General features: G+C 46.3%; 64 protein-coding genes and 1 pseudogene (2 of these 65 running past the window's edge). 37 read left to right on the top strand and 28 right to left on the bottom strand.

The window, feature by feature from the left end; translation table 11 throughout:
* Positions 1-137, top strand: partial view of a DUF1517 domain-containing protein gene (locus H6H02_RS27045; protein ID WP_242040634.1) — the final stretch only. It extends 451 nt beyond the left edge of the window; only the last 137 of its 588 coding nucleotides appear in the window; its start codon lies beyond the left edge, outside the window; the stop codon is at positions 135-137.
* A 131-nt stretch (positions 138-268) separates the two neighbouring features.
* Positions 269-1,510 carry a PQQ-binding-like beta-propeller repeat protein gene (locus H6H02_RS08635; RefSeq protein ID WP_190816607.1) on the top strand — a complete coding sequence of 414 codons (1,242 nt, stop codon included), beginning with the start codon at positions 269-271 and terminating at the stop codon, positions 1,508-1,510.
* A gap of 652 nt (positions 1,511-2,162) precedes the next feature.
* On the opposite strand, the gene H6H02_RS08630 is transcribed toward H6H02_RS08635, so the two are convergent.
* A complete protein-coding gene (locus tag H6H02_RS08630) occupies positions 2,163-3,338 on the bottom strand; it encodes a tetratricopeptide repeat protein (protein WP_190816605.1) in 1,176 nt (391 codons plus the stop codon).
* Positions 3,339-3,765: 427 nt separating this feature from the next.
* Between H6H02_RS08630 and H6H02_RS08625 the strand changes: the two genes are divergently transcribed.
* The 8 genes from H6H02_RS08625 to H6H02_RS08590 all read left to right on the top strand — a co-directional run bounded on the left by H6H02_RS08625 (position 3,766) and on the right by H6H02_RS08590 (position 11,465).
* Positions 3,766-5,007, top strand: a complete 1,242-nt coding sequence (locus tag H6H02_RS08625; RefSeq protein ID WP_190816603.1) for a DUF1517 domain-containing protein — start codon at positions 3,766-3,768, stop codon at positions 5,005-5,007.
* A gap of 204 nt (positions 5,008-5,211) precedes the next feature.
* Positions 5,212-5,697, top strand: coding sequence for a 2-C-methyl-D-erythritol 2,4-cyclodiphosphate synthase (gene ispF, locus H6H02_RS08620; protein WP_190816601.1), 486 nt, complete (start codon positions 5,212-5,214; stop codon positions 5,695-5,697).
* Positions 5,698-5,806: 109 nt separating this feature from the next.
* Positions 5,807-6,301 (top strand): type I restriction enzyme HsdR N-terminal domain-containing protein, encoded by a 495-nt coding sequence (locus H6H02_RS08615; protein WP_190816599.1) that lies wholly within the window; start codon positions 5,807-5,809, stop codon positions 6,299-6,301.
* A 26-nt stretch (positions 6,302-6,327) separates the two neighbouring features.
* A complete protein-coding gene (locus H6H02_RS08610; protein WP_190816597.1) occupies positions 6,328-6,597 on the top strand; it encodes a hypothetical protein in 270 nt (89 codons plus the stop codon).
* A 31-nt stretch (positions 6,598-6,628) separates the two neighbouring features.
* Positions 6,629-8,428 carry an ABC transporter substrate-binding protein gene (locus tag H6H02_RS08605; RefSeq protein ID WP_190816595.1) on the top strand — a complete coding sequence of 600 codons (1,800 nt, stop codon included), beginning with the start codon at positions 6,629-6,631 and terminating at the stop codon, positions 8,426-8,428.
* Between the two features lie 76 nt (positions 8,429-8,504).
* Positions 8,505-10,259, top strand: a complete 1,755-nt coding sequence (locus H6H02_RS08600; RefSeq protein ID WP_242040627.1) for an ABC transporter substrate-binding protein — start codon at positions 8,505-8,507, stop codon at positions 10,257-10,259.
* A 58-nt stretch (positions 10,260-10,317) separates the two neighbouring features.
* Positions 10,318-11,100, top strand: coding sequence for a nickel pincer cofactor biosynthesis protein LarB (gene larB / locus H6H02_RS08595; protein WP_190816591.1), 783 nt, complete (start codon positions 10,318-10,320; stop codon positions 11,098-11,100).
* A gap of 146 nt (positions 11,101-11,246) precedes the next feature.
* Complete coding sequence (locus H6H02_RS08590) at positions 11,247-11,465, top strand: hypothetical protein (RefSeq protein ID WP_190428256.1); 219 nt, start codon at positions 11,247-11,249, stop codon at positions 11,463-11,465.
* A 137-nt stretch (positions 11,466-11,602) separates the two neighbouring features.
* Here H6H02_RS08590 and H6H02_RS08585 read toward each other — a convergent pair whose 3' ends face one another.
* On the bottom strand, positions 11,603-12,172 hold the full coding sequence (locus H6H02_RS08585) for an HdeD family acid-resistance protein (protein ID WP_190816589.1): 570 nt from the start codon (positions 12,170-12,172) through the stop codon (positions 11,603-11,605).
* A gap of 440 nt (positions 12,173-12,612) precedes the next feature.
* On the opposite strand from H6H02_RS08585, the gene H6H02_RS08580 reads away from it, so the two are divergent.
* From H6H02_RS08580 to H6H02_RS08570, 3 genes are all read left to right on the top strand, one after another.
* Positions 12,613-12,852 carry a hypothetical protein gene (locus tag H6H02_RS08580; protein ID WP_190816587.1) on the top strand — a complete coding sequence of 80 codons (240 nt, stop codon included), beginning with the start codon at positions 12,613-12,615 and terminating at the stop codon, positions 12,850-12,852.
* Positions 12,853-12,858: 6 nt separating this feature from the next.
* Complete coding sequence (locus H6H02_RS08575) at positions 12,859-13,341, top strand: DUF3368 domain-containing protein (RefSeq protein ID WP_190816585.1); 483 nt, start codon at positions 12,859-12,861, stop codon at positions 13,339-13,341.
* Positions 13,342-13,484: 143 nt separating this feature from the next.
* Complete coding sequence (locus H6H02_RS08570; RefSeq protein ID WP_190816583.1) at positions 13,485-13,679, top strand: hypothetical protein; 195 nt, start codon at positions 13,485-13,487, stop codon at positions 13,677-13,679.
* 29 nt (positions 13,680-13,708) lie between these two features.
* Here H6H02_RS08570 and H6H02_RS27580 read toward each other — a convergent pair whose 3' ends face one another.
* From H6H02_RS27580 to H6H02_RS08540, 7 genes are all read right to left on the bottom strand, one after another.
* Entirely contained in the window at positions 13,709-13,843 is a 135-nt protein-coding gene (locus tag H6H02_RS27580; protein WP_277922534.1) for a hypothetical protein, read from the bottom strand.
* Positions 13,844-13,853: 10 nt separating this feature from the next.
* Positions 13,854-14,342 carry a hypothetical protein gene (locus tag H6H02_RS08565; RefSeq protein ID WP_190816581.1) on the bottom strand — a complete coding sequence of 163 codons (489 nt, stop codon included), beginning with the start codon at positions 14,340-14,342 and terminating at the stop codon, positions 13,854-13,856.
* A gap of 347 nt (positions 14,343-14,689) precedes the next feature.
* Positions 14,690-15,070: a Uma2 family endonuclease gene (locus tag H6H02_RS08560; RefSeq protein ID WP_199329068.1), complete on the bottom strand. Its 381-nt coding sequence runs from the start codon at positions 15,068-15,070 to the stop codon at positions 14,690-14,692.
* 20 nt (positions 15,071-15,090) lie between these two features.
* Entirely contained in the window at positions 15,091-15,348 is a 258-nt protein-coding gene (locus tag H6H02_RS08555) for a hypothetical protein (protein WP_190816579.1), read from the bottom strand.
* A 16-nt stretch (positions 15,349-15,364) separates the two neighbouring features.
* Positions 15,365-15,724, bottom strand: coding sequence for a flavoredoxin (locus H6H02_RS08550; protein WP_242040625.1), 360 nt, complete (start codon positions 15,722-15,724; stop codon positions 15,365-15,367).
* Positions 15,725-15,829: 105 nt separating this feature from the next.
* Entirely contained in the window at positions 15,830-17,065 is a 1,236-nt protein-coding gene (locus H6H02_RS08545) for an LL-diaminopimelate aminotransferase (protein WP_190816577.1), read from the bottom strand.
* 112 nt (positions 17,066-17,177) lie between these two features.
* Positions 17,178-17,747, bottom strand: a complete 570-nt coding sequence (locus tag H6H02_RS08540; protein ID WP_190816575.1) for a hypothetical protein — start codon at positions 17,745-17,747, stop codon at positions 17,178-17,180.
* A gap of 470 nt (positions 17,748-18,217) precedes the next feature.
* Between H6H02_RS08540 and H6H02_RS08535 the strand changes: the two genes are divergently transcribed.
* Positions 18,218-19,537 carry a HEAT repeat domain-containing protein gene (locus tag H6H02_RS08535; protein ID WP_347342586.1) on the top strand — a complete coding sequence of 440 codons (1,320 nt, stop codon included), beginning with the start codon at positions 18,218-18,220 and terminating at the stop codon, positions 19,535-19,537.
* Positions 19,538-19,594: 57 nt separating this feature from the next.
* Here H6H02_RS08535 and H6H02_RS08530 read toward each other — a convergent pair whose 3' ends face one another.
* Both H6H02_RS08530 and H6H02_RS08525 read right to left on the bottom strand, forming a co-directional pair.
* Complete coding sequence (locus tag H6H02_RS08530; protein ID WP_190816573.1) at positions 19,595-21,418, bottom strand: PAS domain-containing sensor histidine kinase; 1,824 nt, start codon at positions 21,416-21,418, stop codon at positions 19,595-19,597.
* A 470-nt stretch (positions 21,419-21,888) separates the two neighbouring features.
* Complete coding sequence (locus H6H02_RS08525) at positions 21,889-22,854, bottom strand: diguanylate cyclase (protein ID WP_190816571.1); 966 nt, start codon at positions 22,852-22,854, stop codon at positions 21,889-21,891.
* On the opposite strand from H6H02_RS08525, the gene H6H02_RS08520 reads away from it, so the two are divergent.
* The 3 genes from H6H02_RS08520 to H6H02_RS08510 all read left to right on the top strand — a co-directional run bounded on the left by H6H02_RS08520 (position 22,853) and on the right by H6H02_RS08510 (position 25,262).
* Entirely contained in the window at positions 22,853-23,092 is a 240-nt protein-coding gene (locus H6H02_RS08520) for a hypothetical protein (protein ID WP_190816569.1), read from the top strand. The two genes, H6H02_RS08525 and H6H02_RS08520, sit on opposite strands and share 2 nt — an antisense overlap.
* Positions 23,093-23,102: 10 nt before the next feature.
* A complete protein-coding gene (locus H6H02_RS08515) occupies positions 23,103-24,104 on the top strand; it encodes a LysR family transcriptional regulator (protein WP_190816567.1) in 1,002 nt (333 codons plus the stop codon).
* An 84-nt stretch (positions 24,105-24,188) separates the two neighbouring features.
* Positions 24,189-25,262, top strand: coding sequence for an anthranilate phosphoribosyltransferase family protein (locus H6H02_RS08510; RefSeq protein ID WP_190816565.1), 1,074 nt, complete (start codon positions 24,189-24,191; stop codon positions 25,260-25,262).
* Between the two features lie 61 nt (positions 25,263-25,323).
* Here H6H02_RS08510 and H6H02_RS08505 read toward each other — a convergent pair whose 3' ends face one another.
* The 4 genes from H6H02_RS08505 to H6H02_RS08490 all read right to left on the bottom strand — a co-directional run bounded on the left by H6H02_RS08505 (position 25,324) and on the right by H6H02_RS08490 (position 27,831).
* On the bottom strand, positions 25,324-26,259 hold the full coding sequence (locus tag H6H02_RS08505) for an MBL fold metallo-hydrolase (RefSeq protein WP_190816563.1): 936 nt from the start codon (positions 26,257-26,259) through the stop codon (positions 25,324-25,326).
* Between the two features lie 8 nt (positions 26,260-26,267).
* Complete coding sequence (gene panD, locus H6H02_RS08500; RefSeq protein WP_190816774.1) at positions 26,268-26,660, bottom strand: aspartate 1-decarboxylase; 393 nt, start codon at positions 26,658-26,660, stop codon at positions 26,268-26,270.
* 201 nt (positions 26,661-26,861) lie between these two features.
* Positions 26,862-27,377, bottom strand: coding sequence for an inorganic diphosphatase (locus H6H02_RS08495; RefSeq protein ID WP_190816772.1), 516 nt, complete (start codon positions 27,375-27,377; stop codon positions 26,862-26,864).
* Positions 27,378-27,639: 262 nt separating this feature from the next.
* Positions 27,640-27,831, bottom strand: coding sequence for a hypothetical protein (locus H6H02_RS08490; RefSeq protein ID WP_190816561.1), 192 nt, complete (start codon positions 27,829-27,831; stop codon positions 27,640-27,642).
* A 334-nt stretch (positions 27,832-28,165) separates the two neighbouring features.
* On the opposite strand from H6H02_RS08490, the gene H6H02_RS08485 reads away from it, so the two are divergent.
* The 3 genes from H6H02_RS08485 to H6H02_RS08475 all read left to right on the top strand — a co-directional run bounded on the left by H6H02_RS08485 (position 28,166) and on the right by H6H02_RS08475 (position 30,050).
* On the top strand, positions 28,166-28,363 hold the full coding sequence (locus tag H6H02_RS08485) for a hypothetical protein (RefSeq protein ID WP_190816559.1): 198 nt from the start codon (positions 28,166-28,168) through the stop codon (positions 28,361-28,363).
* Between the two features lie 101 nt (positions 28,364-28,464).
* A complete protein-coding gene (locus H6H02_RS08480; RefSeq protein WP_190816557.1) occupies positions 28,465-28,968 on the top strand; it encodes a DUF4112 domain-containing protein in 504 nt (167 codons plus the stop codon).
* 119 nt (positions 28,969-29,087) lie between these two features.
* Positions 29,088-30,050: an alpha/beta hydrolase gene (locus tag H6H02_RS08475; protein WP_190816555.1), complete on the top strand. Its 963-nt coding sequence runs from the start codon at positions 29,088-29,090 to the stop codon at positions 30,048-30,050.
* Positions 30,051-30,074: 24 nt separating this feature from the next.
* Here H6H02_RS08475 and H6H02_RS27575 read toward each other — a convergent pair whose 3' ends face one another.
* A complete protein-coding gene (locus H6H02_RS27575; RefSeq protein ID WP_277922533.1) occupies positions 30,075-30,206 on the bottom strand; it encodes a hypothetical protein in 132 nt (43 codons plus the stop codon).
* 200 nt (positions 30,207-30,406) lie between these two features.
* On the opposite strand from H6H02_RS27575, the gene H6H02_RS08470 reads away from it, so the two are divergent.
* Positions 30,407-30,922: a DUF4278 domain-containing protein gene (locus tag H6H02_RS08470; protein ID WP_190816553.1), complete on the top strand. Its 516-nt coding sequence runs from the start codon at positions 30,407-30,409 to the stop codon at positions 30,920-30,922.
* 173 nt (positions 30,923-31,095) lie between these two features.
* On the opposite strand, the gene H6H02_RS27040 is transcribed toward H6H02_RS08470, so the two are convergent.
* Positions 31,096-31,173, bottom strand: coding sequence for a hypothetical protein (locus H6H02_RS27040; protein WP_347342588.1), 78 nt, complete (start codon positions 31,171-31,173; stop codon positions 31,096-31,098).
* Between the two features lie 257 nt (positions 31,174-31,430).
* On the opposite strand from H6H02_RS27040, the gene H6H02_RS08460 reads away from it, so the two are divergent.
* On the top strand, positions 31,431-32,468 hold the full coding sequence (locus tag H6H02_RS08460; protein WP_190816551.1) for a hypothetical protein: 1,038 nt from the start codon (positions 31,431-31,433) through the stop codon (positions 32,466-32,468).
* 55 nt (positions 32,469-32,523) lie between these two features.
* Here H6H02_RS08460 and H6H02_RS08455 read toward each other — a convergent pair whose 3' ends face one another.
* The 3 genes from H6H02_RS08455 to H6H02_RS08440 form a co-directional block, all read right to left on the bottom strand.
* A complete protein-coding gene (locus tag H6H02_RS08455; RefSeq protein ID WP_190816549.1) occupies positions 32,524-32,787 on the bottom strand; it encodes a transporter suffix domain-containing protein in 264 nt (87 codons plus the stop codon).
* Between the two features lie 93 nt (positions 32,788-32,880).
* On the bottom strand, positions 32,881-33,207 hold the full coding sequence (locus H6H02_RS08450; RefSeq protein WP_347342585.1) for a transposase: 327 nt from the start codon (positions 33,205-33,207) through the stop codon (positions 32,881-32,883).
* 703 nt (positions 33,208-33,910) lie between these two features.
* Positions 33,911-34,168, bottom strand: coding sequence for a hypothetical protein (locus H6H02_RS08440; protein WP_190816547.1), 258 nt, complete (start codon positions 34,166-34,168; stop codon positions 33,911-33,913).
* Positions 34,169-34,443: 275 nt separating this feature from the next.
* Between H6H02_RS08440 and H6H02_RS08435 the strand changes: the two genes are divergently transcribed.
* Both H6H02_RS08435 and H6H02_RS27855 read left to right on the top strand, forming a co-directional pair.
* A complete protein-coding gene (locus tag H6H02_RS08435) occupies positions 34,444-35,757 on the top strand; it encodes a glycosyltransferase family 4 protein (protein WP_190816545.1) in 1,314 nt (437 codons plus the stop codon).
* Between the two features lie 362 nt (positions 35,758-36,119).
* Positions 36,120-36,458, top strand: a pseudogene (locus tag H6H02_RS27855) (hypothetical protein); the annotation flags it as partial.
* A gap of 74 nt (positions 36,459-36,532) precedes the next feature.
* Here the strand turns inward: H6H02_RS27855 and H6H02_RS08430 are convergent.
* Positions 36,533-37,378, bottom strand: coding sequence for a carbohydrate ABC transporter permease (locus H6H02_RS08430; RefSeq protein WP_190816543.1), 846 nt, complete (start codon positions 37,376-37,378; stop codon positions 36,533-36,535).
* 137 nt (positions 37,379-37,515) lie between these two features.
* Here H6H02_RS08430 and H6H02_RS08425 point away from each other — a divergent pair, with 137 nt between their 5' ends.
* From H6H02_RS08425 to folE, 6 genes are all read left to right on the top strand, one after another.
* Positions 37,516-38,211: an aldehyde oxygenase (deformylating) gene (locus tag H6H02_RS08425; RefSeq protein ID WP_190816541.1), complete on the top strand. Its 696-nt coding sequence runs from the start codon at positions 37,516-37,518 to the stop codon at positions 38,209-38,211.
* A gap of 99 nt (positions 38,212-38,310) precedes the next feature.
* A complete protein-coding gene (locus H6H02_RS08420) occupies positions 38,311-39,897 on the top strand; it encodes a B12-binding domain-containing radical SAM protein (protein WP_190816539.1) in 1,587 nt (528 codons plus the stop codon).
* Positions 39,898-40,062: 165 nt separating this feature from the next.
* Positions 40,063-41,088, top strand: a complete 1,026-nt coding sequence (locus H6H02_RS08415) for a long-chain acyl-[acyl-carrier-protein] reductase (RefSeq protein ID WP_190816537.1) — start codon at positions 40,063-40,065, stop codon at positions 41,086-41,088.
* Positions 41,089-41,285: 197 nt separating this feature from the next.
* Positions 41,286-42,269 carry an acetyl-CoA carboxylase carboxyl transferase subunit alpha gene (gene accA / locus H6H02_RS08410; protein ID WP_190816535.1) on the top strand — a complete coding sequence of 328 codons (984 nt, stop codon included), beginning with the start codon at positions 41,286-41,288 and terminating at the stop codon, positions 42,267-42,269.
* A gap of 297 nt (positions 42,270-42,566) precedes the next feature.
* Positions 42,567-43,292: an SDR family oxidoreductase gene (locus H6H02_RS08405; RefSeq protein WP_190816533.1), complete on the top strand. Its 726-nt coding sequence runs from the start codon at positions 42,567-42,569 to the stop codon at positions 43,290-43,292.
* Between the two features lie 115 nt (positions 43,293-43,407).
* Positions 43,408-44,112, top strand: a complete 705-nt coding sequence (gene folE / locus H6H02_RS08400; protein WP_190816531.1) for a GTP cyclohydrolase I FolE — start codon at positions 43,408-43,410, stop codon at positions 44,110-44,112.
* Positions 44,113-44,338: 226 nt separating this feature from the next.
* Here folE and H6H02_RS08395 read toward each other — a convergent pair whose 3' ends face one another.
* Together H6H02_RS08395 and H6H02_RS08390 are read right to left on the bottom strand one after the other, a co-directional pair.
* Positions 44,339-44,833 (bottom strand): peptidoglycan-binding protein, encoded by a 495-nt coding sequence (locus H6H02_RS08395; protein WP_190816529.1) that lies wholly within the window; start codon positions 44,831-44,833, stop codon positions 44,339-44,341.
* Positions 44,834-45,003: 170 nt separating this feature from the next.
* The gene (locus H6H02_RS08390) at positions 45,004-45,645 is read right to left on the bottom strand and encodes a phosphoribosylanthranilate isomerase (RefSeq protein WP_190816527.1); all 642 of its coding nucleotides are present in this window, start codon (positions 45,643-45,645) and stop codon (positions 45,004-45,006) included.
* Between the two features lie 129 nt (positions 45,646-45,774).
* Here H6H02_RS08390 and psaK (H6H02_RS08385) point away from each other — a divergent pair, with 129 nt between their 5' ends.
* From psaK (H6H02_RS08385) to H6H02_RS08370, 4 genes are all read left to right on the top strand, one after another.
* On the top strand, positions 45,775-46,053 hold the full coding sequence (psaK, locus tag H6H02_RS08385) for a photosystem I reaction center subunit PsaK (protein ID WP_190816525.1): 279 nt from the start codon (positions 45,775-45,777) through the stop codon (positions 46,051-46,053).
* A gap of 123 nt (positions 46,054-46,176) precedes the next feature.
* The gene (gene psaK / locus H6H02_RS08380; RefSeq protein WP_242040624.1) at positions 46,177-46,467 is read left to right on the top strand and encodes a photosystem I reaction center subunit PsaK; all 291 of its coding nucleotides are present in this window, start codon (positions 46,177-46,179) and stop codon (positions 46,465-46,467) included.
* A 181-nt stretch (positions 46,468-46,648) separates the two neighbouring features.
* Positions 46,649-47,866 carry a site-2 protease family protein gene (locus tag H6H02_RS08375; RefSeq protein WP_190816767.1) on the top strand — a complete coding sequence of 406 codons (1,218 nt, stop codon included), beginning with the start codon at positions 46,649-46,651 and terminating at the stop codon, positions 47,864-47,866.
* Between the two features lie 31 nt (positions 47,867-47,897).
* Positions 47,898-48,389: a DinB family protein gene (locus H6H02_RS08370; RefSeq protein ID WP_190816523.1), complete on the top strand. Its 492-nt coding sequence runs from the start codon at positions 47,898-47,900 to the stop codon at positions 48,387-48,389.
* Positions 48,390-48,400: 11 nt separating this feature from the next.
* Here H6H02_RS08370 and H6H02_RS08365 read toward each other — a convergent pair whose 3' ends face one another.
* From H6H02_RS08365 to glnA, 4 genes are all read right to left on the bottom strand, one after another.
* Positions 48,401-49,201: a biotin/lipoate A/B protein ligase family protein gene (locus H6H02_RS08365; RefSeq protein WP_190816521.1), complete on the bottom strand. Its 801-nt coding sequence runs from the start codon at positions 49,199-49,201 to the stop codon at positions 48,401-48,403.
* A gap of 38 nt (positions 49,202-49,239) precedes the next feature.
* Positions 49,240-49,743, bottom strand: a complete 504-nt coding sequence (locus H6H02_RS08360) for a YbjN domain-containing protein (RefSeq protein WP_190816519.1) — start codon at positions 49,741-49,743, stop codon at positions 49,240-49,242.
* Positions 49,744-49,984: 241 nt separating this feature from the next.
* A complete protein-coding gene (locus H6H02_RS08355) occupies positions 49,985-51,133 on the bottom strand; it encodes a class I SAM-dependent methyltransferase (RefSeq protein WP_190816517.1) in 1,149 nt (382 codons plus the stop codon).
* A 317-nt stretch (positions 51,134-51,450) separates the two neighbouring features.
* Positions 51,451-52,872 (bottom strand): type I glutamate--ammonia ligase, encoded by a 1,422-nt coding sequence (glnA, locus tag H6H02_RS08350; protein ID WP_190816515.1) that lies wholly within the window; start codon positions 52,870-52,872, stop codon positions 51,451-51,453.
* A gap of 468 nt (positions 52,873-53,340) precedes the next feature.
* Here glnA and H6H02_RS27035 point away from each other — a divergent pair, with 468 nt between their 5' ends.
* From H6H02_RS27035 to apcB, 3 genes are read left to right on the top strand one after another with little or no spacing between them, the layout of a single operon-like run.
* A complete protein-coding gene (locus H6H02_RS27035; protein ID WP_242040623.1) occupies positions 53,341-53,679 on the top strand; it encodes a hypothetical protein in 339 nt (112 codons plus the stop codon).
* A complete protein-coding gene (locus tag H6H02_RS08340; protein WP_190816794.1) occupies positions 53,648-53,797 on the top strand; it encodes a hypothetical protein in 150 nt (49 codons plus the stop codon). Before H6H02_RS27035 ends, H6H02_RS08340 begins: the two co-directional genes overlap by 32 nt.
* 46 nt (positions 53,798-53,843) lie before the next feature.
* Positions 53,844-54,353 carry an allophycocyanin subunit beta gene (gene apcB / locus H6H02_RS08335; protein WP_190816513.1) on the top strand — a complete coding sequence of 170 codons (510 nt, stop codon included), beginning with the start codon at positions 53,844-53,846 and terminating at the stop codon, positions 54,351-54,353.
* Between the two features lie 140 nt (positions 54,354-54,493).
* Here the strand turns inward: apcB and H6H02_RS08330 are convergent, their stop codons facing one another.
* Positions 54,494-54,597 carry the end of a hypothetical protein gene (locus tag H6H02_RS08330; protein ID WP_190678723.1) on the bottom strand. Its footprint extends 235 nt past the window's final position, so the window shows 104 of its 339 coding nt (coding positions 236-339); its start codon lies beyond the right edge, outside the window — the gene reads right to left on this strand; the stop codon is at positions 54,494-54,496.

Genomic DNA, 54,597 nt, shown 5'->3' with positions numbered 1-54,597 from the left:
CTTTAGAGAAAGTTACAGCCATCAGCCTCGACTATCTAATGGTGTTTGAACTACTCTGGAGTCCACAAACAGAAACCGATGCGCTCACTCAAGAGGAACTTTTGAGTGAGTACCGTGACCTGGTAGCGATCGCTTAATCTCAAGTTCTGTAACTGTTTTGCTCGCAGGCTGAGGGATAGATTCAAAAAGCTTAAATTATGGGGAAAATCAGCCGGGTTTGGTTTGGTTCCAAATTATGATTTTCTCAGGTTGAAGTGGAGTCGTCCCGGTGTTTAAAAAGCTTTTCAAATATGTACTGGTAGGTGTAGTGCTGGTGCTGGGCTACCACGCGATCGCGTCTGCCATTAGTGCAGCATCGACTCGTCAGCCTGTGTGGTCAGTAAACCTACACGCGAGTACGGCACTAATCGCTACAGAAAACCGATTGCTCGTGCCAACGGGGACTACAAAGCCTTCAGCCCTTCAGTCACTTGATCCTGCCACTGGGAAGGTGCAATGGCAGAGCCAGCAGCCGATTGGCAGGGTGTTTGCTGTAGATGGTAATACTATCTATGCCAGCGATTTTGGGTCACTGCCGCTGGTTGACGATCCCAAAAATCTAGTGACGCTTGATGCCAACACAGGGAAAACAAAAGCAGTATTGCCACTGGACAATCCAGACTTTGAGGGAGCGATCGGAGTATTTCAGGGAGCCTTCATTCTCAATAGTGATGTCAAACAGGGAGTAGAAAGCGATCACAACGAAATTTCTGCCCGTACTCCAGATAAACTGCTCTGGAAGTTTGTCACCCCTAAAGACAGTATGGTTTCTACCTCCTCTGAAAAATTACCTGTGGTTCAGAATGGAGTAGTATTTTTGCCCGTGTTAGTTAATCCCAGTACACCCCAAAGAGGATACCAACTCACCGGATTAGATGCCGCTACAGGCAAAGTCCTCTGGACTTGGAACACCTCATCTGAGCTAACGGATGTCACAGTTTTAGGAGACACTGTATATCCGGCAGTGTATAGCAAAGACCGTACAGGAAAGGAACCTGGTTGGGTCAAGGCACTCGATTTAAAAACGGGCAAGGAACGCTGGACTCATACCATGCGGGGTGGTGAAGCCAAAATAGCTAGCGATCGCGAAGTGTTTATCTGGGACGGTGATGCTAAGACGAGTACGCGCTTTGTCGTTCTGGATCGGCAGACTGGGGCGATGCGTCGGCAATTTACTTTATCCCGCCAGGATGATCGAGAACCCAGACCCATCGCTCTGGCAGACAATATTATTTATACAGGTGATATGGAGATCGAAGGTTTTAGCGCTCTCGGTTTCTATGGCTCAGCTAAGAACCATAGCCGGGTAAATGCATTTGATGCTACAAGCGGACAACTGGTTTGGCACACTCCGCTCTTCCGTGAAAGCCACATCTATCGATTCGTTCTCAATGGCGCTCGCCTATTCTTAAGCAGTAACGCTGTGGGAAATGATGTCAAGAGTGTTGTGCAGTCCTTTGCCACTCGCTAGAACTAGCCATTGCCCTAAAGAATAGCTTTTAGGTTAATTTGTGGATAAGTTTATAGCAATCCTAAATAATTTCTAAACGTGAGATACCCGACTTTTCTAAGAAGTCAGGTATCTAAACGGCTAGCATCTCAGAACTCAAAAAGGATTGCTATATTGCCACAAACATCTCTGCCGTCCTAGAGAATTAATAATCGCGATTATTAATCACTCTCTGAGTTATTCATCTTGCCACTCCAGATCAAGTAAATCGAACCTGGTAGCCAAAACAATAAAGTTATTCCTATGTTGGCATAGTTACGGGTACGAAATCCTTCAACAATATTAAATATGCATGCTGCGACACCATAGGCACCCAAAATTCGCAAAGTTATCCATTGGCTACGTGGGAAAAAACATAAGATTGCACTGAGGAAGCATATCACTATAATTGCGCTTGCCAAAAACAAGGATTCCGATCGCCTTTCAGGAGGCAAACCAGGAATGATACGGGACATCTCCGTTAGGAGATGTATCCCGGCAATGACACAGAGTGTTCCCAGGACTTTCCACCAAAATCTACTCATTATTTAAACCACTTTTAGAATGTCAAAATTATATTTGTTCGGGAGTTTTATGCAATAAATCAGTTGTACCTCAATAAACAACACAATAGTTATTGTCTACTCCCTTCCTGTTTATCGAGCTGAGACTTTCTGGCTCTTTCCGCTTGTTGCAGTTTCTGGCGGGCATCTGCATCCTTAGGGTTGAGTTTGAGATATTGCTTAAAAGCTGCGATCGCTTCTGGTAACTTTCTCTGTTTCATCAAAGCTGTTCCCAAAAAGTAATAGATGTCACCATTTTCATCTTTCTTTTCAGATTTCAGTAGAATCCCTTTACGGTAGGTAGCAACTGCCTCATCTAATTTGTTTTGTTTAACTAGAACCTGTCCCAACCCTTGATAAGCATCTGTATAGGCAGGATAGAGTTCAATCGCTTTGCGGTAAGCCGCGATCGCCTCATCTAATCGGTTTTGTTCAGCCAGTATCCACCCCAACCCTTCGTAAGGTGGATGGTAATTAGGTACAACCTGAATCGACTTTTGGTAGGCAGCAATAGCTTCTTCTGGTTTTTTCTGTATAGTCAAAGCATCCCCTAAACGCAGGTATGTCAGGTTGGCCTTTGGGTCTAACTCAATCGATTGACGATAAGCTGCTATCGCCTCATTAGTTTTTTCTTTCCCCAGCAAGGCGTTTCCTAAGTGGTAGTATGCATCGTCATTCTTCGGTTCTATCTCAAGAGTTTTGCGAAAACTTACCTCTGCTTCGTCCCATTGACGTTCGTGAGATAAGGCAAGCCCCAACCATAGATGATTCTTCGCTTTTTTGGGTTGCTGTTCAGCTGCTGTGCGACAATGGGCGATCGCTTTTGCACTTTCTCTTTGTTCCACTAACGCAAAACACAGACCAAAGTGGGCATCGACCAACGTTGGGTCAAGTTGCAGAGCTTTGTTATAAGCTAATACAGCTTCGCTGAGCATCTTCGGTTTGGTGAATAGCCAATCCCATGCCAAAGATTGTTGTTGTAACTGGCTAGCGATCCGAATGCCTTTACCTGAACTTTTCCAGAACGTCATGTAGGCATCACCAAGTTTGAGAAAGGCTTGAGGATCGGTAGGCGTCACTTGAGTCTTTTGGCGATAGATAGCAATCTTTTGTTGATCTGCTTTCACCTGCGATAAGGTCTGGTAGTCTCGCCAAAAAAACCAGGTATGGTAAGCTCCTACCGCTAGACCCAAACCAAGAATAGAGAGAATAAGAATTTTCCGAGGTTGCTTGATTTTTAAAATCATAATTATTTTTTAATTTTTACTGGCTCCAATCCAATTATCAATAAAAATTCAGGTATTGCTCATACAAAAAGGCATCAAGAAATTTCGACATATAGACTAAATTGATTATTAACTAATTTCCGGCTTTCATAAACTAAGCTGAAAAAACAAGTTACTTTTGCTAAGCTCAAGCCTGTTTCGGACTCATGAAAAATTTTGCCGGCGAGTTTTGTTGACCTACAAATATTCCGCTCGATTGTAAGTATTTGCTGATCCAAAATGCTGATATCTAGCGATTAATTTAGCACTCCCAACTTAAATTAATTCTAAAATTTTCCTGTAATTAATTAATTAATGTAAAGATATCCGCAGATTGACTGCAACCTTATCACCTCGACAATAGTGGTAAGGAAAAGCTAGCGTAGAGGAGAAGAATGGAACGGCGAAAATGCTACGAAACGTAAAACTTCAGTTGCTTTGGGCGACAGTCCTGAGTTTCACGGTAGTCAACAGTGTGAATATTCATCTGCCCATCGGCAATCAAGAAACCGGGCTAAAGATTGGCAATGAAGCCCACGCTAGAAGTAGTGGCGGACGGAGTGGTGGCGGCTCTTTTCGCTCTTCACCGTCGCGTTCTAGTTCCAGTCCCAGTCGCTCTAGTAGCGGTAGTAGCTCCTCTCCCAGAAACTCTACACCATCGCAGTCCAGTAGGGGCAGTACAGGTGGGCGAGCAGGCGGCGGCTCTTTTCAAAGAACCATTCCCCTGCCGTCCTCAATCAGAACTCAACCGACGCGCCCGAACTCGTCCTGGAATGACCCTTACTATAGACAACCGGGAAGCACTGTCATCGTGCCGGTTCCTGTTGCACCGCCGCCCGTCTATACCTATCCCAACAGCGTTCCTGCAAATCAATCAACGTATCCTCAAACCCTACCAGGAGCCTCAAATTCTGTTCCCGCTCAAGTACCAACCAATTCTGGCTATTCTTCCAACGCTAGTAACTCATCGAGTGATTTTCCTTGGCTTTTCTTATTGATGTTGTTGGCAGTTGGAAGTATTGGACTTTGGGCTTATTTCATCTTTTTGAAGAAAAAGGGCGGGAGTGCGGCTCAAGAACTAGAGAATGATACGGTTACGGTCAGCAAGATACAGGTGGCATTGCTGGCTCAAGCTCGAAGCATTCAATCTCATCTGACGGAACTGAGCCTGAATGTAGATACAGATACTTCTGAGGGGTTGATGCAGCTGCTACAAGAATCAGCTTTAGCATTATTGCGATCGCCTGAAAATTGGACTCATGTTTTAGCGAGTTCGCAGACGGTGAAAAGTCGAGAGGACGCCGAGGCAATTTTCAACCAAGTTTCTATACAAGAACGCAGCAAATTTAGTGCGGAAACCCTTACAAATGTGGGTGGAAGAGTTAGACAGCAAAAACCCGTGATGCCTAGCTTGGATGATGACCCAGCAGCTTATATTGTGGTCACGTTGCTCGTCGGGACAGCGGATGATAAGCCGTTATTTGAAGAAATTCGTACCGCCGAAGCCTTAAAGTCAGCTTTAGAGAAAGTAGCGTCCATCTCCCCTGACTATCTAATGGTGTTTGAATTGCTGTGGAGTCCTCAAGCGGAAACCGATAGCCTTACCTACGATGAGCTATTAACTGAATACACCGATATGGTGCAGATTTAGCCGCAGCGTTTAGTCCTACCGCTTGCAAAAGTCTTTCGATGCCCTCAGACTGGAAGTTTGGGGCTATACAAACGAAGCCTGCCGATCCAGGCTTCAAGCCGAAATAATTTTATAGTCTCGCGTTGCGCGGACTTCGTTTGTGTAGCTGCGGCTTCGAGTCGCCAAGCCAAGTATTTTTGCTGAAGTTTTGCTGAAAACGGATAAATGGCTAAGATTCGCATCGGAAACGGTTACGATATTCACCGCTTAGTTACAGGGCGTCCTTTAATTCTGGGAGGAGTGAAGATTGAGCATGAATTGGGGTTGCTGGGGCACAGCGACGCCGATGTGCTGACTCACGCGATTATGGATGCGATGCTCGGTGCCTTGAGTTTAGGGGATATTGGTCATTATTTTCCCCCGACAGATCCCCAGTGGGCGGGGGCTGATAGTCTGGTACTGCTCAAGCAGGTGTATCAGCTAATTCGGGCGCGAGGTTGGCAAATCGAGAATATTGACTCGGTGGTGGTGGCGGAACGTCCGAAGCTGAAGCCGCATATTGAGAAGATGCGCGATCGCTTATCCGATGTCCTAGAATTAAAACCCGACCAAGTAGGCATCAAAGCCACTACAAATGAAAAATTAGACTCAGTTGGGCGCGAAGAGGGAATTGCAGCTTATGCTGTAGCCTTACTGGTAGCTTCTGATTAACTTGGCTCAAACCTATCGAGTTAAAAGGTTGAAAATGTTTAGGATAGGAATGAACTGAAAACGGATAAGGTAGAGACTCGCAACGCGCCGGGAGAATTAGGGCAAGGTAATGGAAGCTGGAAGATTGGAACTGACTCAGGGCGATCGCACTTTACATTATCGTCCTGATATTATTGCCCGCAATCGTGAAGGGCAAACCGTTCTAGTAGTTGAAGTCAAAGCTACTCAAAGCAAAAGTAGTAAGGCTAATCCATCGGCGCTTGCACAACTCAAATCTCAATTGCAAGCTGCAAACGTGAAAATTCCCTTCGCTATGCTGGCTGACCTTGAAAACATTGAGATTTTTCAATGGGACGGTGCTAATTTATCGGAACCCATTAGCGAACTGAAAACGGCAGCCATACTTAATCATTACGACCCCGAATTTAGCAGCAAACGGATATTTGAGCGATACTTGGCGACGCTCGTGCAAGCTTGGGTGCGCGATTTAGCCTATCACTGGAAATCGGCAAAGCCGCCAGCATCAGAGGAATTGGCAGCTATCGGTTTGTTGCAGGCGCTGGAAGATGCAGAGACTTACTTTGAAGGTGGCGCTTCTTGGTGATACTTTATGTTGAAACTAACTTCCTGATGAGCATTGCCACAGGACGTGACTCCCAAGGCGATATTCTTCAACAAAGCTTGGATACACGTTTGCTCGAAAAAGATCCTACAGATAACTTGATTTTGCATTGCATTCTTAATCATGCACGCCTGCATCCCACAGATAGGAAAGTATTCCTCAGCGCCAATGTTAAAGAATTTAATACACCAGAAGTACAAGCTGCTTTGCATGATGCTAGCGTGGTTAAGTATTTAGTCCGCACACAAGATTTCCTCGGTTGGTTAGAGTCTCAGTAAGTTTTAATTAATACTCGTACAGACAATCATTATGAAATTCTCTGCTACTATTCCCCTAATCTGGCGTCGTTTGTTAGCTGCCATGCTGGCGATGGTTAGCGCGATCGCGCTCCACAGCTGTAGCCTGAATCAATTCAATACAAAAGCTGCTCAGGTGCCTCAGCTGGTGAACAGTATTCTGCAAGATCCCAAAACTTTTAACTATGCCCTGAGTCAAGAATCGCCTAACGTTTTTGGCTTAATTTACGAGGGGTTAATTACTGAAAACGGCGATGGCGAACTTGAAGGCGCTTTAGCCGAATCTTGGGAAGTCGCCCCAGATAAAAAGCGAATTGTTTTTACCATGCGAGAGGGGTTGAAATGGTCTGATGGTCAACCACTGACCGTTGATGATGTCGTTTTTACCTATAATGAAGTTTATTTCAATGAAAAGATTCCCACTGATATTAGAGACATTTTAAAGATTGGCAAAGCTCGCCTGCTGCCCACTGTCCGCAAACTTGATGAACGACGGGTTGAATTTACAGTTCCAGAACCTTTCGCCCCATTTTTGCGCTACACGGGACTCGCAATTTTACCCGCCCATGCCCTGAGAGAATCCATTGTCACAAAAGATTCAGATGGAAAACCCAAGTTTCTGTCTAGCTGGGGAATCGGCACCGATCCCAAAAAAATTATTGTCAATGGGCAGTATCAGATAGAAAGCTATCAAACTAGCGAACGGGTGATATTTAGACGAAATCCTCATTACTGGCGCAAGGATGCTCAGGGTAATCAACAGCCATACATCGAGCGTATCGTCTGGCAAATTGTTGAAAATACTGATACTTCTTTTATCCAATATCGTTCTGGCGGTTTGGATACGCTGGGAATCACGCCGGAATATTATTCTCTCCTTAAACAAGAAGAAAACCGGGGCAAATTTAAGATTTACACGGGTGGCCCAGAACTCAGTACAACTTTTTTGGTTTTTAATTTGAATAAAGCCAAAAATTCTCAAAATCAGCCTCTTGTAGACCCAATTAAGTCTCGTTGGTTCAATAAGCTTGAGTTTCGCCAAGCGGTTGCTCACGCCATCGATCGTCAGAAAATGCTGAACAATCTCTATCGAGGACTCGGAGAACCGCAGAACTCCCCGATTTACAAGCAAAGTCCTTACTATTTATCCCCAGAGCAAGGTCTCAAAGTCTACGATTACGATCCAGAAAAAGCTAAAGAATTGCTGCGAAAAGCTGGATTTAAATACAACCCACAGGGTCAACTTTTCGACGCAGATGGCAATCGGGTGCGCTTTAGTATGCTCACCAATTCAGGAAATAAGCTGCGGGAAGCTATTGGCGCTCAGATTAAACAAGACCTTGGCGCAGTTGGGATTCAGGTAGACTTTAATGCGATTAACTTCAATACGTTGATTGAAAAAGTTTATACCCAACGGAAATGGGATAGTTATATTGGCAAAATTGCCGGTGGCGGCATTGAGCCAAATGGTGGCGCAAACACTTGGACAACGAAAGGGGGTTTACACACTTTTAACCTAGGACCGCAAGCTGGAGAACCTCCGCTGAAGGGTTGGGAAGTTGATGACTGGGAATTGGCAATTGAAAACCTTTACATTAAAGGTGCCAGCGAACTTGATGAAAGTAAGCGGCGCGAGATATATGTCGAAAGCCAGCGCATCACCCAGGAAAATTTACCCTTTATTTATCTGGTAAATCCGTTTTCAATGGAGGCAGTGCGCGATCGCGTTCAGGGCGTTAAATTCTCTGCCCTTGGTGGAGCCTTCTGGAATCTTTATGAACTCAAAGTCGCAGAAAACAAAAACATTCCGTAAACAAGGCAAAAAACAATTAGGTAAAGGGAAGGAAAAGAGTAATTTCCTGCTTCCTCTTTTTCTATCTTTTTACTTTTTGCTTTTTCCTTTTGCTTTATTCGGCTGTCACCCGACTTTACTCAAAACGCAGGCATCTGAGAAAGTATCCCAGTTGGTGACAGCTACATTAAGCGATCCCAAAACTTTTAATTGGGTACTTAATCAAGAATTTCCCCATGTTTTTCTATTCACTTACGAAGGATTAACGTCTGAAAATAGCGTTACGGGTGAAATTGAGCCTGCATTAGCTGAATCTTGGGAAATATCAGAGGATAAACGGCGAATCGTTTTTACCCTCCGAGAAGGATTGAAATGGTCGGATGGTCAGCCACTGACAGCGGATGATGTTGTCTTCACGTATGAAGATGTGGTTCTTAATAAAGAGATTCTTACCGATGCCAGAGATAGCCTAAAAATTGGCACATCTGGTGCTTTTCCGCAAGTCAGAAAGCTAGATGCACGGCGGGTTGAATTTATTCTGCCAGAACCGTTTGCTCCTTTTTTGCGAACTACAACTGGCTCAAAAAACGATGCGATCGTGATTTTGCCAAAACACGCCCTTGAGGACGCGGTAAAGTCGAAAAACTCAGAGGGAAAACCCAGGTTGATGTCTATCTGGGGAGTGGATACCAATCCAGCGGAAATAATTGTTAATGGCCCTTATAAAATAGAAAGTTACACCACTAGCGAACGGGTCGTATTTCGGCGTAACCCGTATTACTGGCGACGAGATGTACAAGGCAATCAGTTGCCTTACATCGATCGGATCGTGTGGCAAATTACGGAAAATATGGATACTCAGCTGCTTCAGTTCCGCTCTAATGGTTTAGATACGACTGACGGGTGGGGGCGATTGCGTCCTGAAGATTTTCCACTTTTAAAGCAAGAAGAAAAGCGCGGAAAATTTACAGTTTATACAGGTGGACCGCGATCGGGCACGACTTTTATTTCTTTTAATCTAAATAAAGGACGCCGGAACGGACGCCCTTTGCTCGATCCAGTTAAATCTCGCTGGTTCAATAATCTATCATTCAGACAAGCGGTTGCTTATGCCATCGATCGGCAAGCGATGATTAACAACACTTTGCGCGGTCTGGGTGAAATGCAAAATTCACCAATTTCTGTACAAAGCTCTTACTATATAACTTCGGCAGAAGGTCTGAAAGTATACGAATATAATCCCGAAAAATCTAAGAAATTACTATTAAGCGCAGGGTTTAAATATAATAATCAAGGTCAGTTGTTAGACGCTGATGGAAATCGGGTGCAGTTTACATTAATAACGAATGCTGAAAATCAAACCCGCGTGTCACTGGGAGCGCAAATTAAGCAAAGTTTGAGCCAAATTGGCATTCAAGTAGATTTTACCCCAATTGCCTTCAACACGCTTGTAGATAAACTCGCAAACACTTTAGATTGGGAATGTTATTTGCTCGGCTTTACCGGGGGCATTGAACCCCATAATGGTGCGAATGTCTGGTTGCCAGATGGCGGATTACACAGCTTCAATCAGGATGCCGTATCGGGGTCAAAGCCGATTCAGGGTCGAGAGGTGGCTGCTTGGGAGGCGGAAATTGGGCGTCTGTACATTAAAGCTGCCCAAGAATTAGATGAGGTCAAGCGCAAAGAAATCTATGCCCAAACTCAACGGATTACGCAGGAATATTTGCCGATGATTTATCTAGTCAACCCGCTGTCAATGTCAGCCGTGCGCGATCGCGTTACCGGCATCAAATACTCTTCTCTTGGCGGTGCCCTCTGGAATGTTTATGAGCTGAAAGTGACCGATTAACGGCAAAATTTACATCGCCAATTCTTGTTTTTGCATTTTCTATCCTTAATTTGAAGTCGTGACTCAACCTGAAGCTTTGCAATCCTTATTAGCAGCGGTTGCCGCTGGTGACGTTAGCCCAGAAGCAGCGTTAGAAAAACTCAAGCATTTTGCCTTTGAACCCGTGGGCGATTTTGCCAAAATTGACCATCACCGCACCTTGCGAACGGGTTTTCCAGAGGTGATTTGGGGGCCAGGAAAAACACCCGAACAGATTGCGGGGATTATGGAGGCGATGCGATCGCGCAACCCTGTCGTCATGGCAACGCGGATTGAACCGGCAGTTTATGCCCAGTTGCAGGAAAAAGTAGCTGGTCTCCAATATTACCCGTCTGCCCGAATCTGTGCCATTTCCCCTGCGACCATAGAACCCCAGTATTCGGGCACCATTGGCATCCTCTGTGCCGGTACAGCAGACTTATCCGTCGCGGAGGAAGCAGCAGTTACAGCAGAACTGTGTGGCTTCCAGGTGCAGCGCCTCTGGGATGTCGGCGTCGCGGGTATCCACCGCCTGTTAAGTAACCGTCACGTCATTGAATCGGCGAATGTGCTAATTGTCGTTGCCGGGATGGAAGGTGCTTTACCCAGCGTCGTTGCTGGTTTGGCTGATTGTCCCGTGATTGCAGTTCCCACCAGTGTTGGCTATGGTGCGAGTTTCGGCGGACTTGCGCCACTCCTGACAATGCTAAATTCTTGTGCAGCAGGCGTGGGCGTGGTGAATATTGACAATGGCTTCGGTGCAGCTATCTTAGCTGGACAAATCTTGAGGACGGCGCACAAACTGAAATTATCTGGGCAGTAGAGTAGTATTGCCCACTCATGCCATGACGGCGAGTAGGGGTATTGCCATACCCCTACTGATGTATCGCACCCAACCCTGGAATGGCTATATATGCTATTTAAAGATGGACAGCTAAAAATTAAATTTTTACCCATCAACTAAACCCGATGCCTACCTCCAAGACAGAAGCAAAGCAACTCTTAGAACGCTTGATTTTTGAAGCTGAACGTCCTCAAGACTGGGTACAAGATGTTTGGGGATTGAGTCCTACTTTAGGAGAAAGTGCTGCAAAATTGTTAGAAGTTTTTGAAGCGTTGATTGAGTGCTGTCCTGAAGAAAAGTTAGAAAATTTATTGCAAACTTTGTATCAGGACTCGCTTCAGTAATCATTTAACCTGAGAACGCGATCGCACTTTTCCTGAGATAAAAGCGATCGCTATTAGGATGCGATCGCCTCTATGGAACTTGCGGGCAATTTTCTTAAGAGATTACCCGCCTTACACCAGACCACAGCGCTTGAAACTTAAGCAGCTTGGTTAGATTCATTCAAGGCAGAACGCTTATTCAGTGACAGCATCAGGCGGGAAACTCCCGTAAACAGAACGCTGACACCTACTAGCGTCCCAATCAACCAAGGCGCATTGAAGGGCCACTGGAACCAAATCATTGCGCCCAACACTAGCGTAATGATGCCGTCTGTCAGTACCCATGTCCAATTCTGTTGCGGACGCACCCGGAATGCCAGGATCAGGTTGAATACACCTTCTGTCAGCAAAAAGCTACCTAGCAACAGAGTCAGCGTCAGGACACCTGTTAAGGGGTAAAAGAAAAGCATTACGCCTGTGGCAATGTAGAGGGCGCTCAACAGGAGTTTCCAAATGAAACCGCCTTGCTCGCGAGTTTGAAAGGCATAGACTGCCTTAGTCGCTCCCGCACTAGCTAGGATCAAAGCAATCCAAGTCTCAGCGACAATTGTCGAGACATTCGGTACAGCGATCGCAACTATCCCCAAAACAATCAAAAGAGCGCCAGTCAAAAGCGATCCATTAATACCTTTGTTCTTGTTGATATCAGTAGAAACGTCGGTTGTCATAAAAATCTTTTTTCTATGCTTGAGTGAGCTATACCTTCACGCTAGAAAATTTCTCAAGGACTAGGTAGAACCTTAAGATAGATCACCCCGCCACACTAAGCTCTACCCACTGATATAGTTTGCGATCGCACATTTCTGTCAATTAATTAACCCCGTCAATTTATGGAAGCGATCGTTCGCTTATTCTGACTCCTCTAGTAAAGCTTGTCTATTCGGCTCTTTGCGGCTGCTTCAATTTCAAAACTCACTAGACAGCATCGGTATCCACTCGAATACCGTGAATGTATCTTTGCTTGCAATCTAACAGTAGAGTCAAGACTCCTTAAAGCGAGTTGATATGGCTTAAGTGCTACTGGTGAGAAGTTTTTTAGTCAATAGTATTTATGTCAAGGTAAATAGTCTATGCTTAAAGCGTATCCTGCCATTAGTCTAAAAGCCCCATGACTAGCAAGGAAGTGCTAAGAAGCGTTGCTTCAGAAATACAACTATTCGACGATATTGAGCAGAAAGAAATATTTCTGTTTGTGTTGGGAGCTTTGTTTTCTAAACTTATTAGCTTGAAAAAAGCAGCAGAAATTATGGGAGTAGAGCCGGATGCATTTCTTACGTTATTAGACTTGATGGGGCTTGAGTTTTCCTATTTAACTCCACAAGATATTCCACTTGAGAAGAATTGGTAAGCTCTCTTGAAGGTCATTTTTAACTCCTCCCCATTAATTTTTTTATCACGGCTGCAATTTTTGGATAGTTTTGTTGACTCTACCGATAAATTCTATCTACCAATATTTGTTGCAGAGGAAATCAGTGCTAAATCTGACGAAGCTTGTCTGCAAGTGAAAGCTTTGATTGATTCCGGTAAAGTTTCAGCCAAGACAATTAAATTAACTTCCTTAGCTAACAGTATAAATATGCGGCTAGGGAGAGGAGAGGCGGAAGCGATCGCGCTTGGTATTGAATTGCAAACAGACTACATTATTTTGGATGATTTTGCAGCCAGGAAGGAAGCAACTCGCTTGGGACTGAATGTTAAGGGAACGTTGGCAATTATTAGGACACTTCAAGCAGATAGCAAAATTACCATTGATAGCTTAGAGCAATTGTATCAAGACCTGGTAGGGATAAATTTCAGGGTTAAGCGATCGCTGTTTGATGCCATCTTTGAGGATTAGATGAGCGCGATCGCACCGCGCTCAATAGTAGAGGTAACGAATTCATCGGTAGCAGTATCATCACTTTCTCATACAATAGTTTCAGAGGTTTACAAGACTTTTAGACCCTCTTGGCTAAGCAAATATTCATAGACTCCTAACTTATGAACGAACCGAAAAATACCAAAGCTCCTCAATGGGGCAAAATCCTTGTCACTATTGGATTAGGAATGATCGCAGTGTCAATTGTCCTGGTATTCCTGGGGGTTTCAGGCGCGATGTTGCATAACATACTGCAAGTAGGTGGAATTGGAGTTGCAGTAGTTGGTTTCATCTTGTGGAAAGTTGTCAAGGTCTGATTCAGACAATCTTCGTTCGCCTTTTTCCGTCAATTAATGGGAGCGATCGCGCCTTGACTTGAATTTATGGGAGCGATCACAGTAAAGATGCGATCGCTCCTCACACTTATCAGATGAGCTAAGTGAGCTTGAAAACTGTAGATATCTCCTTGACTGAAGTCCATTTTCCACTCACTATAATCTTTTGTCTTGATATGCAACTTCCATAATTCTTTTAAGCATTACATCTGCTGCTCCATAAACATCATTTACACCTTGATATTTTTCTGATGGTTGGAATCCTTTCATCTTAGCGTTAATCAAAAATTGCTTGTATTGTCCTGAAATAAATAAATATATTTCCTCTTCAAATAATTTAGATGCTTTCTTTTGTTTAGGTTCAAAATATATTAATGAAAGAGCCAACCATTTTTTTGCGTCAACTATAGCTCCCTCTATAATATCCATGTTGCTTTCAATACTTGAAAGAGTTAGAAGAGTTGCCAAGCTTTGAATAGCTCCCCCATATATATTTCTTAGTTCACTTCTAAGCCAAATTTTATTCTCTCGCCTGGTTTGAGAATCAGTAGAAATGAGAGAAGTAAGCAAAGTAGTAATCACACTAGCAATAGCAGTAATAGAAGTAATAAATACACCAATAAGCACAGGGTTATTTAGTTGCATTTATTTTTAAACCTATTCTTGCTTGCCTAAAAGGTAAATATACCAAATACAACCCCTACAGTCAGATGTAGTTCGCTAGCAAATAAAGGGACGGGAAGCTGCTGTTCTGGTTCGTCAAACACCTTTGGCTGTTCGCAGGGTGAGCCTTACCTACCAAAACCATTGAGACTTATTATTATATATCCTCAACTTGCCCGCCGTAACTAGCTAAATACTCGCTCAACTGTCAGTTCTAATGGGATATCTTGGGGTACAGGCAAGCGATCGCTATCTCTCAGCAATGCCATCCGAGTATCTGACCACAGCACAATAATCACTCCTTCTGTCGGATCGATAAGCCACCCTAATTAAGTTCCTTCTTGCAGGCAAGTTTGAATTTTAGCAATCAATTTAGTGGTGCTTTGGTCGGGTGAAAGGATCTCAATCATCCAATCAGGGGCACCTTCAACAGCGATATTCTCAGAAGGGACTCGGTCTTGGTGAATAACTGTAATATCAGGAACGACAGAATTACTACTTAAGATGCAGCGTAGCTCTGGAAAAGCTTCATAGGGTGAATCCACTTGGTCAATTGTAGCCATCAGCCGTTTCTGCAAGATGCTGTGGAAAGCTATGGGCATAGATTTTTGATTTATTTGTCCGTCTACTAACTCCCAAGCTGGCGACTCCTCAATATTTGGCAGCTTCAGGAACTCTTGCAGGGTGAGCCGTTGAGTAGTGCTAGCCATCAAGATTCGCTCTATTAATGCTAGTTTTCAGTCTGGACAATCAACTCTCTTTCCCGAATTGCATTCCAATCAATTACAGCAACCCACAAGTTTTCTTCTGTCGAATACTGGATTACACCATCAACTTCCAACTCCTCACTGTAAAGTGTAAGAACTTGACCATCTTGCAATGAGATTTGCTGATGAGCTAGGTCTTCCATAGTTCCAATACAGTTTAAACGCAGCCGATCTTCAACATCTGCATTATGAAAGTCTGCAAAAACTCTCAGCTTTTCCATATCTTTTCTCTAATGTCTAAGTTTCTCGTGCTGGGTTAGCGATTGTTGGAGTTAAAAGAGCGCTCATCTGTTCAGGAAATAGTCCAGTTAAGGTTGCATGATATGGACTTCTTCCAGAAGTGCGAATTACATCACCACCTGCTTGACGAACCTCTTCTACAGTTGTAACACCGACTTGTGTATGAGGAATTGCTGCTGCTAGTTCTGCTAGAGATACGCCTGCTGCACTCTGTACCGATACTCCACTTACACCACTTGGACTTGGATGAATCCCAATCCCTCGCTGAATGTCTACCGGACGGTTAGCACCTCCTCGAACCACCAAAGCTTCATCGGAAATTCTTTCCATGATTACGGGTTCTTCTTGGTCGCTCATCCCAGGCTCGAAGCTCAACTACCGAAATTCTGTCTCTCTTTAGTAAAAACTGTACAGCAAGTTGACGTAGTGGTAGCGTGGGTGGGCATTGCCCACCGCAACCTTTTACACTTTAAATTTCTCGGTAATTCGCTTCATCGCCTCATTCACATTTTCCCGGCTATTAAATGCCGAAATGCGGAAATAACCTTCCCCCGCAGCACCGAAACCAGAACCAGGAGTTCCGACAACATTGCAAGTTTGCAGCAACTTATCGAAGAAATCCCAACTCGATAAACCATTGGGCGTTTTCACCCACACATAAGGCGCATTCACGCCGCCATACACCGCTAATCCGGCTGCTGTCAGTTGTTCGCGGATAATCTTGGCATTTTCCATGTAGAAGTTGACTAGCGCCTTCGTTTGCGCCTGTCCTTCCTCAGAGTAAACTGCCTCTGCACCGCGTTGCACGATGTAAGACACGCCATTAAACTTGGTGGACTGGCGGCGGTTCCACAGCTTCCACAGTTCCACATCAGAACCATCGGCGGCTTGTGCTTTCAGCGTTTTCGGCACAACCGTCAATGCACAACGGGTTCCGGTAAAGCCTGCATTCTTGGAAAACGAGCGAAACTCAATCGCACAATCTCTTGCACCTTCAATCTCGTAGATGGAATGGGGAAGCGCTGGATCGGTGATAAAAGCTTCGTAAGCCGCATCAAAGAAAATGATTGAGCCATGAGCTTTCGCATAGTTCACCCATGCTTTCAGGTGTTCCTTGGTGGCGGTTGCTCCCGTAGGATTATTGGGGAAGCAGAGATAAATTAAGTCAACTTTCTGCGAGGGAATCTCAGCGGTGAAGTTGTTCTCTGCGGTGATGGGTATGTACACCAAGCCGCCAAACTCGCCTTTATCGTTAGCAGCACCAGTGTGTCCCGCCATTACGTTGGTGTCTACATACACGGGATAAACCGGATCGGTGACAGCGATCGCGTTATCGTCGCCAAAGATATCGAGAATGTTACCCGTGTCGCACTTAGAACCGTCGGAGATGAAGATTTCGGAAGCATCAACGTCGCATCCCCGCGCTTGGAAGTCATGCGCCGCAATTTTCTCCCGCAACCAAGCATAACCCTGTTCTGGGCCATAGCCTTTGAAGGAAGCGCGATCGCCCATATCTTCAACGGCTTTAATCATCGCCGTGCGACAGGCTTCTGGTAGGGGTTCGGTGACATCGCCAATTCCCAGGCGAATAATTTTTGCGTCAGTATTTGCCTCTGCGAAGGCATTCACCCGCCGCGCAATTTCCGGAAACAGATAGCCAGCTTTGAGTTTGAGGTAGTTATCGTTAATCGTTGCCATGTTGAATCGCCACGAACGCCGTAAAATAGCTTACTGCCAATCGTCGCGTTACGATTCCACGGTTAATACTGTTGAGTGAATAAAGATTATAGATTGGGTCAGTGCGCTAGCGTCACTCCCCAACTACAGACAGCCAGTTAGGATAAGCAAAAGAATCCTTACCTTGCAACTTTGAACCTTGGTAAGTTTGAAATACTTGGCTGGCTACTGTTCCAAGGTTATCCATGAGCTTGTCATCTTCGCCTGTAGCTTCAAAAGCCAGACTCCACGAATCCTTGCCATTAATATTTAGCTGAGTGAGTTCAACAGCACAGTCTTGGTAAACACGCTGCGATCGCTCCTTCTTCACACTCATCCACGACTCTTTTCCCGCCACCTCTGCGGGAATAAAGCATTTTGAGGTGGGATCTTCACACGTCCACTTCGCCCATTTCTCTGCTTTCCCCTCCACCAAATCCCCAAAACGCAGCACTTTTAATTCGGCTTGACGCCACTTGATTTCCAGCTTTCCTTGCCGCAGTTTGATACCCAGGTAATCACAGTTAGGTAAGTATAAATACCAGTCTTCTCTATTTTCTGGCGATTCCATCTGTCCACTGAGGCTCTCTTGATTAAACCAATGTTCAATCTGTGTGGGGATTATGCCGTGATAAAACCAGCGCAGTTCCATCGTTACTAGCATCAGTTTTTCCTACCCAAAATGTTCAATTGCCGACTTTGAGGCTGCGTGACAGGAAGAAATCGATTGCCATATTAATTGTAGAGAGCGGCAACAATTTTATAAAACTATCTACCTTCAATAAGCCTATACGGTTAGTCAATATTGATTTAAAAAATTAGTTATAAAAGAGAAAGGCTGCAATTTAGTTCTTTTAATTATACAATTATTTAACAATAAAATTAATGCATTAAATCAATGCTTGTTTTACATTTGCAGACGGAGCAGGAGTTGATTGAGAAAGGTTTCTATTCGTCAAAATCAAGCAAGCGCAGCCTCTATACTAATTTATCGGCAATATCGGCAAATCTAGTATCTCCACCAAGATTCTAGGTAAACTAGCTTGTGAAACTCAAAGGCATCCAGGTTCAGGAAACAAGGGTCGTTAGTTTACGTCAAGCGTGTCGGGTTAAAATTGAGTAAAAGTGATTTAAATGATGTTATTAAGTGTTTTAGAGCAGGCTACTATTGCGGCACAGCAAAAAAACTGGTCATTGTTAAACCAATGCTTGCAGCAACTGCCACTTAGCAAAGAAGAGGGAAGGCAGGGGGAGTCGGAAAGAGGAGAAGATTCTAACTCGCTTTACTTAGAGCAATTACTGAACCTGGCTTTAGATGTACTTGACGCCGGGGATTTTCAGGAACGGTGGGAAGTGGCGAAGGTGTTACCCAAGCTAGGGGAAGGCGCGATCGCACCTTTGATTTCCATCCTGAAAGACGAAGACGCAGACTTGGAGGAGCGTTGGTTCGCTGGTCGCATCTTGGGAGAATTTGACAATCCTGCCGTCATCACCGCCTTAGTAGAGCTGCTGAAAACATCTGAGGATGAAGAACTCACCGTGGCAGCAGCGGCTGCTTTAGCGCATATCGGCTCCCCTGCTGTGGAGGCATTGACCGAATTATTAGCAGAACCAGAGACACGACTGTTAGCCGTGCGATCGCTTGCCCAGATCCGCCGTTCCGAAACGATTGCGCCTCTCCTGAACGTGGTTCAAGATCCCCAATCTTCGATTCGAGCCGCGGCGATTGAAGCACTGGGTAGTTTTCACGACAGCCGGATTCCGCCAGTATTGATGGATGCCTTGCAAGATCCAGCGGCACAGGTGAGAAAAGAAGCCGTAATTGGCTTGGGGATGCGTTCCGATTTATTAGAAGAATTGGATCTGGTAACTCAGCTGCAACCGCTGCTATTTGACTTTAATTTGGAAGTTTGCCAGCATAGTGCGATCGCATTAGGACGGCTGGGGACAGATGAAGCCGCCGCTGCCTTGTTTCAGGTACTCGCGTCCCCGAATACGCCGCTTAGCTTGCAAGTAGACATCGTGCGATCGCTCCCCCAAACAGCAGCCGCCTTGGAGTATTTGCAACAAGCTCTTTCTGTTGAGTCTCCGGTGTTATGGCAGGAAATTGTCACCGTTTTAGGGCGAGTGGATTCTCCAAGATTAGTCCCAACCGCCGCTAAAATCCTGGTGACAGCACTTGAATCAGAAAGCTCAACTGCTCAAGATCCCAAGGTTAAACAAGCGGTAGCAATGGCATGGGGACAGCTAGGCGATGCCATCGCGATCAACCAGTTAATTGAGCTGTTGGCAGATCCCGATGCGGGGGTAAAACTGCACGCGATTGCTGCCCTCAAAAAATTTCCCGTCGCTTACCAGCAATTAAAACAACTCGCTAACAACGAAAATCTCACCCCCGAATTAAAACAAGGGATAGCGATCGCTTTAAAAGAATGGACAGTTAATCGTGATTAGTTAATCATCATTAGTCACTAGCGAATCACCCGTAACCAATGACTATTAACAAGCAAGTTAACAAGGAAGTGTCACGGAAAAAGTCGTGCCTACCCCAACTTGGCTATCCACTGCTATTTTGCCTCCATGTATTTCTACGCATCTTTTGACAATTGCCAGCCCTAAGCCAGTTCCAGGAATTTTACCAACATTTTTGGCTCGATGAAATGTTTCAAAGAGCCGGGATAAATCTGCTGGAGGAATGCCGATTCCTTCATCTCTAATTTGAAAAGTTGCCTCTCTATTCTCATAAGTCAATGCAAAATGCACGATACCGCCTTGGGGGGAATATTTAATGGCATTGGACAACAAATTATTAAGTATTTGTCGCAGCAATTTTTCATCCATAAAAACGATGGTGTCGGATTCATTTTCATAACTGGTTAAAACTTCTAGATGAGAACATTGAAGAGAGGAAACTTCACTATTTAAACTTTCAGGATTGAGTTGGGTTTGATTGCTAACAAAATTTATCTGGTGCTGATTGCTAGCACTCATTTGGATTTCTTCTACTAAATTACGGCAGAATTCTGTTAGGTCGAGGGAGACTGGGTTGAATTCTGATTTTCCAGCATCTGCTCTGCCGATTAAAAGCACATCTTCTAACAAATCTGTCATATTTCTCACGATGTCTTTAATCCGCAGTAAATATTTGCTTTTTTTCTCCTGAGACCATTCATTAGAGCAATGTTCTAACATATGGGCAGAAAGAGAAATCGAGGTCAGCGGATTGCGAAACTCGTGAGAAACCATTGACACAAAGCGAGATTTCAATTCACCTAATTGTCGCTCTTGTTCTAACGCCTTGTGAATTTCTTCTTCTGCTTGCTTGCGAACGGTGATGTTGCGGATAATGCTAGTGACGAGAAATCCTTGCGGGGTTTCAATGTGGCTGAGGCTGACATCTACGGGGAACTCACTGCCATCCTTGCGTCGGGCAAATAGCTCAAAACCCACTCCCATTGGTGGGACTTGAGGTTCACAACAAGAGTCGGTGCGTTCTTTATCGTGTACGCGCCGGATGTAATCGGGTAGCAACATCTCCAAGGTATTGCCAAGCAATTCATCGCGTTCATAGCCAAACATTTTCTCAGTTTGAGTGTTAACGAGAACGATGCGATCGCTTGCGCCAACAATTGCGATCGCGTCTGGTGCTGCTTCGAGAAACTGCCGGAATTTTTCTTCGCTTTGTCGGAGTTGGGCTTCTGCTTGCTGATGCTTGACAATTTCCTGTTGCGATCGCTCGTTTGTCTCCTTTAACTCAGCATGGCACTGTTTGAGATCCCACGAGAGTTGTCGCGTCCGCAACAACATCTCCACTCGCACCTGCAATTCCATCTTCTCAATGGGGATGGTGACTAACTCATCAACACTTTTCCACAAGTGTCGAGTCATCAACCCCACATCCTGACGAGGAACAATCAACAGAAATGGCAGAAAAACTGGTAATTCAGATGCTTTTCTAGCTTGTACCTGTTCCCAAAGCTGTTGTAGAGCCAAGCTATCTAAAATGCATAGATCAAAAGGAATGTTGAGGATTAAGGATTGAGGACTGAGCGGAAGGGGCAGAACAGTACCCTGCCCGTGCTGAGTGCTGAGCGCCGCTAGGGCGGGGAGACCCCATTCCGGCTGAGAAGGCTGAGAACTGAGGAGATGCCGATTGAGCGCGTCTCTACGAGGCTGAGGGCTGAATAATATTTCTTCCCGGCTCCCTGACTCCTCGGCTCCCTCTCTTCTGTTCTCTTTTTCATCGGGTAGCAATACTTCGTGATGCCCAGCAAGCCACTCTGAGAGCAGGCGGCGGTTTTCTTTTTGCTCTACAAGCAACAAAATCCGGCTCATACTTAATCTCTTAGTAGATTGCGAACGATCCCTAGGAACTTTCTGACAACTAGCAGTTTACTAGCGGTTTAACTAATGTACTCTGCATTCCGTGAGGTAGACTTAGCTGCTCAATAACGGCGCTTTGCTTAGAGCCAGAGAGAAAGGGTATTTGCCGATTCCGAATTCGTTTGCAGCATTCTCAACACGTTGGTAAAAAACGTCCTTGTCGATCAGCGCCAGACCTATTGCTTTTGGCTGGATCGGGGCTAAATCGAGCGATTCTAAACGGTTAGCACTTTTGACAAAACTCCCTTCTTTGCAGAGGAATTAAGCCAGAATTCCCAGGTAGTGTGGGTTTCGTGCCGCTAAAATCTACAGTGGCTTCTTTAAATTTCCCCTTTTATTTTGGTTTCTCTATATTGCTAGCGTAATTCAGGCAAAATTGCCATATTCTCGTGGACAATGACAGAATATTAGGTGTTTATATCCTACGGATTCCCTGCAATCGGATGGATTTTAAAGCGATCGCGTCCTTCTTCTTTGGCTACAGATAGCATCCTTTGCGCTTCAGCAATCAAAGCTTGCGGTGTGGAATTTCTCTCAGGAATCAACGTAGCAACGCCTAAACTGATAGTCACTCGATCCCCAATCGGGGAATTTGCGTAGGAAATATTTAAAGCTGTCACATTTAAACGCATTGCCTCGGCTACGACAATCGCCCCAGAGCGATTGGTATCAGGGAGAAGTGTCACAAATTCTTCACCTCCATATCGAGCGACAACATCTCCACATCTTTTCACAGCAGCGCTGAGAGATTTTGCGACTTCTCTGAGACAATAATCGCCTCGCTGAAGTCCGTAGGTCTCTTTAAAAACCTTGAAAAAATCCAGATTAATGATAATCATCGACAGAAACCTTGCCTCTCTGGCAGCACGTCTCCATTCCCGTTCCAGAATTTCTTCAAAATGATGGCGGTTGGCAATTCCTGTCAGGGCGTCTCTAAAAGCCAAATCATCGAACATTTGGGGAGACTCAGGTCGGAGAAGCGTCACTTTTCGCTGCTTCTTCTCGTCGGCTTTGCCAAGCTCATGCTTAGATTTGTGTTTCAAAATTGAACTCACTCGCGTCAACAGTTCTGCTTTACCGATGGGTTTGATGCGATAGTCAGCAGCGCCAGCGATCAGTGCAAACTGCCAGTCGATTGAGTCAGCCTGATTAGAAAGCATCAGAATGGGGATTGCTTCCTGTCGCAGCCATTCGCAAATCCGACTGTCGATGCTAGAGATATCGACTAAGGCGAGACTGATTTGCGCCGAATGTCTCAAAGCTTGCTCAAACTCCTCTAAACTGTCAGCGGTGAGAATCGGGTATCCTTCCTGAATCAGGAATTGTGCTAATAGTTGCAAGTTGTGTTGGTTTCGGCTGGCTACTAGGAGCGACGGTTGTTTCTTCATGCTGATTCATCAGAGACTGTTAAGGGATATTTTCATCACTCATTTTGATGCGATCGCTTACAGCATCGCATTGCTGAGTATACGGTTGGCGGACAGGGTATTTATTTCCAATGGTTTTCCCGTTCCTGCTATGGTAAAACCCGCGTGTGCCACCCTGAATAAGCTGCTGTATCAAGCCCTACCAAAACAGTTAAGCAAATCCGCTAAATTCATTTCATCGGCTTTAAATGTAATTTAGGCTACATATCATGCGACTAGAGCAGTTGCAAGCCTTTCTGGCAGTTGCTGAAACCGGCAGCTTTCAGCAAGCGGCGCGAAAGTGTGGGTTCACTCAGTCCACGATTAGCAGGCAAATCCAGTCTCTGGAAACAGACCTTGGTATTTCTCTGTTTCATCGCACAGCTCAGGCAAAGCTAACAGTCGGGGGCGAACGCTTTTTGCCCCGCGCCCGGAAAATTTGCCAAGAGTGGCAACAAGCCACACAAGAATTAGCAGACTTGTTGGCAGGAAAGCAACCAGAACTCTGTGTGGCAGCGATTCACTCAGTTTGCGCCCAATACTTGCCCTCCGTGTTACAGCAGTTTTGCCGAGATTACCCGGCGGTACAGCTGCGGGTAACTTCCCTAGGAAGCGATCGCGCTCTCAAAGTCTTGCGAGACGGAATGGTTGATGTCGCGATCGTGATGAATAACCGCTTTTTAACAGCTAGCCCGGATATGGTGGTCGATGTCTTATACAATGAACGCATCGAAATCTTGATGGCTGCAAATCATCCCCTGACTAAGTACAAACAGGTGCCCTGGTCAGAACTCGTTCACTACCCGCAAGTGGTATTTAAGGATGGCTACGGGATGCAACGCCTGGTACAAGAACGATTTTTGCGGCAAGGCGCTAATCTTCAGGCGGTGATGGAGTTAAATACACTTGATGCCTTTCGCGGTGTCGTGCGCCAGGGAGAATTGATTGCCCTCTTGCCCCAGTCAGCTTTGGTAGATGCTCGCCAGGATGCAACGCTGGCGATTCGAGGCATTGATTCCACACCCGCGCCGGGGACGCCAAACTTAGCCGACGCGCTAGGAGATCCCAGCTTGTCTCGTCAGGTGGTGATGGTGACAACGCGCGATCGCTTGCTGATTCCCCCCATTCAGCACTTTTGCAAGATGGTACGCGAGTTAGTCCCGATGCAATTTGAAGGAGCAATTGGCAACAACACTGAAATTGGCTCGGATGCTTCTATAACTGTTAACTAATGGTTGATGGCTAATGGCAGAAAAAGTTTTCTAATAATTAGCCATTGGCAAAAAATTGATGACTATTGACTACAACAAAATACTATGAGTAATGAGTTCAGAGAAATTCTCCGAAAAGTGGGTAGTGGCGTCCACACGGGCGAAAATATAAGTCGCGCTGAAGCCGAGGAAGCGACACGGATGATGCTCTTAGAGGAAGCAACACCAGCCCAGATTGGGGCATTTATGATCGCCCATCGGATTAAGCGTCCCACCGGCGAAGAGTTGGCAGGGATGTTAGACGCTTACGACGGACTAGGGCCAAAACTGCAACCTATTGACTCAGAACGCCCGGTTATCGTTCTGGGAACGCCCTATGATGGGCGATCGCGCACGGCTCCTGTGACGCCATTGACAGCGTTAATCCTAGCAACGGCTGGACAGGCAGTGGTGATGCACGGGGGCGACCGAATGCCCACAAAGGAAGGCTTGCCACTGATTGAGATTTGGCAGGGATTGGGCATCAATTGGGCTGAGTTATCCCTATCTCTCGTCCAGCAGGTGTTTGAGGCGACTCAGCTAGGCTTTGTGTATTTGCCCAGGCATTTCCCCCAGGCGGCGGGATTGGTTCCCTACCGCGACCAAATTGGCAAACGCCCTCCCTTTGCAACGATGGAGTTAATGTGGTGTCCTTACGCGGGGGAAGCTCACGTTGTGACGGGGTTTGTGCATCCTCCCACTGAAGGGATGTTTCAAGACGCTTCGGCATTACGAGGCAATCCCCAGTATTTCACAGCAGTGAAGGGATTAGAAGGTAGCTGCGATTTACCGCGCGATCGCACGGCGATTATTGGAACTTGGCAACCCGGTTCGTCTCCGGAACGCCTCCTGCTTCATCCCCGTGACTACGGCTTTGAGGGAAAGGAAGTCGCCCTAAACTCTACAACTGAGCTGTTAGAAGAAATGCAAGCAATTCTGAAAGGTAACAAAAGCGAACTTATGCAAGCAGCCATCTGGAACGGTGGTTTTTACCTGTGGCATTGCGGTCTCGCCTCAGATTTATCCTCTGGTTTGGCTCAGGCAGAAATGCTATTGAACAGCGGTCAAGTTACTCAGAAACTACAAGAAATTAGTCGGGTAATTTCTTCTTTGAGTTCTTCGGTTGTTAATAGTTGGTAGGAGGGATTAGGAAGAGTTTTGAATCGAAGAACTTTTTTCTGGCTCAAAACTCTGATGACCGTTACCTTACGGGCAAAATCATTCCTTCGCGGGCGAGTAATCCATTCGGAAACACTGATTGGATTTGCGCTTCCACTTGGTCGAGGAAATCATCGTCGTAGTCTGGTTCGTAGCTAAAGATCGCCAATTTTTCGACGTTAGCCGTATCAGCCGCTTTGACACAGGTTTGCCAGAAGGGATTTTCGCAGAGTTTAACAGCAAAGTCAGCCGGGTTAAAAGACTTGCCGTCCATCCCTAAAACTTCGTCTAGTGCCGGGGAAGTCGCATTGCAAATGAGTAAATCGGCTTTCCGGGCTAAGTGGAGCAAGTTTTCATCTAGGGCGTCGGGATTGTTGTCTGCACCCGTCGCGTAGACAGCCGTGTATCCCTTCCAGGTGACTCGGTAGCCTACTGTCCGCAGGGTATTGTTGGTTAAACAGGTTTCAATCGTGATATCGTCTAGCGCGACCGTCTCGCCGGGAGTCAGGTCATAGAACTGTAGTTCTGATTGCATCACCTGTATGGGGACTGGAAAATTCGGAGGCGTCATCTGGTCGCTGAGACTTTGTTTGATTGATGCTCCGTCAGATCCTGCTGCCCCATAAATATGAAAACAATTGCCCTTAATAAAGCCAGGAACGAAAAAAGGAACGCCTTGAATGCGATCGCTTTGGGAATCGGTAAAGAAGATGTAAGCTTCCACCGGCATTTGGCGCAGTAATTGATTACCCAATAAACGCAAGCCGGTGCCGCCATCAAAGATTAATCGTTTAGAGCCTACCCGCATTTCCACACAGGGGGTATTACCGCCGTAGCGAAGCGTCTCCTTCCCAGCGGCGGCTATTTTGCCCCGCACACCCCAAAACTGCACCACAAACTCGGCGTCAGCTTGGGTTGACTGACTCGCTGTGGGATTGGACATTTGAGGATTTGGTGCCGCTGGTTCTTTTGAAGACATATATTCACTCAAGAAGTTAGCTGCACGCTTAGCAGATCGTCGTAGCGACGAACTTCTGTTAACCGATTTTGCCCGTCTACGAGAACAACTTTAGGATGATAAGTTTTCAATTCTTCGGGGCTAAATTGCCCGTAGGTCATGATAATTAAGCGATCGCCCTTCATTCCTAAACGAGCCGCTGCACCATTGAGTTCCACTGCCCCTGAATTTGCCGGTGCGGCGATTGCATAGGTAATCAAGCGCGCTCCATTTGAGACATTAACAACTTGTACCTGTTCATAGGGTAGTATACCGGCGGCATCCAACAGGGTTCTATCAATACTGATACTCCCTACATAGTCTAGATTTGCCCGGGTAAGGGTGCAACTATGAATTTTTGATAGAAGAAGCGATCGCTGCATACAAGAAAGGTTATTAACACCGTTGAGAAAGTGCAAGGCGCTGATTGCTTCTCTTGCCATGCCTGCACTTTCCTCATGTTGTATCTATCAGCACTAGGGTTCGGCGCATGAAAAGTTTTCTCAGCTAAAGCTGATTCTAACGTTCTCAAACCACTTCATCCCTCAATTTTTCCCTAGTACGCTCACGTAGCGTTGGTAGCCCTACTTTTGGCTACCAGCTTTAATGCATTGCTCCACCAGCGGCATCACTTTATCGACATCTTGCCAACCCAGAATTTCTGTGACCTTTTTCTCTAAATTCTTGTAGGTCTTGAAAAATTCTGCGATTTCGTCTAGTCGGTGCGGTGCAAGGTCTTTGAGAGATTTGACGTGAGCGTAGCGCGGATCTTTTTCGGGAACGCACAGAATTTTTTCGTCCCGATCTCCCCCGTCAATCATCTCTAACATTCCGATAGGTCGCGCTAGAATAACACACCCCGGAAATGTTGGCTCTTCCATCAACACCATCCCATCCAGGGGATCGCCATCATCTGCTAGGGTGTTGGGGACAAAGCCGTAGTCATAAGGGTATTGCACCGAAGAATAAAGCACCCGGTCTAGGGCAAAGGCTTGTAAGTCCTTATCGTATTCGTACTTATTTTTGCTACCAGCAGTAATTTCAACCAGGACGTTAATTAGACCTGGTTTGGGTTGAGCAGGAATGCGTGTTAAATCCAAAACGTTTCTCCAGTTTCTCCAAGCAACACAAAGTATTGGGGGTGCGCTGATGTCAGGCTGAAGGCTGTAGAGCCTTAACGTAGTTACTTGACAGCGACTACGAATCGCACCCATTGTTGAAGGAGAAATCCAAAGATTCCTCCTTCATCCTTCATCCTTTCAGATAGCCCTTGTGAGCATTCTACGGGAAGAAGGTCAATACGGAATCTTTGGCAGCCCAGATTCAAGGATTAGACAATATCCATTTATTGCATCCTGAAGGTCAGTCTTCGGGTATCGGGATTGAATAGCTGGTTTGCTGCTGCAAGCTTTCAGCGCGGCTTGGGGAGTAGTGAGCGATCGCAAACACAGGTAAGGTCAAAGTCAACAAAGCAATTGCAGTTCCCAGAAACTCTGCCCACCTTTGCGGAGGAGGTTGGTCAGAAGAGGTGGAAGACTGGCTACTTAATTCCATAAAAAGATAATTGCAAACTCAACACGATCAAATGAAACAGTGAAAAGAGAAGAAATTTTGAAACTCCTCTCTGTCTTAATTCTAGCGAGTTCTTCTAGGCTGTCTGTCGTCTATTAAACAATCTCAACCTGTAGATAGGTGCTATCAAAGTCGCTGATGAATGTCAACTGTCTTTAGAAATACCAGAGCCACGCTTGAAGCGGGAAAAGTTTAAGGTTAGTTTAGATATTGAACTTGCAACTTGATTAAATTACAACGAGCCGGGCCTAAATCTAGCGCCTGACGAGGCTATGATGCATAAAAGAAGCTCACACCAGAAGTCGGAGTGGTAGCCATGTACATTCCCACGACCCTTGCCGACGAACTCAAGCTCTACCTAAATAATCTGGCTGACAAGGGAGACACACAAGCGCAAACCCTGTTGGCTCAAATCGAACAGGTTCCCACTCCTGACTCAACGCTGACGACTCTAACATCTGTAGAACAACAAATGTCTTCTGTACCCCCCGAAGACATGGGTTTGAGGTGCTGAATACTGATTCCAACAGCAAGAAGCTTTCTTGCTTGTCCGTCAGGAGTAGGGGGTAACGATTTTTTCACTCGCCGCTAGCCACTACCCCATTATCGATTCTGATGTCTCAGCCTCCTCCCAAGCCTCCCATAAGATCGGCGGACGCCAACTCAGCGAGAATTAAGCGCCTGCGATCGCTGACTTATATCCTGGATAATGCGATCGCGATTCCGGGAACTTCCTACCGCGTGGGCATCGATCCTCTACTTGGACTGCTCCCTGGAGGCGGAGATATCCTAGGAAGTGCCTTGTCAGGCTATATCGTGCTGGAGGCAGCGCTGCTGGGGCTACCACGAGAAGCTTTGGTGCGGATGGTGCTAAATATTATTTTTGAAACTTTAGTTGGCACTGTGCCGGTGTTGGGGGATTTCTTTGACGCTACCTGGAAAGCGAATGCTAAAAACATGATGCTTCTAGAAGCTCATCTCGCTTCTCCTCGGCAGAGTCAAAGGGCAGATTGGTGGTTTATCATTCTGTTGTTGGGTGGGTTAATGCTTTTTGTGATTTTCATTGCTGCTTTCAGTCTTTTTATCCTGAATCTGCTATGGCAAGCGATAACCAAATAAAAATTAAAAATTAAAAACTTTAATTCGTTTCTCCTTTTCAATCTGATATTTTTAATTCCTTGCAAGCAAAGTTTATTGGCTAACCCTTGAATTCGATTCTCAAGGGAATTGTACAACAGATGAGTAAGAAAGACTGGTGGGAAGCTACATTTCCAAACGGGCGTCAAACGATAACCATTTCAGATGCTAACGGCAATCCTGTAAAAATTGCTTATGGCGAAAAAGGTACAGGTACGCCGCTATTTTTAGTGCATGGAGTGGCGAGCTGGAGCTACAACTGGCGTTATGCAATTGAGCCGCTGTCAAAGCATTTTCGCGTCATCTGTTTCGATGCGAAAGGACACGGTTTTTCCGAGATGCCATCACACCCGGAAATACTCGGTCATCAATCACTCGAACTAGAGCAGATTGTACGAGCATTATGTAATGAACCGGCTATTGTGGTAGCCCAATCTTTGGGTGCATTAGTGACACTCGCTACTGCACAAGCGCATCCAGATTTGTTCGCCAGATTAGTCGTAATCAATGTTCCGATTTTCCTCAAACGATTGCCATTTTGGGGGATGCAATTATTAGCAGATTTGCCGTTAGATTTAGTTAAGATAGCGGATCGGTTGCGCGTGACTCAACTGTTTGCACCGTTATTGTGGCAAATTGTAGCCTTCGGGCGTCGGGAAGTTGTAGTTGATTGGACACGAATTACACCGGAAGAAGTTTACTGGATTACTTATCCGTATGTTGAATTTCCGAATGCTTTGACGAAAACTGCCGAGGATTTACAACACGCGGCGCAAGAACTCGAACGATTGGTAAAGAATGAACCGAATTTAATTCGCAACGTCCAAGATAACTTGAAGGCGATCGCCTGTCCGACTCTAATTCTCTGGGGCGATCAAGATCAATGGTTCCCGGTTGCTGATGGCGAAAAACTTCATGCCTGTATGCCCAGTTCTAAGTTTAAGATTATCCCCAACTGTGGTCATGATGCGGCAGGAAGTCACGCAGATGCGATCGCATCAGAGATTCTTGAGTTTATGGACGATACGGATTTTCTAAAGTCAGAATCTTTGTATCGTTTTTAGCAGTAAAAATTCCCTAAGTATTGTTCATTTGATGCCAAATCCCAGTAGAGGCGGAAAGATCCCACCTCTACTGGCTATATAAACAAAGTCCGCGTCGTCACCAAATGGCAAGCGATGAGAGAGATGTGTCGCCGCCTTGTTAGGTTGCGATCGCATTCCCGTCAGTTATGATAGTTTCTTCTCTAGCTTGGAACCTCAGCCAGTTTTTGAATACGAGCTATTGTAGGATTCAACTGTTCAACCAAAAGGATGAGGCAGGTTAATCCACGAGTAGTAGGCTGATTAGCACCAATTCCCTTATATTTTTAAAAACACTTCGCACTCTAGTTTCAGAGGTAACTTCAGAAGTGATAAATATGTCCATGTCTTTCATCATGCCGCTAGCGATTACCCTGCTAGCTGTTTATATCCTTCAAAATTCTGCTGACGAAATTTACTATCTCGCTGCTGCAATTTCTATTGTCGGTTTATTTGTAAGTTTGGTTGTAGCACCGTGGCAAATTCAGATACTGCTGCTATGGCTTGTACTGCTAAGCGCGAGACGACTTTTGCAGCAATGTCAGCCTGTAGTCGAGGCTCAGATTGAGTCTCAATCTGAGCCTAAGATTGAGCCTCAATCTGAGTTTCAGGAAGACAACACGACTCAACTCAGCTATCGCGGGATTAACTACGAATCCACCTCTCCAACTGTTGAAGTAGCAGAAGTTGAAGTTACAGGAAAATACCGGGGTCAGGTTTGTAAAGTCCGTAAAACAGAAAATATTCCGGTGTCTCAACCGACATCGGGATTAAAATATCGAGGTGCTACCGTTATTTCTCAAGCTTCCCCCATACCTCCGGTTGAAGAATCAAAACAAACGCCAGCATCTTAGCCACAGATTGCAATGCCAACCATTGAGCGAATTTTGCTGGAAGCGATCGCTCCGAATACTTTTCAAATCTTCATCCAAATATAAGCGAATCTGACTCACCATAGCTTGCCCGCCTTGTATTCCGCTTCTAAGCGGTCATAATCCGCCTCTTCCTCTACCAAATCGCTTCTATTTCATTCTTTATTAGCGTGATAATAAGCTAATGCCGCATAAACCTGTGCTAAAGTCAGAAATCCGTACTCATTGACTATTTCTTCTGCGCTACTCCCTGCTTAAACAAAACTGCCATTTACTGCACAGAACTCTCCTTTCTGCAATTCGCGGACGACCTTCGCAGGTTTCTGGAGTCCGCACAATTAATTTCCCGATGTCGGTAATTGTTGACATATTTCCCTCTATAAGATTTGGCTCGTATTTTAACGTTGCAGCGATCGCGCTTTTGTGTTAGAGAGTCTGCGGCTACGGGTTGTGTCATAATAAGGCGATCGACCCCCATAGAGCGCTACTAATGGTGCAATCACCCGAATCTCCCAGCGAACTTGCTGCTGCCCTTCAGAACCCAGTCGATCTAAATTTCGATCTGCCCGATCCAGAGGATGAGCAGATTCCGGAGTTTGAGTTTCAGAAGCTGGTAGAGAATGCTTGGCTGGTGTGCGATCGCTTCGACTTGCAGACAGAAATCTGGCGGGGGCGGATTTTGCGAATCGTGCGAGATAGAGAGAAACAAGGCGGTGACGGACGCGGTACCGGATTTCTCAATTGGCTGAAAGAACGGGAAATTAGTAAAAGTCAGGCATATTCCTTAATTCAACTGGCAAATAGTGCTGATACCCTCTTAGAGGAGGGACATCTTGACCCGGATGCGATTCGTAGCTTCAGCAAACGCGCCTTCATCGAAACCTCTAAGGCTTCTCCAGAAATCCAACAACTGGTGACAGATGCGGCGAATAAAGGCGATCGCATTACCAGGCGCGAAGTGCGGCAACTCTCTGACGAATGGACAGCGATGAATTCAGAGTTGCTGCCAGATGAAGTCAAGGAAAAGGCAGCTGCGGGTTCTCTTCCCCCTCGATTTCTGTCTCCTCTGGTGCGGGAAATGGAGAAATTACCAGAATCTCACATCAGCGCCCTGAAAGAGGAAGTCGCCGGGAATCCTGATGTCGATACGGTTAAACAGGTGACATCAGATGCCCGGAATTTATCTAAATACCTAGACGCCGCGGCCCAAGTCCAGGCAATTGAGCGCACCTCCATTGACGTGGAAATGGCGCTAGAGGAAGCTTTGCGTTTGGGTTGTTTAAATACCGCCGCCGATATGGTGAAGCAGGCGGCTCAACTGGAACAGACGATCGCCAAATTTTACATGACCTGGAAGCGGCTAGGCAGTCTGACAGATAGGCTGTATGTAGATACTGGCGCAAGTAGCCCTCATTTGCGATCGCTCCTTTCTTGTTTGGAACGCCTTGCGGGTGAAGTTGTGGAGGTGAGTTTGGATGATGAAGGCGATCGCACGATTCGCCTCAAAGTTCTCACGGATAACGCCTAAAACGCTTTCTCCAGAGGCGATTCATTGCATCTCTAAATAGATACCGCCAAAGAGGTCAATTCGATCTCTTCTTTGGGCGGATCAATTTTTTTACACTCTTCCAGATCGCGCCCAGATTTAAGTAACGCCGATATTTGGTTGCGGCTTCTTTTCCGACTAGCACCAAACCTACCCAAAAAGCAATTTCTGCCACAACCGCAAGAATCGGAACCAATATGGCTTTTTGGGCGATCGCTAGCGGTAGCAAGGGCACCACTAAGAGGATTACCACCCAAGGCAGGAAAGAGAAAACAATTAAAAATATACCGAGTTTCTGCATACTCCTAATTGTGACAAATCGTAACAAGATTGACAGGATAATGCACAATATCTTTTGACACTCCCCGACAATCAAGGTATGGGGATTTTTAGTTCAATCAATCGCCTTGCCCTTTGATGTCACCATCAAAGAGTAGAGATAGAGATCGAGCTGTCCCCACGCGTTGATTCCGGCGTGCCCCACCGTATTTAGATCCATTCCTGCTTGCCTCAACCCTTTCGCCAAAATATTCAGTGTTGCATTGTGGTCACGGTCTAAAACAGTTCCATAAATGCACACATGAGTTCTATCCGAAAGTGTTTTCTTGACCGTAGCAGCACAAGTAGAGCAATCTTGGGAATTGTATTCAGGAGCAACAGCAATTACTGCTTTCCAATAAACCTTCCCTAAATACTGCAACCATTCGACAAGCTGCGTCACTGATTGACTTGGCAAGCTTATGATTTTTTTACCATATTTCTCACCTGACGATTCTCAGAGGCGGCAAAATCGGGTTCTACTGAACATGGTATTAAAAAAACTGAAACTAGCTGGCGAAATGCCAAGTCAGAAAAATTCTTAATTCAAAATTGTTAAATTTTCTAAACTCATAACCTCTTCGTTTGATTAATTTGAGCTTGTTATTGATTCCTTCCACAACTCCTTGAGTAGTTATTGGAGCAGAATAAGCAATAATTTCTCTAATCCATCTTTTTATTGTGGCACAGCTAGCTGCAAAATAAATTTGGCCTTTCCTTAACCAATTACTTAAATTAAATAGTCCCTCTACCCAATATTTACTTTTTTAAAAGACGTTTCTAAATGCTTTTTTAAGCCTGTGTGGTTTTGCTAATTTTGATATCAGGTTCCTGATTGATTCGAGTTCTCTTTATCTTTCTTATTTTGAATTTGCTTTAGTTTAAACTAACGCATGGTTACTTTTTTGAGTGCCAATATTACGCCTTTTTTTCGGTTTTTTTTTGGTTTCGCACTTCTTTTTTCTGTATCTAATTATTAATTAGTTTATTTAATCACATAAAATATGTCGGTTACTATTTCGGCTTGGGTCATGAGTTTTTCAATTACCTTCTTGTAGAGTTTCCGCAAGCCGATACTGGCTTCTTAAACATGGCTCAAAACCTCTTCATCCCAACTTGACGTATATTGCTCTGTCGCAGCCGTCGTCCTTTTTGCCACCATTCCTACCATCGCTTTTTTCTCTAAGTGTATTAACACTAGAAAATAATTTTCCTGGCCTTTTATTGAGGCATTTTTTTATTCTTATTTGTTTTAAACCTTGAATTTTTTTTAAATGAATCAACGCAGCTAATTCTTTTGAAATTGTCTCCAATCCTTGTTTGATAAATTCATTTTTTATAGCAACATTATTGACAGTAACCATTGCCGACTATTTATTGTACTATTTTTAGCAATATTCTAGAAATTTTATAAAGTAATATATAAAGATTTTGTAGAGAGTTAGGCATTCTATGTAAAAACACTGTAATATGTTGCAGATAAATAAGACATAGGTTACGACTCAAGCTAGTGTAGGCTAGGGAACCAGATGTAACTTGTCATAACAAATTCATTGCTCACTTGGGTGCCTCTCTCAGAGCAGCAAAACTCTATAAACGCTTTATAAGTTGATTCCCCCCAGATAGGTAGTACCAAGTAATGGAGACTTTGAGCCGCCCCCGTGTATTGCTAATTGCGGAATCTGCAAACCCTGAGTGGATAAGTGTGCCGCTTGTAGGCTGGCTGCACAGCCGAGCCATTGCTAAGCTGAGTGACGCTCATATAGTTACCCAAAGCTACAACCGCGAGGCATTTGTCCGTGCGGGATGCGTCGAAGGAAAGGACTTCACAGCCATTGACACCGGACAGGTGCATGAGCCGATAAAGCGCCTCAGTTCCTTGCTGCGCGGTGGTCACGATAAAGGCTGGACTATGGTAACAGCCTTGTCTACTTTCACCTATTACTACTTTGAACATTTAATCTGGCGCGAGTTTGGTCAACAGATTACTGATGGGACGTTCGACATTGTTCACCGCCTCACGCCGCTGAGTCCAACCATCCCAAGTCTGCTGGCGCAAAAGTGTCATCGGGTAGGAGTGCCGTTCGTGCTGGGGCCGCTGAACGGCGGTTTGCCTTGGCCCAAGGAGTTTGAGACAACGCGACGCGAGGAGAAGGAGTGGCTTTCTTATATCAGATGGACGTACAAGTTGCTGCCTGGATACGGCTCTACTCGACAATACGCTACTGCGATCGCTATTGGCTCCCGCGCCACCTGGAACCAGATTCCTGCCCAGTACCGGGACAAGTGCGTGTATATTCCGGAAAACGCGATCGCTCCGGAACGGTTCACCCTGCAACGGACTCGCCAAGCGTCTCGCCCGCTCAAGGCAATCTTTGTCGGTCGTCTTGTACCGTACAAAGGAGCTGATATGCTCCTCGAAGCAGCGGCACCATTAATTCGAGCGGGTGAGTTGACAGTCGAGATTGTTGGTGACGGTCCGGATATGCCCAAACTCAAGGCGCTCCTCAAGCAGGAGAAAATTGAAAGTGGTGTAGAACTCGCTGGACACGTGGAACACACCCGCGTCCAAGAACGACTCGCTAATGCTGACTTATTGGGTTTCCCCAGCATTCGTGAGTTCGGTGGTGCTGTGGTAGTTGAGGCAATGATGATGGGGCTGGTGCCGATTGTAGTGGACTATGGTGGTCCTGGCGAACTTGTTACTACATCCACAGGCTATGCCGTGCCATTGGGTTCGAGAGCGGAAATTGTGGCGCGTTTCCGTGAAATCCTTAGCCGTTTAATTGCCGATCCCAGTATTATCACTGAAATAGGACAACGCGCCCGCGATCGTGTTTTAACTCATTTCACTTGGGATGCTAAAGCTCGGCAAACCCTTGAGATATATCGATGGGTTCTTAAATCTAGGACTGGTAAACCCAACTTTGGGATGCCATTCGACGATGTTTAATAACTGAATTACCGAAAATAATCGGCTTTACCGAACTTGTTATGTAAAAATGCTAAAAATAGCTAATCCAAATAGCAGAAACAAAATTGATATAACGCTCTTAAATCATTCGTGAGAAACAGCTATAGGTAAAAAGCTTTGGAAAATCAAAGATTTGGTGGTGAGTCACCAACTCGAATAGGAACTTAACGACATTAAAGGATGTACACAAGTGGTAGTACTCTCGAATGAATCGCTTTGCTTGCAACCAAATATCTTCAATCGGATTTTGCTTGGGATCATTGGGAACAAAGCGAATACAAGTGATTTTACAGTTGGACTCATCAAGTCCTTGATTGACTGACTCAGGTACTCTCTCACTTCTGGTGAACAATAGACTTCTTGCAAAAGTCCCACGCATCTGGGATTTTTGCAAGAAGTCTAAGGCAACAAATAGCATCAAACGGCATGTGGCTGTTGATACACTACGGTTTCCCTTCTTTAACCCACTCAAACACGAGCCAATCTCACTGATGACCAGGGATTGATTAAGATGCTCTCGCAAAATATCGACTATTTCAATCGCCTACCCGTAAATTATTCCGAAGAGCGCAATTCTGGTAGATCACGGTTATCATCCCGAGACCATCAGCCAATCGCTTCAAGGACTTTATCCCCAGATCATGACCAAAATTTGGTTTGATCGCTCCCCAAAACCCTCTAATGCTTAAGCGCTTAGCCACAGCCTAAAAAGATGTCAAATGGGTTCTATAAGACATCCCCTGCAAGCGTCAGATTAATTCTTAATACCCGTCGCCGCAATCCCCCGAATGAACTGACGCTGCCCGACGAGAAACAGTAACACGACAGGTACGGTAGCGATCGCGACAGCCGCCATCAGCAAAGGCCAATTATTCGTAAATTGCTCCTGAAACTCTGCCAACGCTAGCTGCACTGTCCTCAATTCTGGTCGCGTTGTAAAGATCAACGGTTTAAATAAATCGTTCCATTCCCCAATAAAAGTGAATAGAAACAGCGTTACTAATGCCGGACGCGACAACGGTAGCATCACCCGCCACAGAATTTGCAGGCGGTTTGCCCCATCCAACGCCGCCGCTTCCTCCAACTCCACTGGAATGGTTTGAAAATACTGCCGCAACAGAAAAATCCCAAATCCATTCGCCGCTGTGGGTAAAATTAGCGCCCAGTAAGTGTTGATTAAGTGTCCCCACTTTAAAACCAAAAAAATTGGAATCACCAACAATTGAAAGGGAATTACCAGCGTAGCCAAGACAATCAACAGAATTGCCTGACGCCCCTGAAATTTCAGCCGCGCCAGCGCATAACCGGCGAGTGCAGCGGTGATCGTCTGAAACCCAGTTACAGCTAGCGCCACGAGGGTTGAATTGGCAAACGCTAACAGAAAGTTGCCGCGCCTCCAAGCTTCGCGGTAGTTGGCAAAGCTGGGGTTAGATGGAAAGAAGTTTCCTCCAGGTGTCGTCCCCGCTTTGTCAAAAGAGGTGAGGAAGACGATTCCAAGCGGTAATAGCACGACACAAGCGCCCAGCAACAGCAATAGCGGGTTCGCCAGATGGGAAGGCTGAGTGACTGGCAATCGACCTTCTGGATTTTTGTTAGGCATGAATACTTACTTAAATTGACTGATCCCGTTTGGCTCCAGGATAGGTACAGTACAATTATTAGATTAAGTTCCATTACTTTTCCACAGAAACTTTAGGTCGATCTCAGACCTATTCGTGAGGAGCAGCCAGGAGATTTATGCCGTCGCTTGAAACCAGCCTAGAAATTGACTTCCACAGTGAAACCTACAAGGACGCTTACAGCCGCATCAATGCGATTGTGATTGAAGGCGAACAAGAGGCTCATGAAAATTACATCAAGCTAGCAGAATTGCTGCCAGAAGATAAGGAGCAGTTAATCCGTTTATCTAAAATGGAGAGTCGTCACAAGAAAGGATTTGAAGCCTGCGGGCGGAATCTCGAAGTGACGCCAGATTTAGAATTTGCTCGCAAGTTCTTCTCCGGATTGCACCAAAATTTCCAAGATGCGGCAGCAGAAGGCGGGATTGTGACCTGTTTGCTGATTCAAGCATTAATTATCGAATGCTTTGCGATCGCTGCTTACAACATCTATATCCCCGTTGCCGATGACTTCGCCCGTAAAATTACTGAGGGTGTTGTGAAAGATGAATACAGCCATCTCAACTACGGTGAAGTTTGGCTAAAAAACCATTTCGAGGAATCCAAAGCAGAATTTGAAGAAGCCAATCGTCAGAATCTTCCCATCGTCTGGCGGATGCTCAACGAAGTCGAGAAGGATGCCAGTGTTCTGGGAATGGAAAAAGAATCCCTAGTTGAAGACTTCATGATTCAATACGGCGAAGCGCTAAGCAATATTGGCTTTACGACCCGCGACATTATGCGGATGTCGGCCTACGGGCTTGCTGCTGCATAGTTGCATAGTATAGCTTGCGGGGGATGTCAAGACAGTTAGTGCAATAGTAAGAGTGGGGAATTGCCTGAAGGCAAGTCATCTAGTTTGAGGACAGAGTCAATGAAGGCACTTTTACTCTCCCCCACTTTTCCCCAGTCTTTCTGGTCTTATGACCGTTTTATGGAAATCGCTGGACTAAAAGCGGTCATCCCTCCCTTGGGAATTATTACAGTGGCAGCACTGTTGCCGAAAGATTGGGAGATCAAGTTTTACGACCGCAATGTGAAGGCTGAGACGGATGCAGATTGGGAGTGGTGCGACATCGTTATTCTATCGGCGATGCTGGCACAACGAGAAGATTTCCACTCCCTGATCAAAAAAGCCGTCCAGTTGGGGAAAAAGGTGGCGGTTGGAGGCCCTTATCCAACGTCAGTGCCTGAAGACGCCCTCGCCTCTGGAGCGCATTACCTAATTTTGGATGAAGGGGAATTAACCGTACCGGACTTTCTGCAAGCGATCGCTCAGGGTCAAGAAACGGGTGTTTTTCGCTCCATCGAAAAGCCGGATGTCACCCTAAGCCCCCTTCCTCGCTTCGACTTACTGAAGCGAGATGCCTACTTGATGATGGCAATTCAGTTTTCTCGCGGTTGCCCGTTTAACTGCGAATTCTGCGACATTATCAGCCTCTACGGTCGCAAACCGCGCACCAAAGAACCGAATCAAGTATTGGCAGAGTTGCAAAGCCTTTATGACTTAGGCTGGCGGGGTTCCCTGTTTATCGTCGATGACAACTTTATTGGGAATCAGCGCAACGTCAAGCGCCTGCTACGAGAATTGATTCCTTGGATGCAGGAACGCAACTATCCCTTCACCTTCATAACCGAAGCTTCTGTAAATTTAGCAGAAGATGATGAACTGCTACAGCTGATGCGGGAAGCCGGTTTTTACGCCGTCTTTCTCGGTATTGAAACCCCCGATCAAGACAGCCTGCAAGTCACTCGAAAGTTTCAAAATACCCGCAACCCGCTTTTAGAAGCGTGTCGCAAGATCAACGAAGCCGGAATGCTAATTTATGCAGGATTTATTCTCGGCTTCGATGGAGAACGCGCTGGTGCTGGCGATCGCATTCAAGCCTTTGTCGAAGAAACCAGTATTCCTCAACCCATGCTGGGCATTCTGCAAGCCTTGCCGAATACGGCTCTGTGGACCCGACTCCAAAAAGAGCAGCGTTTATTAGAAGGAGTTGGCGTTACCGATGTAGGCGATCAGAATTCCTTGATGAATTTTACGCCCAGCCGACCTCTGGCAGAAATTGCCAGAGAGTATGTAGAAGGCTTCTGGACAATGTACGAACCCCAGAACTATCTCAGACGCTGTTTTAACCAATGCCTCAACATTGTTCCGCCGTCAGGAAGAACGCAAAATATGTACTTCCCCGCTGGCAAAGGACTGCGGCTAGTCGCCCAGTTAATTTGGCATCAAGGCATTCGGCGACCTGAAATTCGAGGTCAATTTTGGCGACAGCTTTGGCTGATTTTACGCAAGAAGCCGCAATTCCTGAATATGTATCTTGGCTTGTGTGCAGCTGGAGAGCATTTCTGGGAGTACCGTCTTTTAGCTAGAGAACGGATTACCCAACAGCTCGGCTACGATCCGATTACTGCGCCAGCATCACCCGAACAAAAACCCACGCTTGTAAACGTCTGATCCAAGCTTTTCGGTCGCTAGAAGGCAAGAAAACAGCCATTTTTAAATGCAAATCAACCTGCCGCTCAGAAGAGCGGCAATTTTTTGTACTATTGTTAAGAGTATTTACCTATTTTTTCCCCTTCCACCTTCCTTTCCTATCCAGAGGCGTAGTTAGAACCATTCATGTTTGGTTTAATCGGTCACCTTACTAATTTGCAACACGCTCAATCTGTGGCTAGAGAGCTTGGCTATCCAGACTATGCCGATCAAGGGCTAGATTTCTGGTGTAGCGCTCCGCCTCAAATCGTCGATCACATCACTGTCACCAGCATTACCGGGCAAAAAATCGAAGGTCGGTATGTGGAATCTTGCTTTGTACCAGAAATGCTGGCCAGTGGGAGAGGTAAGACAGCAGTCCGGAAAGTTCTCAACGCAATGGCTCATGCTCAAAAACATGGCATTAACATTAGTGCGCTGGGCGGCTTTTCCTCGATTATTTTTGAAGAATTCAACCTGCATGAAAGTAAGCAGGTTCGCAATATCAAACTGGAATTTGAGCGGTTTACCACCGGCAATACCCATACGGCTTACATTATCTGTCGCCAATTGGAAGAAGTGTCGAAAGAATTGGGCATCGATCTCAGTAAAGCGACTGTGGCGGTTTGTGGAGCCACCGGCGATATTGGCAGCGCTGTCTGTCGCTGGCTAGATGCTCGAACTGAGGTGCCAGAACTGTTGCTGATTGCCCGGAAGCAAGAGCGATTGCAAGCTTTGCAGGCGGAACTCGGCAGGGGCAAAATCATGGGATTGGAAGAGGCGCTGCCTTTGGCTGATATTGTAGTTTGGGTAGCCAGTATGCCCAAAGGGATGGAAATTGACCCCACGGTTTTGAAAAAACCTTGTTTGCTGATTGATGGGGGCTATCCGAAAAACCTGTCTACCAAAATTCAGCATCCGGGCGTCTATGTCGTCAATGGGGGAATTGTGGAGCATTCCCTGGAGATTGACTGGCGGATTATGAAAATCGTCAATTTGATGGAAGCGCCAGGACGCCAGTTATTTGCCTGTTTTGCGGAATCGATGCTATTGGAATTTGAAAAGTGGCACACCAATTTTTCTTGGGGACGCAATCAAATTACTGTAGAGAAGATGGAGCTAATTGGTGAATCGTCCGTGAGGCATGGATTCCGACCACTGTTAACTTATTAGTTACGAGTCAGTTGTCCGTTGTCAGTTGATTGAAGAAGGCTGGTATTTTTCATCTGTTGTTACTTGTTTCTTTGACTACTGACTTGTGACGGCTGATTTGTGACCACTGACTTGTGACCACTGACTTGTGACCACTTTAGGGGCGCTACCCTGTGTTCGCCCCTGCACTACTGACCACCGATCGCTGACTAGAAACTATGTCAACTTCTTCTGAGCGCAAGCCGTTACTTCTAGATTTTGAAAAGCCTCTGTCCGAATTAGAGGCACGAATTGACCAAATTCGCGAACTTGCAGAAGATCAGGACGTCGATGTCTCCGATCAGATTCGTCAGTTGGAGGCACGAGCAGTGCAACTTCGTGAGGAGATTTTCAATAGTTTATCCCCGTCCCAGAGACTGCAACTGGCTCGGCATCCTCGGCGTCCCAGTACATTAGACTACATCCAGGCAATGAGCGATGAATGGATGGAACTACACGGCGATCGCGGTGGGAATGACGACCCGGCGTTAGTCGGGGGTGTGGCTCGTCTGGGTGGGCGTCCCGTCGTGATGCTGGGTCATCAAAAAGGCCGCGATACCAAGGATAATGTCGCCCGGAATTTTGGGATGCCTGCTCCCGGTGGCTACCGTAAGGCGTTACGGTTAATGGAACACGCCAATCACTTCGGAATGCCGATTCTCACGTTTATTGATACGCCGGGAGCTTGGGCGGGTGTGGAAGCCGAGAAACGGGGACAGGGAGAAGCGATCGCCTATAATTTGCGGGAGATGTTTCGCCTGGATGTTCCAATCCTCTGCACGGTCATCGGGGAAGGCGGTTCCGGCGGTGCGTTGGGAATTGGCGTCGGCGACCGACTATTAATGTTTGAACACGCCGTTTATACCGTTGCGACTCCCGAAGCTTGTGCAGCGATTTTGTGGAAAGATGCTTCCAAAGCTCCCCAAGCAGCCGCAGCGCTAAAAATTACAGCTTGGGATTTGAAAAACTTAGGCATTCTCGATGTTCTGTTGCCCGAACCTGTTGGCGGCGCTCATGGCGAGCCGCTAAAGGCAGCTGCCATTCTAAAAGATGCTCTGTTGCAAAACTTAGAAGAACTCTCCCAGATGACCGCTCAACAGCGGCGGGAGCTACGTTATCAAAAGTTTCGTAGTATCGGCGTTTATACGGAAATCTCCGCCTAGCGGGGGTTGACCTTAGAAGACGCTGTGACGAGTGGTATAATTAATAAGGTAACGAATTATTACAAGTTCTCAGTTGAGAGGAGTTGTCTTCTAAGAAATTAGCGATGAGCTGGCAAGCAATTAACGGCGACAGCGAATTGATCGTAGACAACGACATCTAAAAATGAGAACTGTACGTAGTAACCGTTCCCCTAGGCGATCGCTTGAGCTTATTTTGCTTTCCTACAGGGTAGCCAAACCAAGTAGGAACGGTAAGCACACTGATGGCTACCTAATCAAAAAATATGGGAAGAATTGATGACTTCTCCAATCGAACGGCGTGCCTTGATTACCGGGGCCAGTAGTGGGATTGGCAAGGCGACAGCTTTGGCATTTGCGAAAGCAGGATTCCATGTGGCTTTAGTCAGCCGCTCTGAGTCTAAATTAGAGGCTGTCGCTGAAGCTGCCCGGAAGACCGGGGTGACAGCGAAAGCATATGCCCTGGATCTGGCCGATATTGAGCAGGTAAGAGAAAAGGTCGCCGCGATCGCTGACTCCTTTGGCCCGATTGATGTTCTGGTGAACAATGCCGGGATGGGCTACACCGGCGAGATTATGTCAACACCTTTATCCGAATGGCAGCAAGTGATTGACCTGAATCTCACTAGCGCGTTTCAGTGTATCCAGGGAATTTTGCCCTCCATGCGCGATCGCGGCTCTGGGATAATTATTAATGTGGCATCCATTGCCGGTCAGCAACCTTTTCCTGGCTGGGGTGCCTACAACGTTAGCAAAGCGGCTCTGATTGCCTTATCGAAAACCCTCGCAGCAGAGGAACGTGCCAAAGGCATTCGTGTTGTGACGATCTCTCCTGGTGCTGTAAATACCCCAATTTGGGACACAGAAACGGTTCAAGCCGATCTGAATCGTTCAGCCATGTTAACGCCAGAAATCGTTGCTCAGTCGATTCTGCATATGGCTCTAGTGCCAGAACAGGCAACGATTGAGGAATTAACCTTAATGCCAAACGCTGGCGTTTTATGAGTTGTAAGTTTTGAATAATGAGTTAAAACCTAAATTCATCACTCAACAGTCTCAAAAAATCCCTAACGAACTCATCACTCCGTTAACCACTCCAAACCCTAACAAAGACTGAATCATGACTACTGCTTCTTCCCACGGTTCTAATGGCTCTAACCCATCAGGCGATTTGAGCGCCAAAATTGCTCCGCCGCGACCTGACCGCAACACAATGAATGGTAGAGAACCTAATTTGCAGCCGCCTTCGGAAGAACTCAATGATGAGATGATGAGTGCTGTAAGAACGCTGCTACTAGGAGTGGGCGAAGACCCGGAACGGGAAGGCTTGCTCAAGACGCCTAAGCGAGTAGCAGAAGCAATGCGCTTTCTCACCAGTGGCTATACTCAGTCGCTAGAAGACCTTGTCAACGGAGCTATCTTTGATGAGGGTCACAACGAGATGGTTCTCGTCCGGGATATCAATGTCTTTAGCCTCTGCGAACACCATATGCTGCCATTTATGGGTAAAGCGCACGTCGCCTATATCCCTAACCAAAAAGTGGTAGGTCTTAGCAAGCTTGCCCGAATTGTGGAGATGTATTCTCGCCGCTTGCAGGTACAGGAACGGCTGACGCGCCAGATTGCTGAAGCGGTGCAGACGATTCTTGAGCCAAAGGGAGTCGCCGTTGTCATGGAAGCTACCCATATGTGTATGGTAATGCGAGGCGTCCAGAAGCCCGGTTCTTGGACTGTTACCAGTGCGATGGTCGGCGTGTTTCAGGACGAGCAAAAAACTCGTGAAGAGTTCCTTAATTTAATTCGCCACCAACCCGCTTTCTTTTAAGTGTTGTTGGTAGTAACAGTAGGGAGACTTCGCTCCGACTAACAAGATAAACTCCTAATTGCTCCACAGTAGGGACACGGCAATGCCGTGTCCCTAAAACGTATAATGAATCGCGTTTTTATACCATTTGGGTTATGCAGCGCTACATTAACAATTCCCCCGCCCCCGATAAATTCGGGGCTAAGAAGTTTAGATGTTGCAAATAAAAAACCAAATGGTTTTACACTCAGCATCCCCCCGTTTGCTGGCGCACTTGAGAAAGAGCATACCAAGTATTTTTACCAACAATTCCGTCTACTAATAAACCGTTGCGTTTTTGGAAGAATCTAACAGCAGCATCGGTATGTGGCCCAAAGACACCGTTAATTTCATCATTAAAATCACCCGTTACAAGTAGCACTTGCTGAAGTGTCATGACCACTTCACCTTTTGCGCCGCGTTTCAGCATTGGCATATTAACCGGAGCGCCTGTATAAAGCGCTTGCCAAGTTAATGACCCGACAATGCCATCTTCCCTGAGGAAAAGCCAGTTCTGAAAAAGAATAACGGCATATTCTACTTCTTCATTAAAAGTTCCGTGAATCGCTCCGAAATAAGCGCCCCTTTCAGCTAATATTTGTTGTAATTCTCTAACTGCAAATCCAGAATTACCTAATCTCAGAATGGGCTTATTCAGCTGAGCTTGATTCGTGAAAGTTTGATTTGATTCGTTAACAAGCATGATGGGGAGTCCTTTGGATTTGTTGGTGTTCTACATCTCCAAAGTACTTTTAAGGAAGTGCCTGCTACTTCGCACAGTCGGGTAAACTAACTGGATCGGTTTGATATCGTTCTAGCTGTTCACCCATTAGCAGGAGGTGGATCGCTCGGTTGCCATCGCATAAAGCGACCCTACAACTTAAACCGGGTTTCCCGCAGTTTGTCAAACAAATCTGCAACTCGATTTAAATCTTTATCCCCAGGCGATCGCTCGACGCCACTCGATAAATCAATCCCGCTAGGATGCAGTTGCGCGATCGCATCCAAAATATTGTCAGGTGTCAAACCACCGGCAAGCAACCAGGGGCAGCTAGGATTGAACTGTCGGAGGCTCTTCCAGTCCAGCGTTTTTCCAGTACCTCCCAACATTTGGGGATGATAGGCGTCCAGCAACAAAGTATTCACACACTCTGCATAGACATCTGCCTGAGTTAAATCCTCTGGAGTTTTCACTCTTAGTGCTTTGATGATTTCCACGCTGGGCAGCAATTGGCGCAACTGACGGCAAAATTCTAGTGTTTCTCGACCATGTAACTGTACGCCTGTCAAGTTGGCGATGGTGACATAGTGACAGATTTCTTCTAGCGTCGTGTTGGCAAAGACGCCAATCCGCTCAACGTCAGGAGGTAGCCGTTCCATCACGGCGCGGATTTGAACTGCACTCACGTAGCGCGGGGAGGAGGATACGCAAATAAATCCTAGGGCGGTTGCTCCCAGTTGCGCGATCGCTTGCCCTTGATCTGGTTTGGTAATCCCGCAAATCTTGACTCGCATTAAATTTTTTTCGATTTGTATCAAAAATTAATATAACTGTTAACTGTTAAAACAAATTCCGACTTTTTACTAAGAGGTTTCTATAATACTTTGGGTTTTGATATTTGTGTCAAAGCAGGAGACAAGAACTTGATTCACTTGACAATACTCGCCGCCGTACAATCTACCGTTCCCGCGACCCCATCGTGGACTCCAATGGTCGGATTGGTGATGATTCTGTGCAACCTGTTGGCGATCGTCATCGGTCGCTTCGCTATCCAGAAGCCAGGAGTAGGGCCAGACCTGCCTCTCGCTAAGCCCGCTTTGTTCCGCAATTTTACAGTGCCTGAACTCTTAGCGACAATGAGCTTCGGTCATATTATTGGAACAGGCGTCATCCTAGGATTAACGAACGCGGGTGCCCTTTAAAAGGCGATTGTTTCTGCTTTGGATGACTTAAAAATTTAGCTCATCCATCAGAAAGAATAAACCGTTGCCTCCACGTTTTATAATCCCTTCGTTGCTGATTTTATCAAAGCAGGAGAAAAGAAATTGATTGACTTAAGTTTACTTGCAAGTTCACTTGCAGCATTGCAGCCGACGGTTCCTCCAACACCAGCAATGAGTCCCTCTGTATTCATTGTCATGACTGCTTTCAACATTTTGGGTCTTTTTCTTGCCCGCAACGCTGTCCAAAAGCCAGGAGTTGGCCCTAAACTGCCTTTCCCACTGCCCGGTTTTGGTAAGAATTTTAGCGTCGCTCAATTTATTGCGGGTTTGAGTTTTGGACACATCCTGGGAACGGGTGCCATCTTGGGACTGACCAATACAGGTCTCCTTTAGAAGCCATCGCTCGATAATAACTGTCTTTTCAGTGAAGTTGGCAGGGTGGGCACTGCTCACCAATTACCCTAAAGGTCGGGAAGGCTCACTCTCCTACTTCACGCTTCATTTTCCATCATTCATGCTTCTACAAGAGCCGTCGTATATCCTGGTAAGTGCAGCGATTAGATGGGAAAGTTTGATGCAGGCAGCTTGGCGAGTTGGCTCTCTATTTGGAATTCCGCTATTTATAGATTATTCGTGGTTTTTTATTTTAGCTTTGATCGCCTTTGCGAATGCCCTGGATTTCTCACCCGTTTTGGGGCCAGTGCTAGGCGGGGGTGCGGGATTATTGTTGGCTTTATTGCTGTTTGGTTCAGTTTTACTGCACGAACTGGGTCATAGTTTAGTCGCGCGATCGCAAGGGATCGAAGTGAATTCGATTACTTTATTTTTATTTGGCGGGATTGCAGCGATTGACCGGGAATCCAAAACCCCAGGCGCAGCCTTTCAAGTGGCGATCGCTGGTCCTGCGGTTAGCTTAGTGCTGTATTTGCTATTTTACCTACTGGCTCATGGACTGCCAATCTCCGGTATCGTACAGGTTATGGCATTAGACTTGGCAAAGATTAACCTAGTCTTGGCATTATTCAACCTGATTCCCGGTCTCCCCTTAGATGGCGGACAAGTTGTGAAAGCAGCCGTGTGGAAGTTCACCGGAGACCGCTTTCAGGGCGTCCGTTGGGCAGCCAAAAGCGGTTTAATTTTAGGTTGGGGCGCGATCGCTGTGGGAGTGGCGATTATTACGTTCAAAGATCAGTGGTTCAGTGGCTTCTGGATTGCCTTACTCGGCTGGTTTGGGATTCGCAACGCCCGTTCCTACGACCGGATGACCACCCTCCAAGAATCCTTGCTTCAGATAGTGGCGAAAGACGCCATGACCCAAGAATTCCGGGTTGTGGATGCCAATAAGACCTTGCGCCAGTTTGCCGACGAGTACATCTTGGAAGCGGCTAGGGAAGCCTCTCACTTTCCGGTTTACTTTGCGGCGAGTGAAGGTCGCTATCGCGGTTTAGTTTCTGTTGAAAATTTGCATTTTGTAGAGCGCAGCCTATGGGAAACTCAAAATCTGCATAGTATTGTGCATCCCCTGACGGAAATTGCTACGGTTGAAGAGAAAATCTCTTTGGTAGAAGTGATTAACTGCATGGAATCCAAGCAGTTAAATTGGATTACTGTCCTCTCACCCGCTGGGACAGTCGCCGGGATTATCGACCGGGGCGATATTGTCCGCGCTGTTGCATCAAAGCTGAATATGCTGATTACGGAAGCAGAAATCAAGCGGGTCAAGGCAGAGGCCACCTATCCGCCGAGTTTGCAGCTACAAGCGATCGCAAAATCAGCCACTGACACTGATTAGATTAATTGACACGCGATAAACGAGTCTGAATATGCTCATACAGCACTTCCAGATGCTTGCACGCTACAACACGCTGGCAAATCGCAGACTTTATGAAGTTTGCACTCGCTTGGACGATGTAGAACGTAAGCGTGTCAGACCCGCCTTTTTCAAAAGTATTCATGGGACGCTAAATCACATCATGGTAGGCGATCGCATCTGGTTGTCGCGGTTTGAGGGCAAAGAAGTGCCGTCCACTGGACTCGATGCGATTCTCTATGAGGATTTCGACGGGCTAACTAAAGCGCGTATATCAGAAGATGAGCGGATCGAAGCCTTCGCGGCTAGTTTAAACGACGAATTCTTGAGTAGTACGATTAAATACCGCAATAACCAAGGAAATATTTATATCGATCCGGTTGATTTGTTGATCGCACACTTTTTTAATCACCAGACACACCACCGGGGACAAGTTCACGATCTGTTAACGCAGACTGAAATTGCCCCACCAGTTCTAGATATGCACCGAGTTATCCGACCTTAGAGTTACTAGCGTTAGCATTGTCCATCTTGATTCTGTAAGGCTAGATTCTGTAAGACTTGATTCGGTGAGGGAATCTCTAATTCTGGCTGCGCCAAAATTTCGTGCCACTCACTTTCAGAAAATGGCTGCACCGCCATCTCAACACCAAAACAATCCCTAGCTGCTACCGTCAAGGCTTCTACAACTGTGGAAACCAGCGCCTCTCCCCTTTGGTTAATCGGTAGTTTGACCGGCGTCACAGCCTCGCCAAACACCTGTTCAAACAGCGTGGCGTCTGGTGACAAACGCATCGATCCGTGCTGCAAAATGGTATTGCCCCGCCTCATTTGGGCACTACCAATTAATTTGGAATTATCCGCTAAAACTAAATCCGCCCCCGTTGCGGTGCCAAAACAATTGGGATTGTGAATGTAACCCCGTCCTGCCGAACCGTAGTGCAATTCTAAACCGAGCGATCGCCATCCCTGAATCAAAAACTCACAAATTTCCTGGTACGCTTGGATGCGGCTGCCAGATAGCCCTGACGTTACCACCATGTAGGTCAAATCGCCTTGGTGCAGCACTCCTCTTCCGCCAGTCGGACGCCGCACCAAATCTACTGCACCCGCCGCAGCCAGATGCTGCCAAGATGCAGGCAAGCGGTGTTGATGATATCCCAACGAAATCGCCGGTGGAGACCAAGTGTAAAACCGTAAGGCTGGGGGATGCAAACCCCGCTGGTGCTGCTCTAATAACCAGCGGTCGATTGCCATCTGGACACGACCTGATGCTTCCAGCGGCGGAATCAAACGCCAATCGGAATTATTGGTCATTTGTCATTTGCATAAAACCAATGACTCATGACCAATAACTAATTACCAAATTCAGCTTGTAAAGCGTCGTCGTTATTATCTGCAATCGTCGCAACAACGGTGACAGCGCGAGAAATTTCTCCCGGAGAAAGCTCAGCGACAGTGCGAGATGTCAGCACTACTACTTGGTCATCCACAATTCCAAAACAGGATTCAAACGTGCCCGACCAATTCATTTCCAGGAGTTTCCGCATTAACTGCGGTTCGTTCTTGGCAGGTAGCTTGAGAACATAAGACCAAACAGTGAAAGTATCCTCTTCGGTGATACCCGTGAGTTGCACAAACACCTCAACGCTACCGTACTGAAATTTCCAAAGATGACCGCTGTCTTCGTTACGGCTCACCATTGCCGTATCGTCCTGATCCAGGCTGGAGATAACGGTTTGAATCACATCAACATAGTTGATTACCGTTGAATCTTCAATCAGCTCATTGGTAACTTGATCTTCGGTTGACAGTCCTTGGGTGGAAACACTTTCCACAGCAGGCTCGTTGGTGGTCATAATACCTTCTGCTTATCGTTTTGCGGTTTGCCTAGACCAACTCTATCGCCTAGAGGCACATTTGGAGGACACCTCTAAAGATTAGTTTTTTGTTTTCAAACGTTAAGTAGTTTAATCATCACTGCATCAGCGATCGCCTTCAGCCTCTGCTTCTGATTCTCGTTACTAGGAGTCTACCCATCCTAGTAACGAGCCTTAGCCTTGATGCCGTCTGCTTTTGCTACTTCTCGACACCCAGGTTTCAAACCATGAGCTTGCGATCGCTTTGTTCTCCATCTAAAGCCGTTGTCTTTTCAGCAACTGGCTTATGAGCAATCAAATACTTGCTCATAAAGTGAACTTCAGTCGAAATATTCTCGAAGCCTGCTTTCTCTAACCGTTTCACCAAATCATCGGTGATGTAGTGTTTGTAGTACGGTTCGTGGAATGTTTCTGGAAAGTTCTCCATCACTTGCATCAATTCTGGAGCATCACTGACTTGGATCGAGTCGCAGATAATAAAGACTCCACCCGGTTTCGTGACTCGGTAGCACTGCTCGATCACCTGCTGACGCACCGCTGCCGGAAGCTCATGGAAGAGAAACACGCAAGTAACCGCATGGAAATGCTCATCCACGTAGGGGATTTTCTCAGCATTCGCTTGGAGGAGTTGGGGCAATTCTCCAGGATTTTCAGATAACAGCTGATTCGCTTTCCGCAAGTAAGCGGGTGACAAATCTATCCCAAACAGAGAGGCTTCAGGGAAAGCGCCCCGGATTAATTTCAAAGTGCGCCCCGTTCCACTCGCCACATCCAGAATGCGAACTTGTCTGGGTGGAATAAAATCAAAAGCTTTCAGCCCTTGTTTCAATGGCGCGAGAATCCGCCGCCGCATCGCATCTGCCGTGCCACCAAAAAGAATTTCCACTTGCAAATCATAGAGATTTGCTGACCAGTCACTTAAGTAACCATCAGTTTGGTGATGGAAGTTTTGCAGGTAGTAGCTCGGATAACCATCCGTGGAAATGTTTGGCGAAAATTCTTGATATCGCTTCTGTTTAGCCCGCTGTTGCACTTGCAGCGTATCCAGCCAAACCATTGGATAATAGCGGAAAAAATCGCTCCAGGAGTTATCAAACAGTAAGCTAGCGGGATATACACCGCGCTCGACATCCTGCCAATCGGTTTCAATAATCCGATCGTGCCTTTGTTTCAGTTTTTGTATAACCTCTGGCGGAATCGGTTTCGTTTTCACATCCACCTGAGGAGAAATTAAATTCAGCAACTGCGAATTTAATATTTTATGGGCTAAGCCAAAGTAATTCTTGCCTTGCTGAAAAGTCTGATAGGTCAGCTTGGTTAGAGTCTCAGTAAGAGCTGTGGCGGGGTCAAGGTTTGAGGTTGACTGCATAGAAGCTAACAAGAAGTGCTGAACACCGAGTATGACGATGAAAAAGCTGAGAGATTGTATGTCTTTTTGTTAAGACATATTTTTTATCTTAACGCTGTTTGGACCGCTGCCATCTGTCTCCAGTGAGACAAGAAAAAGCGCCACCCATAAGGATGGCGGACTAGGAATTAATTTCAAGGGTAGGATTTCCCCACCCTTGTAGATTGACACGCTTCCAGAGAGGCAGGCTCTAGATTTGGCAGGAATGCCTCGTCAAAGCGTGAGGCTGTATCCCACGCAATTCCGTATTCTCATCGAGTAAACGAGAAAATCAAGAATTAGCAATCATAGTAGAGAGCGAACTCGTAGGGATGGGGGCGCAGCCGCATCGGGTTGACTTCGTTATCAAGCTTGTATGAAATCCAAGTCTGAATGAAGTCTGGGGTAAACACACCCGTATCGGTCAAGAAAGCGTGATCGTTTTCCAACGCCTCCAAGGCACCTTCGAGAGATCCTGGGGTGGAAGGAACGTTCGCCAGTTCCTCTGGGGTCAGGTCGTAAATATCCTTATCCAAAGATTCACCGGGGTCAATTTGGTTCTTGATACCATCTAGACCCGCACAGAGCATGGCAGCAAATGCCAAATAGGGGTTAGAAGTCGCATCCGGACAACGGAACTCTAAGCGCTTCGCTTTAGGATTGGTACCAGACAGCGGAATCCGAATCGAGGCAGAACGGTTGCCTTGGGAGTAAGCCAAGTTTACGGGTGCTTCAAAACCGGGCACCAAGCGCTTGTAAGAATTGGTTGTGGGATTGGTCAAAGCCAACAGCGCCGGTGCGTGCTTCAGGATGCCACCGATGTAGTGCAACGCCATTTGGCTTAAGCCAGCATACTTATCGCCTGCGAATAGCGGCTGCCCATCCTTCCAAATCGACTGGTGGGTATGCATCCCGGAACCGTTGTCGTTAAACAGTGGTTTCGGCATGAAGGTGACTGTTTTGCCATATTTCTTGGCAACGTTCTTGATGACGTACTTGTAAGTCATCAGATAATCAGCAGCTTGCACCAAAGTTGCGAAGCGGAAACCAAGTTCGCACTGACCGCCGGTAGCAACTTCGTGGTGGTGCTTTTCAATCGGCACCCCGCAGTTTGCCATTGTCAACAGCATTTCTGTCCGCATATCTTGCGAGGTATCCGTCGGTGCAACGGGGAAATAACCCTCTTTGTAGCGGGGTTTATAACCGAGGTTGCCACCCTCCTCTTTTTTCCCAGAATTCCAACGTCCTTCCACGGAATCTACATGGTAATAGCCTTCGTGCTGGTTTTGGTCAAAGCGGACATCATCAAAGATGAAGAACTCAGCTTCCGGGCCAATGAAGGCTGTATCCCCAATGCCGGTAGAAATTAGGTAGTCTACTGCCTTCTGAGCAATGGTGCGGGGGTCGCGGCTGTAAGGTTCGCCCGTCCGGGGTTCGACAATGCTACAGACGACGCTTAATGTTGGCTCTGCCATAAATGGGTCGATCCAGGCAGTTGTCGGATCTAGCACCATTGCCATGTCTGATTCGTTGATGGCTTTCCAACCCCGGATACTGGAGCCATCGAAGGGTACGCCTTCGGTGAAGCTGCTTTCGTCAATTTGGTTGTGATACATCGACAAATGCTGCCAGATACCCGGCATATCGATGAATTTGAGGTCAATGATCTGGATGTTTTTTTCTTTGACGTAAGTCAAAAATTCTTGCGGGGTCTGGAACATTACGACGGACTCCTTAATTTCTAAGCTGGCTCAGTCTGGAAAGCAGAAAAAACAGTAAGAGCGATCATCAGGGTTAGTGAATCGTCAAGTCAAGAGGGGGAGAACCTGGATTGAAAGCCAGCATTTTCAGGGAAGACTTCCGTATCCAGAAGTACAACTTTCCTGACTGAAAATCTTTTTCCCCTTTTGCCCATCTCAAGACGTCTTCCACTCAATCCCCACTCCGCGCTGATGCGCCGCTACGCTAACAGTCTTCAGCCTTTTGCAAGGCAGAAGGCACCGATGTACTGGATCATCCTAGGGATAGGTGCGAGGAGATTTTGTATTGAGCTATACAGAATAAGGCAGTTGCAATTTGACTTAAGGCAAGAAAAAGTTAAAAATTGTAGCGAGATTTACAAAAAAATCTTATAGGCGGCAACAATTTTACTAATCAGTAGCTTTTGCTACTTTTGTGCGGGGGGAAGCATGATGTTTAATTTAAATACGGATTTTGATCAAGATTTTGAGCAACAAGAGGCATTTGAGTATCGACCTGGGACGAGAGTGGAGCTAAAGCAGCGTCCTGGAATGGTCGATATTATTGCTGAGTACGACCCGATGATGGTGCCGCCCATCTGGTTGCTCAACGATCCGCAGCCGCGATATCCAGAAGAGCTAACATTACTGCCAGTACCCATGAGAGGGGTCTGTTGGTTGAAGCCGGTGAGCCGTCGAAAGGCTGGCTCTAGAGCAGATCAGTCACGGGATGGCAAACCGATGCGCCAGAAGGCTTATGGCATCGCTCCGGAGAAAATTGCTCGCTAAGAATTGCAGCGATCGCACTCAACAATGTGGAGATGCTTGTGGAGATGGATATATGCTATTGAAAGTGTTTGTTGTTGTAAACTACACCCTAGAAACCGGGTATGCAACAGCACACTAAACAATAGAAAATTATCTATATAGCTTGTTGTTGGGAGAGCAATTTCATGCGCGACGCAGTCACAAACCTGATTAAGAATTACGATGTTACGGGTCGTTATCTGGATCGCAATGCCGTAGAGTCCTTGAAATCCTATTTTGAAACCGGCACAGAACGAGTTCAGGCGGCGGCGGTGATTAACTCCAATGCAGCTTCGATTGTGAAGCAGGCGGGGTCACGGCTGTTTGAAGACCTGCCGGAACTGATTCGACCAGGCGGGAATGCATATACGACTCGTCGCTATGCGGCTTGCCTGCGGGATATGGACTATTACCTGCGCTATGCCAGCTATGCGTTGGTTGCAGGTGATACGAATGTGTTGGATGAACGGGTGTTGCAAGGTCTTCGGGAAACTTACAACTCTTTGGGAGTGCCGATTGGGCCAACTGTGATGGGCATCCAAATCATGAAGGAGATTGTGAAAGAACAAGTGGCAGCGGCTGGAGTTGCAAATACAGCATTTGTAGATCAGCCTTTTGACCACATGACTCGCGATTTAAGCGAACAGGATGTCTAAGGCACGAATGGCAATGAACAATTAGCGATTAGCGATTAGTCATTCGCTGGTGAGCGATCGCACTTTTACCTTGTACTGGGGGTAGAGTGCGATCGCTTTTGTTTATGCTGCGCTGACGTTAATTTGAAGACACCAAAAGCCTATCTCGATGACAAACTCTCAACACTTAAAGGAACCAGATCGCCATGATTGGTAAATCCTAATAACATTGGCTCCTGCGGTCGGATAAACTTGCCTGTCAATA

The organism is Coleofasciculus sp. FACHB-1120 (assembly GCF_014698845.1).
Taxonomy (GTDB): domain Bacteria; phylum Cyanobacteriota; class Cyanobacteriia; order Cyanobacteriales; family FACHB-T130; genus FACHB-T130.
This window is presented reverse-complemented; position numbering and strand designations above follow the sequence as displayed.

What these genes read in the sequence shown, in the direction of transcription:
- H6H02_RS08630 (WP_190816605.1), bottom strand. Translation starts at nt 3,338, where the DNA reads ATGATTTTAAAAATCAAGCAACCTCGGAAAATTCTTATTCTCTCTATT.
- H6H02_RS08625 (WP_190816603.1), top strand. Translation starts at nt 3,766, where the DNA reads ATGCTACGAAACGTAAAACTTCAGTTGCTTTGGGCGACAGTCCTGAGT.
- ispF (WP_190816601.1), top strand. Translation starts at nt 5,212, where the DNA reads ATGGCTAAGATTCGCATCGGAAACGGTTACGATATTCACCGCTTAGTT.
- H6H02_RS08615 (WP_190816599.1), top strand. Translation starts at nt 5,807, where the DNA reads ATGGAAGCTGGAAGATTGGAACTGACTCAGGGCGATCGCACTTTACAT.
- H6H02_RS08610 (WP_190816597.1), top strand. Translation starts at nt 6,328, where the DNA reads ATGAGCATTGCCACAGGACGTGACTCCCAAGGCGATATTCTTCAACAA.
- H6H02_RS08605 (WP_190816595.1), top strand. Translation starts at nt 6,629, where the DNA reads ATGAAATTCTCTGCTACTATTCCCCTAATCTGGCGTCGTTTGTTAGCT.
- H6H02_RS08590 (WP_190428256.1), top strand. Translation starts at nt 11,247, where the DNA reads ATGCCTACCTCCAAGACAGAAGCAAAGCAACTCTTAGAACGCTTGATT.
- H6H02_RS08585 (WP_190816589.1), bottom strand. Translation starts at nt 12,172, where the DNA reads ATGACAACCGACGTTTCTACTGATATCAACAAGAACAAAGGTATTAAT.
- H6H02_RS08580 (WP_190816587.1), top strand. Translation starts at nt 12,613, where the DNA reads ATGACTAGCAAGGAAGTGCTAAGAAGCGTTGCTTCAGAAATACAACTA.
- H6H02_RS08570 (WP_190816583.1), top strand. Translation starts at nt 13,485, where the DNA reads ATGAACGAACCGAAAAATACCAAAGCTCCTCAATGGGGCAAAATCCTT.
- H6H02_RS27580 (WP_277922534.1), bottom strand. Translation starts at nt 13,843, where the DNA reads ATGGACTTCAGTCAAGGAGATATCTACAGTTTTCAAGCTCACTTAGCT.
- H6H02_RS08565 (WP_190816581.1), bottom strand. Translation starts at nt 14,342, where the DNA reads ATGCAACTAAATAACCCTGTGCTTATTGGTGTATTTATTACTTCTATT.
- H6H02_RS08560 (WP_199329068.1), bottom strand. Translation starts at nt 15,070, where the DNA reads ATGGCTAGCACTACTCAACGGCTCACCCTGCAAGAGTTCCTGAAGCTG.
- H6H02_RS08555 (WP_190816579.1), bottom strand. Translation starts at nt 15,348, where the DNA reads ATGGAAAAGCTGAGAGTTTTTGCAGACTTTCATAATGCAGATGTTGAA.
- H6H02_RS08550 (WP_242040625.1), bottom strand. Translation starts at nt 15,724, where the DNA reads ATGAGCGACCAAGAAGAACCCGTAATCATGGAAAGAATTTCCGATGAA.
- H6H02_RS08545 (WP_190816577.1), bottom strand. Translation starts at nt 17,065, where the DNA reads ATGGCAACGATTAACGATAACTACCTCAAACTCAAAGCTGGCTATCTG.
- H6H02_RS08540 (WP_190816575.1), bottom strand. Translation starts at nt 17,747, where the DNA reads ATGCTAGTAACGATGGAACTGCGCTGGTTTTATCACGGCATAATCCCC.
- H6H02_RS08535 (WP_347342586.1), top strand. Translation starts at nt 18,218, where the DNA reads ATGATGTTATTAAGTGTTTTAGAGCAGGCTACTATTGCGGCACAGCAA.
- H6H02_RS08530 (WP_190816573.1), bottom strand. Translation starts at nt 21,418, where the DNA reads ATGAGCCGGATTTTGTTGCTTGTAGAGCAAAAAGAAAACCGCCGCCTG.
- H6H02_RS08520 (WP_190816569.1), top strand. Translation starts at nt 22,853, where the DNA reads ATGCTGATTCATCAGAGACTGTTAAGGGATATTTTCATCACTCATTTT.
- H6H02_RS08525 (WP_190816571.1), bottom strand. Translation starts at nt 22,854, where the DNA reads ATGAAGAAACAACCGTCGCTCCTAGTAGCCAGCCGAAACCAACACAAC.
- H6H02_RS08515 (WP_190816567.1), top strand. Translation starts at nt 23,103, where the DNA reads ATGCGACTAGAGCAGTTGCAAGCCTTTCTGGCAGTTGCTGAAACCGGC.
- H6H02_RS08510 (WP_190816565.1), top strand. Translation starts at nt 24,189, where the DNA reads ATGAGTAATGAGTTCAGAGAAATTCTCCGAAAAGTGGGTAGTGGCGTC.
- H6H02_RS08505 (WP_190816563.1), bottom strand. Translation starts at nt 26,259, where the DNA reads ATGTCTTCAAAAGAACCAGCGGCACCAAATCCTCAAATGTCCAATCCC.
- panD (WP_190816774.1), bottom strand. Translation starts at nt 26,660, where the DNA reads ATGCAGCGATCGCTTCTTCTATCAAAAATTCATAGTTGCACCCTTACC.
- H6H02_RS08490 (WP_190816561.1), bottom strand. Translation starts at nt 27,831, where the DNA reads ATGGAATTAAGTAGCCAGTCTTCCACCTCTTCTGACCAACCTCCTCCG.
- H6H02_RS08485 (WP_190816559.1), top strand. Translation starts at nt 28,166, where the DNA reads ATGTACATTCCCACGACCCTTGCCGACGAACTCAAGCTCTACCTAAAT.
- H6H02_RS08480 (WP_190816557.1), top strand. Translation starts at nt 28,465, where the DNA reads ATGTCTCAGCCTCCTCCCAAGCCTCCCATAAGATCGGCGGACGCCAAC.
- H6H02_RS08475 (WP_190816555.1), top strand. Translation starts at nt 29,088, where the DNA reads ATGAGTAAGAAAGACTGGTGGGAAGCTACATTTCCAAACGGGCGTCAA.
- H6H02_RS27575 (WP_277922533.1), bottom strand. Translation starts at nt 30,206, where the DNA reads ATGCGATCGCAACCTAACAAGGCGGCGACACATCTCTCTCATCGCTTG.
- H6H02_RS08470 (WP_190816553.1), top strand. Translation starts at nt 30,407, where the DNA reads ATGTCCATGTCTTTCATCATGCCGCTAGCGATTACCCTGCTAGCTGTT.
- H6H02_RS08460 (WP_190816551.1), top strand. Translation starts at nt 31,431, where the DNA reads ATGGTGCAATCACCCGAATCTCCCAGCGAACTTGCTGCTGCCCTTCAG.
- H6H02_RS08455 (WP_190816549.1), bottom strand. Translation starts at nt 32,787, where the DNA reads ATGCAGAAACTCGGTATATTTTTAATTGTTTTCTCTTTCCTGCCTTGG.
- H6H02_RS08440 (WP_190816547.1), bottom strand. Translation starts at nt 34,168, where the DNA reads ATGGTTACTGTCAATAATGTTGCTATAAAAAATGAATTTATCAAACAA.
- H6H02_RS08435 (WP_190816545.1), top strand. Translation starts at nt 34,444, where the DNA reads ATGGAGACTTTGAGCCGCCCCCGTGTATTGCTAATTGCGGAATCTGCA.
- H6H02_RS08430 (WP_190816543.1), bottom strand. Translation starts at nt 37,378, where the DNA reads ATGCCTAACAAAAATCCAGAAGGTCGATTGCCAGTCACTCAGCCTTCC.
- H6H02_RS08425 (WP_190816541.1), top strand. Translation starts at nt 37,516, where the DNA reads ATGCCGTCGCTTGAAACCAGCCTAGAAATTGACTTCCACAGTGAAACC.
- H6H02_RS08420 (WP_190816539.1), top strand. Translation starts at nt 38,311, where the DNA reads ATGAAGGCACTTTTACTCTCCCCCACTTTTCCCCAGTCTTTCTGGTCT.
- H6H02_RS08415 (WP_190816537.1), top strand. Translation starts at nt 40,063, where the DNA reads ATGTTTGGTTTAATCGGTCACCTTACTAATTTGCAACACGCTCAATCT.
- accA (WP_190816535.1), top strand. Translation starts at nt 41,286, where the DNA reads ATGTCAACTTCTTCTGAGCGCAAGCCGTTACTTCTAGATTTTGAAAAG.
- H6H02_RS08405 (WP_190816533.1), top strand. Translation starts at nt 42,567, where the DNA reads ATGACTTCTCCAATCGAACGGCGTGCCTTGATTACCGGGGCCAGTAGT.
- folE (WP_190816531.1), top strand. Translation starts at nt 43,408, where the DNA reads ATGACTACTGCTTCTTCCCACGGTTCTAATGGCTCTAACCCATCAGGC.
- H6H02_RS08395 (WP_190816529.1), bottom strand. Translation starts at nt 44,833, where the DNA reads ATGCTTGTTAACGAATCAAATCAAACTTTCACGAATCAAGCTCAGCTG.
- H6H02_RS08390 (WP_190816527.1), bottom strand. Translation starts at nt 45,645, where the DNA reads ATGCGAGTCAAGATTTGCGGGATTACCAAACCAGATCAAGGGCAAGCG.
- H6H02_RS08375 (WP_190816767.1), top strand. Translation starts at nt 46,649, where the DNA reads ATGCAGGCAGCTTGGCGAGTTGGCTCTCTATTTGGAATTCCGCTATTT.
- H6H02_RS08370 (WP_190816523.1), top strand. Translation starts at nt 47,898, where the DNA reads ATGCTCATACAGCACTTCCAGATGCTTGCACGCTACAACACGCTGGCA.
- H6H02_RS08365 (WP_190816521.1), bottom strand. Translation starts at nt 49,201, where the DNA reads ATGACCAATAATTCCGATTGGCGTTTGATTCCGCCGCTGGAAGCATCA.
- H6H02_RS08360 (WP_190816519.1), bottom strand. Translation starts at nt 49,743, where the DNA reads ATGACCACCAACGAGCCTGCTGTGGAAAGTGTTTCCACCCAAGGACTG.
- H6H02_RS08355 (WP_190816517.1), bottom strand. Translation starts at nt 51,133, where the DNA reads ATGCAGTCAACCTCAAACCTTGACCCCGCCACAGCTCTTACTGAGACT.
- glnA (WP_190816515.1), bottom strand. Translation starts at nt 52,872, where the DNA reads ATGTTCCAGACCCCGCAAGAATTTTTGACTTACGTCAAAGAAAAAAAC.
- H6H02_RS27035 (WP_242040623.1), top strand. Translation starts at nt 53,341, where the DNA reads ATGATGTTTAATTTAAATACGGATTTTGATCAAGATTTTGAGCAACAA.
- H6H02_RS08340 (WP_190816794.1), top strand. Translation starts at nt 53,648, where the DNA reads ATGGCATCGCTCCGGAGAAAATTGCTCGCTAAGAATTGCAGCGATCGC.
- apcB (WP_190816513.1), top strand. Translation starts at nt 53,844, where the DNA reads ATGCGCGACGCAGTCACAAACCTGATTAAGAATTACGATGTTACGGGT.